This window comes from Paracoccus yeei ATCC BAA-599 (assembly GCF_000622145.1).
GTDB lineage: Bacteria > Pseudomonadota > Alphaproteobacteria > Rhodobacterales > Rhodobacteraceae > Paracoccus > Paracoccus yeei.
In genome coordinates this window covers 1-55177 of sequence record NZ_JHWH01000014.1, presented here as the reverse complement: position 1 = coordinate 55177, position 55177 = coordinate 1, and the positions used below count along the sequence as shown (strand labels likewise).

The window sequence follows — 55177 nt, the reverse complement described above, 5'->3', positions numbered from 1 at the left end:
TGAACGAAACCGCGGGGGCTTTCGCCGGCATCGGCATGGGGCTGAACGCGGTCTTGACCGCGATCATCGCGCCCCTGGTGCTGCGCCTGTTCCAGTGACAGCAAAAAGGCCGCCCCTGGCGTGGGGCGGCCGAAAGCACGACAGATGTCGAAAGAGGGGCGATCAGGCCGCGTCGGCTTCCTCGGCGGCGTGGCGGCGTTCGGATTCCTCGCGCGACAGCGCGACCGAGGTGCGCACGCCCTTGGCCACGAACTCCATCAGGCCCTTGACCACACGTTCGTTCGGGTCGATGCCGGCGCAGGACAGAACCTCGCGCCCATCGCGCGACCGTGCCCAGCGTGCAATCTGATCAGGCCCGTTGCCATATTTTTTGTCATCCGCGATCGCATCGTCCAGGGCAGCCAGCACCACCGCGGCAAAAAGCTTGCGGGCGCGCTGTCCTTGTTCAAAATTGAAAGCCGAGCCATCCACGAAATCGCGCATTTTCTTTATCCTGTTATTCTTGCCAAACCGCATAGCGGCGGGGCCCCTGCCCTGCCGATGTTGATCGCCAGTCAATGGCGGCGCCTGTCGGGATTAGCCGATCCCGGGTCTGATTCGGTATGCCCTCACCCTCATGACAGCCATGCATAGCGCGCAAGGCGCGCGAAATCTGCGGATAACACGAAAATGATAACCGATTCACGACAACCAAACCCCTTCAGTCAGCCTTGACAACGCCGAAAGTCCGATCCGGTTGCCTTGGACCGCGTGGCTGGATATAGGGCCGGCTGATGGCGGTTCAACCCCGGACCGCCCGACTTTCCCGATATCAAGGTTTGCAGGATGGCCCGGATCAACGGCAATGAAATCAAGCCCGGCTTTGTGCTGGAACACGACGGGGGCCTGTGGGCCGCGGTCAAGGTCAACCACGTCAAGCCCGGCAAGGGCGGCGCATTCGCCCAGGTCGAGCTGAAGAACCTGCGCGACGGACGCAAGCTGAACGAACGCTTCCGGTCCGAGGACAAGGTCGATCAGGTCCAGCTGGAATTCAAGGACCAGCAGTTCCTGTATGAATCCGACGGCAAGCTGGTGTTCATGGACAGCGCCACCTTTGAACAGACCGAACTCGACGCCGACCTGCTGGGCGACCGCCGCCCCTTCCTGCAGGACGGCATGACCGCCGCCGTCGAATATTACGGCGACGAGCCCCTGTCCGTGCGCATCCCGCAGAAGGTCGTCTGCCGCGTGGCCGAGACCGAGCCGGTGCTGAACGGCCAGACCGCCGCGAAAAGCTTCAAGCCGGCGATCCTGGACAATGGCGTGCGGGTGATGATTCCGCCCTTCGTCGGCGCGGATGAAAACATCGTCGTGAACACCGAAACCTTCGAATATTCCGAACGCGCCTGATCCCGCCGGGGCATGGACCCCGGGACCGCTGCCGGGCGTTGTCCCGGCAGACCCCGGTCAAGGAGAAGTCTCGTGTCCCAGCCCCGTCCCAATGTCCGCCACGAGGATAACGGATCCTCGGGCCGCTATTCCGTAGCCCTGCCCGGCATCCAGGGCGAGGCGGAACTGACCTGGCGCGCCGCCGGCCCCGGAACCATCGTTGCCGATCACACCTATGCGCCCCCCGCCATGCGCGGCAGCGGCGCGGCGGGCGCGCTGGTGGACCGGCTGGTCCAGGACGCCCGCAGCAAGGGCCTGCGGATCGTGCCGGCCTGCAGCTATGTGCGCATCCAGTTCGACCGGCATCCCGACTGGGCCGATGTGCGTGCCGGCGCCTAGACGGCGCGCTGCTGCAGTTCCTCGCGCAGGACGTTCAGAAAGACGCGCGCCGCGGCGGTGGGCTCGCGCCCGCGCAGGGTGACGATGGCATAGGGCGTCACCGCCAGGTCTGGGGCGACCGGCAGGCGCAGGACGGGCCCGCGGTTTTCGGCCTCGAACAGCCGTGCCGCCGAGGTGGAGAGCACCCCCACCGCCGGCGAATGCATGACGAAGGCCAGCGTCAGCATCAGCGACCCCGTCGAGATGACCGAGGCCGGCAGCACCAGTCCCCGGTCCAGCAGATAGCGTTCGACCGTGGCGCGCAGCACGGTACCCGGCGGCTGCATGACCCAGTCGTGGGCCAGGCAGTCCGACAGGTCGCAGGGGCCACAGCCCAGCGGGTGATCCCGGCCCACGATCAGCGACAGGGGCTCGGGACCGATCGGCACCAGGTCGAAGCTGGCGGGGTCCAGCCGGTCGGGAACGCGGCCCAGATACAGGTCCAGTTCGCCGGCCAGCAGGTCCGCGGCCAGCCGGTCGCTGGAATCGACCTCGATGGTGACGCGCAGGTTCGGCTCGGACCGCTCGAGGCTGCGCACCACCGGCAGCACCAGCTCCAGCGACGGCCCCGCGACCGAGCCCAGCCGCACCGCGCCCAGCCGGCCGCGGCCGATGTCGCGCACCTCGCGCCCGGCGATATCCAGGTCGCGCAGCATGATGCGCGCACCCTCGGCCAGACGCTCACCGGCGGGGGTCAGGCTGACCCCCCGGCTGTGACGCAGCGTCAGATCGGCGCCCACGATCCGCTCCAGATCCGCCAGCATGCGCGAGGCGGCCGGCTGCGTCATGTTCATGATCGCCGCCGCCCGGCTGAGCTGGCCGCTGCGTTCCACCGCCACCAATAGCGCAAGCTGCCGCAGCTTGATCCCCCGAGAGATCAGTTCCTCGGCCGCGTCCCGGCTGCCTGCCATGCGTGCTTATCCCGATGTTAGCGCTAAGACATATCATGCCTGGTATATCGCGCCGCGCAAACCGAAATTGACGGTCGCAAGCGCGGCGGTCTAGCCTGTCAGACAAGCGGGGCGCGCACCGAGATGGCCGCATTCGCTGCGGATCGCGCAGGCGGCCCGCGAAGGGGGGAAAGCAGGCATGAGGGTCAAGAGGCGCCGCCGAGCGCCCGCTTCTGCCGTGCCATGAACGGGAGAAAACATGTTCAATCTTAGGAAACTTGCTGTCGCCACGGCTTCGGTCCTGGCGCTTTCGCTGCCCGGGATCGCGGCGGCCGAAGGCATGGTCGGGATCTCGATGCCGACCAAGACCTCGGCGCGCTGGATCGACGACGGCAACAACATGGTCAAGCAGTTCCAGGACGCGGGCTATCAGACCGACCTGCAATATGCCGACGACGACATCCCGAACCAGCTGGCCCAGATCGAGAACATGATCACCAAGGGCGTGAACGTGCTGGTGATCGCGGCCATCGACGGCACCACGCTGTCGAACGCGCTGGCCAACGCCAAGGCCTCGGACATCAAGGTGATCGCCTATGACCGGCTGATCCGCGACACGCCCGACATCGACTATTACGCGACCTTCGACAACTTCAAGGTGGGCGTCGAGCAGGCCAATACCCTGGTCGAAGGGCTCAAGGAGCGCTTCCCGGACGTCAAGCCCTGGAACGTCGAGCTGTTCGGCGGCTCGCCCGACGACAACAACGCCTTCTTCTTCTACGACGGCGCCATGTCGGTCCTGCAACCGATGATCGACGACGGCTCGATCGTGATCCCCTCGGGGCAGATGGGCATGGACAAGGTCGGCACCCTGCGCTGGGACCCGGCCACCGCCCAGTCGCGCATGGACAACATCCTGTCGGCGAACTACACCGACAAGCAGGTGAACGGGGTGCTGTCGCCCTATGACGGGCTCTCCATCGGCATCCTGTCCTCGCTCAAGGGCGTGGGCTATGGCTCGGGCGACCTGAAGATGCCGATCGTCACCGGCCAGGACGCCGAGGTCCAGTCGGTCAAGTCGATCCTGGCGGGCGAACAGTATTCGACCATCTTCAAGGACACCCGAGAACTGGCCAAGGTCACCGTCAGCATGGTCGACGCCATGATGAAGGGCGAAGAGCCGCAGGTGAACGACACCGAAACCTACAACAACGGCGTCAAGGTGGTCCCGTCCTACCTGCTGGAGCCGGTCGCCGTGACCGAGAAGAACCTCAAGGAGGTTCTGGTCGGCTCGGGCTACTACACCGAAGACCAGATCAAGTGACAAACCGGGATGCCGCCGCCAGGGTCGCGGCGGCATCCCCATCGCGAAGGGGGAAGCGATGGACGCCATTCTGGAAATGCGGGGCATCACCAAGGAATTTCCCGGGGTGAAAGCCCTCGACAACGTCAACATGACCGTCCGCCGGGGCGAGATCCGGGCGCTGTGCGGCGAGAACGGCGCCGGCAAGTCCACGCTGATGAAGGTGCTGTCCGGGGTCTATCCGCACGGCACCTACGACGGCGAGATCCTGTACAACGGCAAGCCCGTCGCCTTTCGCGGCATCCCCGACAGCGAGGCGCAGGGCATCGTCATCATCCACCAGGAACTCGCGCTGGTGCCGCAGATGTCGATTGCCGAGAACATCTTCCTGGGCAACGAGATCGCGACGCGCGGCGTGATCGACCGGCACGAGACGAACCGCCGCACCGCCGAGCTGCTGGCCAAGGTCGGCCTGCGCGAAAGCCCCGAAACCCGGGTGGGCGAGCTGGGCATGGGCAAGCAGCAGCTGGTCGAGATCGCCAAGGCGCTGTCGAAAAAGGTCGATCTGCTGATCCTGGACGAACCGACCAGTTCGCTGAACGAAAACGACAGCGATGCGCTGCTGCGCCTGCTGGCCAGCTTTCGCGACCAGGGCATGACGGCGATCCTGATCTCGCACAAGCTGAACGAGATTTCCCAGGTCTGCGACAGCATCACCGTGCTGCGCGACGGCGCGACCGTGGCCCATCACGACGGCATGGTCCCCGAGGCGCAGATCATCAAGGACATGGTGGGCCGGTCGATGAACGACCGCTATCCCCCCCGCGAACCGAAGGTCGGCGAGGAGGTGATGCAGGTCCGCGACTGGACCGTGGCCGATCCCGCGCGCGAGGGCCGGCTGATGGTCGACCGCGCCAGCTTCGACCTGCGGCGGGGCGAGGTGCTGGGCATCGCCGGGCTGATGGGCGCGGGCCGCACCGAACTGGCCATGTCGATCTTCGGCCGCAGCATGGGCGACTGGAAATCGGGCAGCGTGTCCATCCACGGCAAGCCCGTGGACCTGTCCGCCGTGCCCAAGGCCATCAAGGCGGGCCTGGCCTACGTGACCGAGGACCGCAAGTCGCTGGGCCTGGTGCTGATCGACACGATCCGCCGCAACATCCCGCTGGCGAACCTGCGCGGCGTCGCCCCGAAGGGCGTCATCGACCGCCACAAGGAAGGCCAGGTTGCGCGCGACTATCGCAAGCAGATCAACATCCGGTCGTCCTCCATCGACCAGGCGACGGTGAACCTGTCGGGCGGCAACCAGCAAAAGGTCGTGCTGGCAAAATGGCTGTTCTCGGGCCCCGAGATCCTGATCCTGGACGAACCCACGCGCGGCATCGACGTCGGCGCCAAGTACGAGATCTATACCATCATCCGCGACCTTGCGGCCGCGGGCAAATCCATCATCGTGATCTCCTCGGAAATGCCCGAGCTTCTGGGCATTACCGACCGCATCCTCGTGATGAACGAAGGCCGCCTGGTCGGGGACATGCCCACCGCCCAGGCGACCCAGGAACGCATCATGGAGATCATCATCACGTCGGGCCACACCCTGACCGAGGAAAACGTCACCCCCGAGGAAATCGAGGCCGAGGCCGCCCATGTCTGACACCATCGAAACCCGCCCCGGCGGCGACACCTTCGGCTTCATCCGCCGCAACATCCGCGAATACGGCATCCTGTTCGCGCTGATCATCATCATGGCGTTCTTTCAGATCGTCACGGGCGGCATCCTGTTCCGCCCGGTCAACCTGACGAACCTGTTCCTGCAGAACAGCCACATCGTCATCATGGCGGTCGGCATGCTGCTGATCATCGTCGCGGGCCACATCGACCTGTCGGTGGGGTCCATCGCGGCCTTCGTGGGCGCGCTTGCCGCGCTGATGATCGTGCGCATGGGCCTGCCCATCCCGCTGGTGGTGGTGCTGTCGCTGGTCGCGGGGGCGCTGATCGGCGCGGCGCAGGGCTATTGGATCGCCTATTGGAAGATCCCCAGCTTCATCGTCACCCTGGCTGGGATGCTGGTGTTCCGGGGCCTGACCATGTGGATCCTGCAGGGGCAAAGCATCGGCCCCTTCCCGCGCGAATTCCAGATGATCGCCTCGGGCTTCATCCCGGACCTGTTCGGACCGGACAAGCCCAACACCCTGTCGCTGGTCCTGGGCTGGGGCGCGGCCATCGCCATCCTGTGGCTGCAGATCCGCGCCCGCAAGCGCGAAGAGGCCGTGGGCATCGCGGACGAGCCCTTTGCCTTCTTCGCGGCCAAGAACGCGCTGATCTTTCTGGCGCTGGTCTGGATGACCTGGGCCCTGGCGAATTTCCGCGGGCTGCCCAACGTCTTCATGGTCATGGCGGTCCTGGTCGCGCTTTACGCCTTCATTTCGGAACGCACCACCATCGGGCGGCGCATCTATGCCATCGGCGGCAATGCCAAGGCGGCGAAACTGTCGGGCATCAACTCGGAACGGGTGGTGTTCCTGACCTTCGTCAACATGGGGATGCTGGCGGCCTTGGCGGGGATGGTCGTCTCGGCGCGGCTGAACTCGGCCACGCCCAAGGCCGGGGTCGGGTTCGAACTGGACGTGATCGCGGCCGTCTTCATCGGCGGCGCGTCCATGGCCGGGGGCGTCGGCACCGTGATCGGCGCCGTCGTCGGCGCCTTCATCATGGGCGTGATGAACAACGGCATGTCCATCCTGGGCATCGGCATCGACTATCAGCAGGTCATCAAGGGCCTGGTGCTGATGGCCGCCGTGATCTTCGACGTCTCGAACAAGAGCAAAGCATGACCACCTTCAAACCCGCCGAATGGCCGCGCAAGCTGCGGTCGCAGCACTGGTATGGCGGCAATTCGCGCGACACCATCTATCACCGCGGCTGGCTGAAGAATCAGGGCTATCCGCATGACCTGTTCGACGGCCGGCCCGTCATCGGCATCCTGAACACCTGGTCGGACCTGACGCCCTGCAACGGCCACCTGCGCGAACTGGCCGAAAAGGTGAAGGCCGGCGTCTGGGAGGCCGGCGGCTTTCCGGTCGAAGTGCCGGTGTTTTCGGCCTCCGAGAACACCTATCGGCCGACCGCGATGATGTATCGCAACCTCGCCGCCATGGCGGTCGAGGAAGCGATGCGCGGCCAGCCCATCGACGGGGCCGTGCTGCTTGTCGGCTGCGACAAGACCACGCCCAGCCTGATGATGGGCGCGGCCTCGACCGACATTCCGTCCATCGTCGTGACCGGGGGCCCGATGCTGAACGGCTGGTTCCGGGGCGAGCGTATTGGCTCGGGCACGCATCTGTGGAAGTTCTCCGAGGCCGTGAAGGCCGGAGAGATGACGCAGGAGGACTTCCTGGACGCCGAACAGGCGATGAGCCGGTCCTCGGGCACCTGCAACACCATGGGCACCGCCAGCACCATGGCCAGCATGGCCGAGGCATTGGGCATGGCGCTGTCCGGCAATGCCGCGATCCCGGCGGTGGACTCGCGCCGCCGCGTGATGGCGCAGCTGACCGGCCGGCGCATCGTGCAGATGGTCAAGGACGACCTGAAGCCCAGCGACATCCTGACCAGGCAGGCGTTCGAGAACGCGATTCGCTGCAACGGCGCCATCGGCGGGTCGACCAACGCGGTGATCCACCTGCTGGCGCTGGCGGGCCGGGTCGGCGTCGACCTGACGCTGGACGATTGGGACCGCTGCGGCCGCGACATTCCGACCATCGTGAACCTGATGCCTTCGGGCCAGTACCTGATGGAGGAATTCTTCTATGCCGGCGGCCTGCCCGTGGTGCTGAAACGCCTGGGCGAGGCGGGCGTCCTGCACCGCGACGCGCTGACCGTTTCAGGGGAAACGATCTGGGACGAGGTGCGCGAGGCCCGCAACTGGAACGAGGACGTGATCCTGCCGGTCGAGCGCGCGCTGACGCCCCAGGGCGGCATCGCGGTCCTGCGCGGGAACCTGGCGCCGGGCGGCGCGGTGCTGAAGCCTTCGGCTGCAAGCCCCCACCTGCTGCGCCATCGCGGCCGGGCGGTCGTGTTCGAGGACATCGACGACTACAAGGCGCGGATCAACGACGATGCGCTGGAGATCGACGAGACCTGCGTCATGGTGATGAAATACTGCGGTCCCAAGGGCTATCCCGGCATGGCCGAGGTCGGCAACATGGGCCTGCCGCCCAAGGTGCTGAAAAAGGGCATTACCGACATGGTGCGGATCAGCGACGCGCGCATGTCGGGCACCGCCTATGGCACGGTCGTCTTGCACACCTCGCCCGAGGCGGCGCGGGGCGGGCCGCTGGCTATCGTGCGGACCGGCGATTTCATCGAACTGGACGTGCCGAACCGGCGCCTGCACCTGGACCTGAGCGACGAGGAGATCGCGCGGCGGCTGGCCGAATGGGTGCCGCCCGCGGCCCCGCCCGCCAGCGGTTACGCCCGCATGTTCCACGATCATGTCGAGGGGGCCGACACCGGCGCCGATTTCGATTTCCTGAAAGGATGCCGCGGACGCGAGGTGGGACGTGACAGCCATTGATCTGGCCATCATCGGTTTCGGCAAGATCGCCCGGGACCAGCATCGCGCGGCGCTGGACGCCTCGCCCGTGTTCAACCTGGCTGCCGTGGTCGACCCCGTCGCCCGGCCTGAGGGGCTGACCGCCTATCCCGAGATCGGCGCCCTGCTGCGCCAAAGCCCCCGGGTGCAGGCGGTGTCGCTGTGCACGCCGCCGCAGGTCCGCTTTGCCGTGGCGCGGCAAGCCCTGCTGGCGGGCAAGCACGTCCTGCTGGAAAAGCCGCCCGGCACCACGGTCAGCGAGGTGATGACCCTGCAAAGGATCGCCCGCGACCAGGGCCGGGTGCTGTTCGCCGCCTGGCACAGCCAGTTCGCGCCGGGAATACCGGGCGCCAAGGCCTGGCTGGCGGACAAGCGGATCACCCGCATCACCGTCACCTGGCGCGAGGACGTGCGGCGCTGGCACCCGGGCCAGGACTGGATCTTTGCCCCGGGCGGCACCGGCGTCTTCGACCCGGGGATCAACGCCTATTCCATCCTGACCCATATCCTGCCGGTCGCGCTTTACACCACCGGGGCCGTGCTGGAGTTCCCCGAGAACCGCGACACGCCGATCGCCGCGCAACTGACCATGCTGACCGAGGAAGGCGCGCCGGTGGACCTGGACTTCGACTTCCGGGAAACCGGGCCGCAGACCTGGGACATGCAGATCGACACCGACCGGGGCCGGCTGGACCTGTCCCAGGGCGGCGCGACCGTGGTGATCGACGGTCAGGCCATCGCCAGCGAAAGCTCTCTGTCGGGGGAATACGACCGCATCTATGCCCGCTTTGCCCAGCTGATCCAGCGCGGCACCAGCGAGGTGGACCTGGCCCCCTTCCGCCACGTCGCCGATGCGATGATGCTGGGCCGGCGCATCCAGACCGAAGCCTTCTCATGGTAAGGCCCGACTGGATCGCGGTCGACTGGGGCACCAGCCGGCTGCGCGCCTGGGCCATGGCGGGCGGGCAGGTGCTGGAGGCCCGCGCCTCGGACCGGGGCATGGGCGCGCTGACCCCGGACGGGTTCGAGCCCGCCCTGCTGGAACTTGCCGGCGACTGGCTGGGGCGGGCGACGCCCGTCATCGCCTGCGGCATGGTCGGGGCCCGCACCGGCTGGGCCGAGGCCGAATATCGCGCCGTCCCCTGCACGCCCCTCGACCCGTTGCGCGCCACACGGCCGCCCGTGCGGGACGCGCGGCTGGACGTCCATATCCTGCCCGGGCTGATGCAGTCCGATCCCCCCGACGTGATGCGGGGCGAGGAAACCCAGATCGCCGGTTTCCTGGCCGAGACCCCGGATTTCGCCGGCACGCTGTGCCTTCCCGGCACGCATTGCAAATGGGTCCGCGTCGAAGGCGGCCGCGTCACCGCCTTTCGCACCTTCATGACCGGAGAGCTTTACGCCCTGCTGTCGCGCCAGTCCGTCCTGCGCCTGACCATCGGCGAGGCCGCGGCGGATGCGGCCGCCTTTCACCGGACGCTGGCCGAGGTCGCGGCCGACCCCGGCCTTGCGCAGGCGGGGCTGTTTCCGCTGCGGGCGGCCGCGCTGCTGGACGGGCTTTCGCCCGAGGCGGCGGCCGGGCGGCTGTCCGCCCTGCTGATCGGGGCCGAGATCGCGGCGGCGCGGCCCCTGTGGCAGGGCGCCCGCGTGGCGGTGATCGGGGCCGAGGGGCTGGCCGGGCTTTACGCAGGGGCATTGACGCAGCGGGGTGCCGACGCCTACCAAAAGGACGGCTCGGCCCTGGTCCTGACCGGACTGACCGCCGCCGCCGCCGCATTGCTGAGGACCGAATGACCCAACCCATCATCGCCATCCTGCGCGGCCTGACCCCGGCCGAGGCCATTCCCGTGGGCACCGCCCTGATCGAGGCCGGCATCGACCGGATGGAGGTGCCGCTGAACTCGCCCGATCCGCTGGAAAGCATCCGGCTGATGGCCACCCGCTTCGGCGGCCAGGCCACCGTGGGCGCGGGCACCGTGCTGAGCCTGCCGGACGTGGGCCGTGTCGCGGACGCGGGCGGGCGGATGATCGTGTCCCCGGACATGAACCCCGAGGTGATCCGCGAAACCCGCCGGTTGGGGCTGGAAAGCTATCCGGGCGTCTTTACCGCCACCGAGTGTTTCCGCGCCATCGCCGCCGGCGCGACCGGGCTGAAGCTGTTTCCCGCAGGCCAGGCGGGGCCCGGCCTGCTGCAGGCCTTGCGCGCCGTCCTGCCGCCCGAAATCCCGGTCTATGCCGTGGGGGGCGTCGGGCCGCAGAACTTTGCCGACTGGTTCGCCGCCGGTGCCCAGGGCTTTGGCATCGGCACCTCGCTTTACCGGCCCGGCGACACCCCCGAGGACGTGGGCGCGCGCGCGCGCGAGATGGTTTCGGCGCTGCGATCCCTGGCATGAGACATACGCTCTTCGATCCGCGCATCTGCACCCTGGGGGAAGGCGCGCTGTGGCACCCCGAACGCGGCCAGGCCTTCTGGTTCGACATCCTGGGCAAGCGGCTGCTGAGCCGGCATCAGGGGCGCGAACTGTCCTGGCAGTTCGACGAGCCCGTCTCGGCCGCGGGCTGGATCGACCGCGACAGCCTGCTGATCGCCAGCGCCAGCGCGCTTTTCCGCTTTCACCTGGGCAGCGGCGCGCGCGAGCCGCTGGTCGCACTGGAAGCGGACAGGCCCGGCAACCGCTCGAACGACGGGCGGGCCGATCCCTGGGGCGGCTTCTGGATCGGCACGATGGGGCTGGACGCCAGCCCCGGCGCGGGCGCGATCTATCGCTGGTTCGACGGCCGGCTGGAGCGGTTGCGGGACGGCATGGACATCCCCAACGCCATCTGCTTCGACCCCGCCGGGCGGCATGCCTATTTCGCCGACACCGCGCGCCAGATCGTCTGGCGCCAGCCTCTGGACGCCCGCGGCTGGCCGGTGGGCGAGCCTGCCGTCTATCTGGACCTGACCGGCACCGACCAGCACCCGGACGGCGCGGTGACCGACGCGCGCGGCAATTTCTGGAACGCGCGCTGGGGCAGCGGCACGCTGGTCTGCCACGCGCCCGACGGCACCCGGATCGACAGCGTCACCCTGCCCTCGGCCCAGGTCAGCTGCCCGGCCTTCATCGGGGAAAACCTGGACCGCATCCTGGTGACCAGCGCGGCAGAGGGGCTGGACGGCGCGCAGGACGGCCGCACCTGGCTGGTCCTGCCCGACGGCGCCCGCGGCCTGGCCGAGCCCCGGGTCAGGCCATGACCGCCACGGACTTCGGCACCCTGCCCGACGGTCACCCCGTCCGGCGCGTCACGCTGTCCGCGCATGGGCTGACGGCCTCGGTCATCAGCTGGGGCGCCTCGCTGCAGGATCTGCGGCTGGACGGTATCGCCCAGCCGCTGGTCTTGGGCTTTCCCGAACTGGCCCCCTACCTGGCCGAAGGCCGCTATTTCGGCGCCATCGTCGGGCGCTGCGCCAACCGCATCGCGGGGGGCCGGGCGGTGCTGGACGGCAAGGCGCTGACGCTGGACCGCAACGAACGCGGCCGCACGACGCTGCACGGGGGCTCGGACGGGACCGGACAGCGCAACTGGATCATCGCCGACCAGGGGCCGGATTTCGTGGCCCTGTCGGACCGCCTGCCGGACGGGCACATGGGCTTTCCCGGCGCGCTGCTGGTGCGGGTGACCTATCACCTGCTGCCCGGCCCGGCCTTGCGCATCGCCGTCCTCGCCAGCGCGACCGAGGACACGTTCTGCAACTTCGCCCAACACAGCTACTTCAACCTGGACGGCCGCCCGACCGTCGCCGATCACCGGCTGACCGTCCCCGCCGACACCTATCTGCCGGTGGACGACGACCTGATCCCGCTGGGCCCGCCCGCCCCGGTGCAGGGCACGCATCTGGATTTCCGCCAGCCCGCGCGGCTGGGCGACCGGCTTCAGGGCCCGCTGATCGACCATAACCTGTGCCTGGGCACGCGGCGGACGATGGCGCCGCGCCGCGCCGCCACCCTGCGCGCCCGGTCGCTGCAAATGACCATCGATTCGACCGAGCCGGGCTTGCAGGTCTATGCCGGCGCCCTGCTGCGTCCCGGCGCGCCCGGCCTGTCGGGCCAGGTCTATGGCCCCCACGCCGGCATCGCGCTCGAATCGCAGCTGTGGCCCGATGCCCCGCATCATCCCGACTATCCTTCGGCCGTGCTGGGAATGGGCCAGGTTTATCGCCAGACGACCACGCTGGGCTTTGCCCGCGTGCGAGGCGGTTGACGCAAGCCCCCCATTCGTCCGAAATACCGGGGCAGGAGGGCCGATGAAGGCAGCGTTACACACCGACCAGCGGCCCCAGCCGGCCTGCCCCGCCGCCGACCCCGACCTGCCGGCGGCGGCCCAGATGCATGCCCTGCTGCGCCGCCGGATCGTGACCGGCGACCTGCAGCCCGGCATGCGGCTGTCGGAACAGGACATCGCCGACCAGTACGACCTCTCGCGCCAGCCCGTGCGCGAGGCCTTCATCCGCCTGGCCGCCGAGGGCCTGCTGGAGGTGCGGCCCCAGCGCGGCACCTTCGTCACGCGCATCAACATGGACTGGGTGCTCGACACCCGCTTCATCCGCGAGGCGACCGAGGCCGACATCGTGCGCATCGCCACCCGCATGGCCGGTCCCGCCGAGGTCGGCCGGCTGCGCGCGATGATCGACCGGCAGGCCGCCGTGGACCCTGGCGACCCCGCCCGGCTGGTCGCCCTGGACGAGGAGTTCCACGCCGCCCTGGCCGCCATCGCCGGCAAGGCGCTGGTCGGCGTCCACCTGCAGGGGCTCAAGATCCACCTGGACCGCGTACGCCACCTGCTCTCGGCCGTGACCCCGGCCCAGGTCATGGTGGACCAGCACCGCGCCATCGTCGATGCCATCGCAAGCCAGGACCCCGACATGGCCGAGGCGACCATGCGCCTGCACCTGCGCCGCGTGTTCGAGGACCTGCCGGCGGTGGTCCGGCTGTCGCCCGAACTGTTCGACCGGGCCGAGCCCGGGCTGGCGCGGATGCATTACGACCTGTCGATGAATGTCTGACCGCTTCAAGGGGGAAACCGGATGACCGACCTCTCGACGACCGTCATCGGGCTGGGCTCGATGGGGCTTGGCGCCGCGCTGTCGCTGGCCCGCGCCGGCATCCCGGTCACCGGGCTCGACCTCGACCCCCAGCCAGGCCGGGACCTGGCGGCGGCCGGGGGCCGGGTCGCCACGACACCGGCCGAGGCAGTGCAGGACAGCGACGCGGTCTTCGTCTTCCTGGTCGATGCCGCCCAGACGCGCCGCGTGCTGTTCCAGGGTGGCGCGGTCGCGGCGGCCCGGCCCGGCACCGTCTTTGTGCTCTGCCCGACCATGCCGCCCGACGACGCGGTGGCGATCGCCGCCGACCTCACCACGGCAGGGATGTTCGCCATCGACGCGCCGGTCTCGGGCGGGGCCGCTAAGGCACGCGAAGGCGCGATCAGCATCATGGCCTCGGGGCCCGAGCAGGCCTTCCGGCGCATCCAGCCGGCGCTCGACGCCATCGCGGCGCGGGTCTTCCGCCTGGGCGAGGAACCCGGCGCCGGCAGCCGGATGAAGCTGATCAACCAGCTTCTGGCCGGTGTCCACATCGCCGCCATGGCCGAGGCGATGGTCCTGGCCGCGAAATCCGGCCTGGATCTGGCGACGGTGCAGGATGTGATCGCGGAATGCGCCGGCAACAGCTGGATGTTCCAGAACCGCGGCCCGCAGGTGGTCCGGGGCGACTACACGCCCTTCTCGGCGGTGGACATCTTCGTCAAGGATCTGGGCATCGTCACCGACGCGGCCCAGGCGCTGGACACGCCCACCCCGCTCGCCACCGCCGCGCTGGCGCTTTACCGCGAGGCCGCGCAGGCGGGCCTCGGCCGCCAGGCCGACGCCTCGGTGGCCAGGATCCTGGCCCGCAAGGCCAAGGCCCGGCTGCCGGGCGACCCCGCCTGATCTTCACCGTTTTCCAAATACCCACGCCAGCCGCGCCACCGGCGCCGCGCCGTCAGACCGCGCGCAGCACCGGCAACCAGCCCAGGCTGTCCTCTGTCGCCCCGACAGGCCGGTATTCCGCCCCCAACGACCGATCCCATCCCAGATCGCGCAGCACGCCGCAGATATGGCGATAATCCAGCTCGCCATGATCCGGCGTGCCCCGGTCGGGGACCGAGGCGATCTGCACATGCCCGATGACCGGCAGCAGCGCCCGCAGCCGCCGCGAAAGATCCCCCTCCATGATCTGCAGGTGATAGCAGTCGAACATCAGCTTCAGGTTCGCGTGCCCCGCCCGTTCGATCAGCCGCGCCGCCTGGTCCGAGCCGGTCAGGAAGTAACCCGGCGCGTCATGGCGGTTCAGCGGCTCGATCAGGATGGTCAGGTCGGGCGCCGAACGGCAGGCATGGTCCAGGTTCGCCAGGAACACCGCCTCGGCCGCCGCGCCCTCGGCAAAGCCCGCCATGACATGGATGGCGCCGCAGCCGATGGCGCGGGCATAGGCGATGGCGCGGTCGATCTCGGCCCGCGCCTCGGCCTCGCGGCCCGGCAGCGCAGAAAGCCCGTTTTCGCCCAAGGCCCCGCGCAGGGTGTTCAGCCCCAGCATCGGCAGGCCGGTGTCGCGCAGGGCGGCCGCGACCTCGGCCGGGTCGGCGTCATAGGGCCAGTGGCATTCGACGGCATCGAAGCCCGCCGCCGCCGCGGCGCGGATCGCCTGCGGCAGGGGCAGGTCGGCCCAGAGAAAGCCCAGGTTGGCGGAAAACCGCATCGCATTTCCCCATGGAAAAAGGGCGGCGGGTCGCCCCGCCGCCCGATGTCAGGCCCGCACGCGCTGGGTCTGTTCGCCCAGACCCTGGATCCCCAGGCGCATGACCTCGCCGCCCTTCAGATAGACCGGAGGCTTCTGCCCCATGCCGACGCCGGGGGGCGTGCCGGTCGTGATCACATCGCCCGGCAGCAGCGTCATCAGCCGCGAGCAATAGGCGACCAGCGCCGCCACGCCGAACACCATCGTCTTGGTCGAACCGTCCTGATAGCGCTTGCCGTCCACCTCGAGCCACATCGACAGGTCCTGCGGGTCCGGCACCTCGTCGCGGGTCACAAGCCAGGGGCCGATGGGACCGAAGGTGTCGAACCCCTTGCCCTTGTCCCAGGTGTTGCCGCGCTCCAGCTGCCATTCGCGTTCGGACACGTCGTTGACCACGCAATAGCCCGCGACATGGTCCAGCGCCTCGGCCTCGGACACCTGTCGCGCGGTCTTGCCGATGACCACGCCCAGCTCGACCTCCCAGTCGGATTTCCGCGAGCCGGGGGGCAGCACCACGTCGTCGTCCGGGCCGACGATGCAACTGGTCCATTTGCTGAAGACGACCGGCTCGGACGGCACGGCCATGCCGCTTTCGGCGGCGTGGTCGGCATAGTTCAGGCCGATGGCGATGAACTTGCGCACCTGCCCCACGCAGGCGCCGATGCGGGGCGAGCCCTCGACCACGGGCAGGCTGGCCGGGTCCAGCGCGGCCAGCCGTTCCAGCCCCTCGGGGGTCAGCACGTCGCCCGCGATGTCTGGGACCTGGCCCGACAGGTCGCGGATCCGGCCATCGGCATCCAGCAGGCCGGGCTTTTCCTGGCCCTCGGGGCCATAGCGCAAAAGTTTCATCTGTCCTCCTTGAGTTTCCGTTCCGACTGTTCCGAAGAAATCGCGATGGCGGAAGTCCTGATTGCCGCAATTCTCTTTCGCCGCCCCGAGAGCCAAAGCAGCACGCCCCCGGCGATGATGACCATCGCACCCAGCAGCGTCGAGGCGCCCGGCACCTGGTGAAAGACCACATAGCCGCCGATGGTCGCGAACAGTAGCTGCAGATAGACCACCGGCGCCAGGACCGAGGCATCGGCCATCCGGTGCGCCAGCGTCACCAGGCTGTGCGAACTGGCGCCGAACAACCCGATCAGGCACATCATCAGCACGACCAGCGGGCCGGAGGGCTCCTGCCATTGCCAGAAGGCCAGGGGCGCCAGGAACAGTGTGGCGATGCCGCTGGCCCAGATCTGCTGCGTCGCCGTCGCCTCGCGCGCCAGCATCCGCGACAGGATGAAATAGACCGAGGTGCAGATGCATGACCCCAGCGACAGGAAAATCGCCCAGTGCAGTTCCGCGTCCCAGGGCGAGACGACGATCAGCACGCCCAGAAATCCCAGCAGGATGGCGGCGAACTGCATCAGCCCGACCCGTTCGCCCAGCAGCGGCACCGCCAGCAGGGTCACGATCACCGGGCTTGCGAACATGATCGCGGTGACGGTCGTCAGCGGCAGATAGCTCAGCGCGACGAAGTTCAGCCCCGTGCTGCCCAGCAGGCACAGCGAGCGCGCCAGCTGCAGCCGCGGATCGACCGAGCGCAGCACCCCGAGCCCCTGCCGGGGCAGCGTCACCGCCAGCGTCGCGACCAGGTGCCCGGCATAGCGCACGAAGGCCACCTGCAGGGCCGCAAGCCCCGTGCTCATCAGCCATTTTGCGGTCGTGTCCAGCGTTGCGAACAGCGCCACGGCGGTCGCGAACATGACGATGCCGCCCAGGGTGGCGTTGCGCCTCATGGTGCGGCCTCTGTCGGGCCGCTGCTGCGGTCCATCCTGTCCTGCCCCGTTTCCTCGCGGAAATGGTCCCTGATGTTGTCGATCATCGCCCCCAGATGGGCCGCAACCTCGGTCTTGATCGCGTCCACGTCGCGCGCGGCCAGCGCGGCGTGGATCGCCCGGTGCTGGCGCAGCACCCGGTCCCGGGACAGCTTGCGCCGCGCCGACAGATAGCGCGCCCGCCACAGCCGCGCCATATAGGCGCCGTGGGTGTCCGCAAGCGCCGCATTATGGGCGGCGGCGACGATGGCGGAATGGAACTGCATGTCCAGTTCGAACACGTCCAGGGTGTCGGCCTCGCCATAGATGGCCTCGATCCGGTCCTTCAGCGCGCCGATGCCGGCGATCTCGGCCTCGGTCGCGCGCTGGCAGGCCAGTTCGCCCGACAGCAGTTCCAGCGCATGCAGCACCTGGATCTGGTCGATGATCTCGGTCAGCGAGGGATCGGCCACGACCGGGCTGCGCAGCGGGCGCAGCACCACCAGCCCCTCTTTCGCGAGGATCCGGATCGCCTCGCGCATGGGGGTGCGGGACACGCCCTGGCGTTCGGCATTGTCGCGTTCCTTGATCGGCGCACCGGGGGGCAGGTTGCCGCGCAGGATCTCGCGGCGCAATTCATGGGCGATGGCCGCGGCAAGCGTGTCCTCGGTCACCGGCGCATCCCTCAGTTGACCGGCGTGACGGCGGGCCGTCCATCCAGCACGGCGCGCAGGTTCTGCCGCTGCAAGACGCCCATCGCGGCGCGCGTCTCGGCCGTGGCGGAGCCCACATGCGGCAACAGCGTGACGTTCGGCAGCGCCAGAAAGCGCGGATCGACATGCGGCTCGCCCCGGAACACGTCGAGGCCCGCGCCGCGCAAGGCCCCGCCTTCCAGCGCATCCAGCAACGCGGCCTCATTGATGACCGAGCCGCGGGCGATGTTCACGATGATCCCGTCCGGCCCCAGTGCGGCGATCACCTCGGCCGAGACCAGGCCCTGCGTGTCCGGCCCGCCCACGACGGCGACGACCAGGTCGTCCACCGCCCGGGCCAGCGCCACCGGATCGGCATGCCAGGTCCAGCCGGGGGTCGGCTTTTCGCTGCGCGAGAAATAGTGAAGCTCGCATTTGAAGGCCGCCAGGCGGTCGGCGATCTCGCGCCCGATGCGGCCAAGGCCCAGGATGCCGACCCGCCGGCCCGACATCTTGCGGGCCAGGGGATAGTCGCCGCCCTGGGCCCAGCGGCCGGCGCGCAACCATCCCTCGGCCCCGTTCAGGCGGCGGTTTTCGGCGATCAGCAGCGCGACGGCCAGGTCGGCCACATCGTCGTTCAGCACCTCGGGCGTGTTGGTGACGGTGATGCCGCGCGCACTCGCGGCAGGCACGTCGATGGCGTCGAAGCCCACGCCGAAGTTCGCGATCACCCGCAGACCGGGCAGCTGGTCCATGACGGCGCCGTCCAGCGGATGGTGCCCCAGATAGGCCAGCGCCACCGCGCCCGCGCGATCCTCGGGGGAAAGGCCCGCCAGATCATCGAGGCCGGGCAGAAAAACCGCGTCGAAATCGTCCCGCAGCGCCGCCGCGTCACGGTCGGAATAGGGGCCGATGGCCAGAACCTTGCCCATCCCGCCCCCTCAGCCCCGCCCGATATAGGGCATGTTCGTGGCCATCACCGTCAGCCACTGGATGTTCGTCCCTTCGGGCATCGAGGCCATGTGATAGACCGCGCGCGCCACCTCGGTCGCGTCCATCACCGGCTCGACCTTGACCGAGCCGTCGGCCTGCGGCACGCCCTTGGTCATCGCCTGGGCCATGTCGGTCAGCGCGTTGCCGATGTCCACCTGCCCGCAGGCGATGTTATAGGGCCGCCCGTCCAGCGACAGCGTGCGCGTCAGCCCGGTGACGGCGTGTTTCGACACCGTATAGGGCACCGAGCCGGGGCGCGGCACATCGGCCGAGACCGAGCCGTTGTTGATGATCCGCCCGCCCATCGGGTCTTGCGTCCGCATCTGGCGGAACGCGGCGCGGGCGCACAGGAACATGCCGGTGATGTTCACATCCGTCACCCGGCGCCAGTCCTCGATACTGATCTCGTCGATCAGCTTGGACATCAGGACCGCGCCCGCGTTGTTGAACAGGACATCCAGCCGGCCCCATTCGCCGGCCGCGCGGGCAAAAGCCGCATCCACCGCCTGGGGATCGGTGACATCGCAGGGCAGGACCAGCGCGTTGGGGTTCTTCGCCGCCGTCTCCTCAAGCGCATCCTGGCGCCGGCCGATCAGGCCGACCCGCCAGCCGCGTTCCAGAAACAGGCGCGCGGTGACGCGGCCGATGCCGCTGCCGCCGCCGGTGATCAGGATGTTCTGCATCGTCCCCCCTTAGTGATTGTCGCGCGGCAGGGTCTGCCGGGTCTTCTGATAGGCGGTCGCGAGCTCCAGGCAGCCGCCTTGGGCAAGCTGGCCGACCTCGCGGCGATAGATCTCCTCCCACGGGGTCTGGCTTTCCAGCACGGGGGGAACCCAGGCATCCTTGCGGGCCTGCCATTCGCTTTCATCCACCAGCGCATCCATCCGTCCCGCGTTCAGGTCCAGCCGCACCTTATCGCCGGTTTTCAGATAGGCCAGCCCCCCGCCGACCACCGCCTCGGGGCTGGCGTTCAGGATCGAGGGGCTTTCGGACGTGCCCGACTGCCGCCCGTCGCCCACGGTGGGCAGGTGGTTGATGCCTGCCAGCAGCAGCGCGTCCGGCGGCTGCATGTTCACCACCTCGGCGCTGCCGGGATAGCCCACGCAGCCCACGCCCCGGATGAACAGGATGCAGTTTTCGTCGATCGCCAGCGCGGGATCGTTGATGCGCTCATGGTAATCCTCGGGGCCCTCGAAGACGATGGCGCGGGCCTCGTGCACGCCTTCGCGGCCCTGGTCGGACAGGAACCTGCGGTGGAAATCGGCCGAGATCACGCTGGTCTTCATCAGCGCCGAATCGAACAGGTTGCCGGTCAGCACGATGAAGCCCGCGTTTTCCCGCAACGGCTGGTCATAGGGTCGGATCACCAGCGGATCGCGGCTTTCCCAGCCGATCAGGTTCTGGCCAATCTTCTGCCCGGTGACGGTCATGCAGTCTTCGTGCAGCCGGCCAGCCTTTTTCAGCTCGCCCATCACCGCCGGCACGCCGCCGGCGTGGAAAAAGCTTTCGCCCAGGTATTCGCCCGCCGGCTGCATGTTGACGAGCAGGGGCACGTCGAAGCCGATCTTTTGCCAGTCGGTCACGTCCAGTTCGACGCCGATATGGCGGGCGATGGCTTGCAGATGCGGCGGCGCGTTGGTCGACCCGCCGATGGCCGAGTTTACGACGATGGCGTTCTCGAACGCAGCCCTGGTCAGGATGTCGCTGGGCTTGAGGTCCTCATAGACCATGTCCACGATGCGCTTGCCGGTCAGATAGGCCATGTTCATCCGCTCGCGGAAGGGCGCGGGGATGGCGGAACAGCCGGTCAGCGACATGCCCAAAGCCTCGGCCATGGCGTTCATGGTGCTGGCGGTGCCCATGGTGTTGCAGTGACCCAGGCTGGGGGCGCTGGCGCAGACCCGCGACATGAACTCCTCATAGTCGATCTTGCCCTCGGACAGCAGGCGACGGCTTTCCCAGACCACTGTGCCGGACCCGGCGCGCTGCCCCTTCCACCAGCCGTCCAGCATCGGCCCGCCGTTGAGCGTGATCGCGGGAATGTCGACGGTGGCCGCGCCCATCAGCATGGCGGGCGTGGTCTTGTCGCAGCCGGTGGTCAGGACGACCCCGTCCAGGGGATAGCCGTGCAGCACCTCGACCAGGCCCAGATAGGCCAGGTTGCGGTCCAGCGCGGCCGTCGGGCGCTTGCCGGTTTCCTGGATCGGATGGACCGGAAATTCCATCGGGATGCCGCCGGCGTCGCGGATGCCGGCCTTGATCCGGTCCATCAGAAAGACATGGATCTTGTTGCAGGGCGACAGATCGCTGCCGGTCTGGGCGATGCCGATGATGGGCCTCGCCGACTGCAGCTCCTCGCGCGTGAACTGCTGGTTCAGGTAACGCTCGATATAAAGCGCCGTCATGCCGGGGTTGTTCGGGTTGTCGAACCACTCCTGCGAACGGAAGCGTTTGTTTGCGCGTGTGTTTCCCATGATCGGGCCCCTTTGTGGCATCCACCGGACGGCTTTGGCTGGAAATTTGGTATACCAGAACGGCGGTTCGGGGAAGGGGGCAACTTGCGCGCGGCGAATTTTGGTATACCATCCGGGCCGAGTTACGGAGGGGGCCTTCATGGCAAAATATTCGGGCATCTGGCCGGTGGCGCCGGTTGCGTTCAAGGACGACGGGTCGCTGGACCTGGACGGCAACCGCCGCATCCTGGACTGCATGGTGGACCAGGGCGTAGACGGCATCTGCGTGCTGGCCAATTTCTCGGAACAGTTCCTGATCTCGGACGCGGAACGCGAGACGCTGACCCGGCTGTCGCTGGAACATGTCGCGGGCCGGGTGCCGGTGATCGTGACGATCAGCCATTATGCGACGCCCATCGTGGTCGAACGCGCCCGGCTGGCCAGGGATCTGGGCGCGGCCATGGTCATGATCATGCCGCCCTATCACGGCGCGCTGCTGAAGGGCACGGCCGAGCAGACCTACGAGCAGTTCGCCGAGGTCTCCAAGGTCGGCCTTCCGATCATGATCCAGGACGCGCCGCTGTCGGGCGTGGACCTGCCGGTGCCGCTGCTGGTCCGCATGGCGCGCGAGATCGAGCAGGTGAAGCTGTTCAAGATCGAATGCCCGCGCGCCGCCGCCAAGCTGCGTGCGCTGATCGAGGCCGGGGGCGAGGCCATCGAGGGCCCCTTCGACGGCGAAGAGGCGATCACGCTGCTGGCCGACCTGGACGCAGGCGCGACCGGCACCATGACCAGCGCCATGATCCCCGACCAGATCAAGCCGGTGTTGACCCATTGGGCGGCCGGCGACCGGGCGGCGGCGACCGCAGCCTATGCCCGCATCCTGCCGGCGGTGAACCACGAAAACCGGCAATGCGGCTTCCTGTCGGCCAAGGCGGTGATGCGCGAAGGCGGCGTGATCCGGTCCGATTTCAGCCGCCACCCGATCCCGCCTCTGCATCCCGCGACCCGCGCCATGCTGCTGGACCTGGTTCGGCCGCTGGACCCCGTGGCGCTGCGCTGGGGGAAATGATGGATCTGCCCCAGGACGGTATCTTCGTCGGCCGCGTCTGGCGGCCCGGCATCGGCCCCTGCCTTGTCACCCTGCGCGACGGCGCCCTGTTCGATATCACCAGCCGCACGGTCCCGACCATGCGCGACCTGATCGAACTGGACGATCCGGTTGCCCACGTCCGGGCGACCCCGGGCACGCCGGTGGCCGAGCATCGCCTGCTGGCGCCCTGCGACCTGCAGGCGGTCAAGGCAAGCGGCGTGACCTTCGCCGCCTCGATGGTCGAACGCGTGATCGAGGAAAAGGCCGCCGGCGACGCCGGTGCGGCCGAGGCGATCCGCACCCGCATCGGCGCGGCCATCGGCGCCAGCCTGCGCGGCATCAAGCCCGGCAGCCCCGAGGCCGCCCGCGTCAAGGACCTGCTGATCGCCGAGGGCCTGTGGTCGCAATATCTCGAGGTCGGGATCGGCCCCGACGCCGAGATCTTCACCAAATGCCAGCCCATGGCCGCCGTGGGCCATGGCGCGGACGTGGGCCTGCACCCGATCAGCCGATGGAACAACCCCGAGCCGGAGATCGTGCTGGCCGTGGACAGCCGGGGCCGGATCAAGGGCGCGACCCTTGGCAATGACGTGAACCTGCGCGACGTCGAGGGGCGCTCGGCCCTGCTGCTGGGCAAGGCCAAGGACAACAACGCCAGTTGCGCCATCGGCCCGATGATCCGGCTGTTCGATGCCGACTATACGCTGGACCATGTGCGGCGGGCCGAACTGACCCTGCGGGTCGAAGGGCAGGACGGCTTCGTGCTGGATGGCGCGTCCTCGATGTCCCAGATCAGCCGCGATCCGGCCGACCTAGTGGCGCAGATGCTGGGCCGCCATCACCAGTACCCGGACGGGGCTATGCTGTTTCTGGGCACGCTGTTCGCCCCGACCCAGGACCGCGACGCTCCAGGCCAGGGCTTTACCCATCATCCCGGCGACGTGGTGACGATCAGCGAGCCACGGCTAGGCGCGCTGCAAAACACCGTGCGGCTGTCCACCGAATGTCCCGAATGGCGCTTCGGAACGGGCGCGCTGATGCGCAATCTGGCCACGCGCGACCTGCTGGACCCTCTGGCGCCGTCGGATCTGACAATGTATACATAAACCGACCGAGGCGAGGGAGGAAGGTTCGGACATGAAGCTGTTGATCATCGGGGCCGCTGGCATGGTTGGCCGCCGCCTGGCGGAAGCCGTCCTGAAGGACGGCGCACTTGGCGGAAAGCCTGTGGATGCACTAACCGCCTTCGACGTGGTTGAGCCCGGGCTGTCGACCCGCGACAAGGTGACCGAGATCGCCGGCGACATCTCCGACCGGGCGACGGTCGACCAGCTGGTGGCCGACCGCCCCGACGTGATCTTCCATCTTGCCGCCATCGTCTCGGGGGAGGCCGAGGCCGATTTCGACAAGGGCTATGCCATCAACCTGGACGGTACCCGCCACCTGTTCGAGGCAATCCGCGCGCAGGGCCCCGACTACCACCCGCGCGTGGTCTATACCTCGTCCATCGCCGTCTTTGGCGCCCCCTTCGAGGACAAGATCACCGACACCTTCATCACCGCGCCGATGACCAGCTATGGCACGCAGAAGATGATCGGCGAACTGCTGCTGAACGACTATTCCCGCAAGGGCATCTTCGACGGCATCGGCATCCGCCTGCCCACCATCGTGGTCCGGCCCGGCAAGCCGAACAAGGCGGCCTCGGGGTTCTTCTCGGGCATCATCCGCGAACCCCTGGCGGGACTGGACGCGGTGCTGCCGGTCGACGACACGGTGCGCCACTGGGTCGCCAGCCCCGATGCCGCGGTGGGCTTCCTGATCCATGCCGCGACCATGGACACCACCCCCCTGGGCGCGCGGCGCTGCCTGACCATGCCGGGCCTGTGCGTCAGCATCACCGAGATGATCGAGGCGCTGCGCGCGGTCGCGGGGGACGAGGCCGTGGCCCGCATCAGGCGCGAACCCGACGCCACCATCCGCGGCATCGTCGCCGGCTGGCCGCAGGACTTCGCGCCCGACCGGGCCCTGGCGGCAGGGTTTACCGCGGACCCCGACTTCCAGTCGATCATCCGCGCCCATATCCGCGACACGGCAGATGCGGCCGGGTGATCCCATGCCTCCCAGGCGGGTCCGCGCCTCGCGCCCGGTGCCCAGCCTGCAGGGGCTGACCGAGATGCCGGCGCGCGACCGGGCCTATCACGACCTGCGCTATCGCATCCTGACCGGGCGGCTTGCGCCCGGCACGACGCTGCTGGAAACCGAACTGGCGGCGCTTTTGTCGCTGTCGCGCACCCCCGTGCGCGAGGCCGTCATCAAGCTCGAGGAGGAGGGCCTGGTCGAGGTCCGCCCGCGCCACGGCGTCACGGTCAAGGCGCTGTCCCTGCAGGATTTCGGCCATATCCTGAACGTGTTCTCGGCACTCGAGGTGCGGGCGGTCGAACTGGCCGCCGCCCGGGGCCTGACCGAACCCGAGGCACAGGCCCTGACCCGGATGCTGGACCAGATGGAGGCCGCGACGGCGGCGGGCGACATCACCCGCTGGTCGGACATCGACGACGAATTCCACGCCGCCATCGTGGCCCTGTGCGGCAACCAGCGCCTGCAGGACGCGATCAGCGCCTTCTGGGGCCAGCAGTACCGCGCCCGGCTGATGATCCTGCCGCTGCGCCCGCTGCCCGAGGATTCCGACCGCGAACACCGCTTGATCCTGGCAGCCCTGCGCGCCGGAGACCGCGGCTTGGCCCGCGAACGCCACAACGCCCACCGCGACCGGGCCGACGCCCAGCAGATGGAATTGCTGCGCCGCTCGCTGGGGGCGAACGGGCTGGCTTGATGACAGAATGGGAGAGAAGATGAACCAGATCGACCTGAAGGACCGGCTTGCGGTCGTGACCGGCGGCGCGCAGGGCCTGGGCCTTGCCATCGCCAGGCGCTTCGTCGAAAGCGGCGCCCGCGTCGTCATCTGGGACCGCGATGGCGATGCCGCCGCCCGCGCGGCCGCAGAGCTTGGTCCGGCCGCAACCAGCCGCGCCGTGGAACTGGCCGACGACAACCAGATCCTGGACGCGGCCCAGGCCGCCGGCGCGGTGGACATCCTGGTCAACAACGCCGGCATCACCGGCGGCAATGCCCCGACATGGGAACTGGACCCCGCCACCTGGCGCAAGGTGATCGAGGTGAACCTGAACGCCCCCTATGTCATCTGCCGCGCCCTGGTTCCCGGCATGATCGCCCGCGGCTATGGCCGCATCGTCAACATAGCCTCGATCGCCGCCAAGGAGGGCAACCCGAACGCCGCGCATTACTCGGCCTCCAAGGCCGGGCTGATCGCGCTGACGAAATCGCTGGGCAAGGAGTTGGCTGGCACCGGCGTCCTGGTCAACGCGATCACCCCGGCGGCCGCGCGCACCCCGATCTTCGACCAGATGACGCAGCAGCATATCGACTACATGCTGTCCAAGATCCCGATGAACCGTTTCCTGGAGCCGGACGAGGCGGCAGCCCTGGTTGCCTGGCTTGCCTCCGAGGACTGCGCCTTTTCGACCGGCGCGGTGTTCGACATCTCGGGCGGCCGCGCGACCTATTGACGCCGCAAGCCGGGGGTTTTCCACCCCCGGACCCCCGGAGGGTATTTCCGAAACGGTGAAAGCAGAAAGCGGCACCCTCCTGCTTTCACTGTTTTCCAAATACCCGGGGGAGTCCCGCAGGGACGGGGGCGGAGCCCCCCTTACTCCTTCACGGCGCCAGTCATGGAGCTGACGTAGTAATCCACGAAGAAGGAATAGAGGATCACCACCGGCAGGGATCCCAGCAGCGCACCGCTCATCAAGGCGCCCCATTCATAGATGTCGCCGCGGACCAGTTCGGTCAGGACGCCCACGGGGATGGTCTTGTTTTCCGAACTGGAGATGAAGGTCAGCGCATAGATGAATTCGTTCCATGACAGCGTGAAGGCGAAGATTCCCGCCGAGATCAGCCCCGGCACGGCCAGGGGCAGCACGATCTTGGTCAGGATCTGCCAGCGCGTCGCCCCATCGACCAGCGCCGATTCCTCGAGCTCGTAAGGGATCGATCGGAAATAGCCCATCAACAGCCAGGTGCAGAACGGGATCAGGAAGGTCGGATAGGTCAGGATCAGCGCCAGCTTGCTGTCGAAGATCCCCAGTTGATAGACGATCACCGACAGCGGGATGAACAGGATCGAGGGCGGCACCAGATAGGCCAGGAAGATCAGCAGGCCCGTGACGCGCGCCCCCCGGAACCGCAGCCTTTCGATCGCATAGGCCGCAAAGACCGATGCGAACAGCGACAGGAAGGTCGAGGCGACCGCCACCACCAGCGTGTTCCACAACCAGCCTGGATAGGAGGTTTCGAACAGCAGGTATTTCACATGCTGAAGCGTCGGGCCCACCACCCAGAACGGGCTGTGGTTCTGATAGTCCGTCAACTGGTTGTTCGGCTTAACCGCCGTGATGGTCATCCAGTAGAACGGGAACAACAGCACGAACAGGAACACCAGAAGCGGCAGCCAGACCACGAAGATCTTGCGGGTGCGGCTTTCGAACTGGTCCAGGCCCTGGTGGTCGTCGGTGACGGTCTGGGACATCTCAGTCTGCTCCCTGTTGCCATTTGCGGCGCTGCAGGCCGAAGAAGCTGAACAGGATCGCCGCCAGCAGGAAGGGGATCATGGCGACGGCGATGGCCGCGCCCTCGCCCAGCTGCCCGCCCGGGATCGCGCGCTGGAAGCTGAGCGTCGCCATCAGGTGGGTGGCGTTGACCGGCCCGCCGCGCGTCAGCACATAGATCAGCTGGAAATCGGTGAAGGTGAAGAGGACCGAAAAGGTCATCACCACCGCGATGATGGGGGTCAGCAGCGGCAGCGTCACCTTGGTGAAGCGCTGCCAGGGCGTGGCGCCGTCGATGGCCGCGGCCTCGTTCAGCGATTGCGGGATGGTCTGCAAACCCGCCAGCAGCGAGATCGCGACGAAGGGGATGCCGCGCCAGACGTTGGCCGCGATGACCGACCAGCGTGCATTCCAGGGATCGCCCAGGAAGTTGATCGGCTGGCTGATGATGCCCCACTTCATCAGCACCCAGGAAATGATCGAGAACTGGCTGTCGAAGATCCACCAGAAGGCCAGGGCCGACAGCACCGTGGGCACCACCCAGGGCAGCAGGATGATGGCCCGGAACAGGTTCTTGAAGGGCAGGTGCCGGTTCAGCAGCAAGGCCAGCCACAGCCCCAGCCCGAACTTCAGGACCGAGGCGACGGTCGTATAGAACAGGGTGTTGAAGACGGACAGCCAGAAGACCGGGTCGTCCATCAGCCACAGATAGTTTTCCAGCCCGATCCATTCGCCGGGCCGACCGATGCGGGCATCGGTAAAGCCCAGCCAGACCCCCAGGCCCAGCGGATAGGTCAGGAAGCACAGCAGGAACGCCGCCGCGGGCAGCATGAAAAGAAAGCCAAGGCCGTTACGGCTTTCGACAAAGCGCCTCCAGACTGAGGCGTTGCGTTCGGGCACCGGAGGCATCCTGTCCAGATCCTTTCTGCGGGCCAAGGCTGGGGCGCGCCAGGCGGCGCGCCCGGCATGGCCTTAGCGGTAATAGCGGGCGATGCGGCGTTCGGCGTTGCGGATCGCGTCCTCGGTCGAACGCTGGCCGGTCACCGCCTCGGCGAACATGTCGACCAGGACGTAATCGGCCATGACCCCGGCCGAGGCCGGTCCCAGCGGGCCGGCATAGCCGTTCGGGCGCAGGCTTTCGGAGGCCTTGGCATAGGGCGCATGCACCGGGTTCGAGGTCCAGACCGGGTTGTCCGCGAATCCCTTGAGCGCCTGACAGCAATAGGCGCTGGCCCCGGTCAGCCAGGCGTTCATCTGGTCGGGCTGATACATCCACTCCAGATAGGCCTTGGCGGCGTTCGGGAACTTGCAGTGCTGGAAGATCGAGATGGTCGAGGTCTGGTGCAGCTCGACCGACTTGCCGACCGGGCCGATGGGCAGGTTCGAGGTGCGGATGTCCTCGGCCAGGGCCTTGGTCGCCTCGTCCTTCAGCGCGGCGTAGTACAGCGAGACGCCGTTCGCGGTCAGCGAGATGTCGCCCGACAGGAAGGCGCGGTTGTTGTTGATGTCCAGCCAGCTTTCCGTGCCGGGGATGAAGGTGGCGTAAAGCTGCTTGGCATATTCGATCGCCGCCGCCGTCTCGGGGGTGTTGATCGCGACCTCGCCCGCCTCGTTGACGGTCTGGCCGCCGTGGCTCCACAAGAGCCAGTGGGCAAAGTTGTTGCCGTCGCCCACCGCCTTGCCGAAGGGGAAGCCCGCCGGCGTGCCCTTTTCCTTGAGCGCGGCGCAAAGCTTCAGGAAGCCGTCGGTGTCGGTCGGGAATTCCTCGAACCCGGCCGCCTTCATGTGGCTGTCGCGATAGCAGATGGCGTTGCCGATGGCGCACAGCGGCGTCGAGATGAACCTGCCGTCCTGTTCGCCATAGCCGCGCAGCCCGTCATACCAGCCGCCGTTCTTTTCGCCCAGCATGGTGCACAGGTCGGTCACGTCGACCAGCTTGTCGGGATACTGGAAGGGGTCGTCGAACCAGCTCATCACCATGTCCGGGCCCGAACCCACATTGGCCGCGACGGCGGCCTTGGGGCGCACGTCCTCCCAGCTTTCCTGGTCGATGCGGACCTCGACGCCGGTGGCGTCGGTGAAGGCCTTGGTGTTGGCGTTCCAGGCATCCTCCTCGCCCTTGACGAAGGGTACCCAGCGCAGCAGGCGCAGGCTGGCGCCCTGTTCGGGCGTAAAGGTCATGGCGGCGCCCTGGGCCTGGGCGCGGCGGACGAAGGGTGTCGAAAGCACGGCGCCCGCCGCCAGAACGGCGCCGCCTTGCAGAAGTTTCCTGCGGTCGATGGACATTGCTTCACTCCTCCCAAAGTGCAATGCGGCCGTTTGCCGGCCCTGTCGCCCCCGGCCGGGGGCTAGGTCGAAAGGCGCACTCCGCTGTCGGCGTCGAACAGATGCACCGCATCGGGGTCGATCGCGACGTGGATCACGTCGCCCGGGCGGGCATCGACGCGCGCGCGAAAGACGCAGGTGACGGGCTGGCCGCCCATCTGGCCCACGACATAGGTTTCGGCGCCCGTGGGTTCGATCACCTCGATCGTCAGGGGGATGTCGCCGCCCAGGGTGATCGCCTCGGGGCGGGCGCCATAGATCAGCTTGCGCCCCTGGGGCGCGGCCCGGACCGGCAGGCGCTGGCCGCCCGGCGTGACGAAGCTGCCGTCCCGCGCCTCGCCCAAGATCATGTTCATCGCGGGGCTGCCGATGAAGCCCGCGACGAACAGGTTGTCGGGGCGGTCGTATAGCTCGAGCGGGGTGCCGATCTGTTCGACGCGGCCGTCGTGCATGACCACGATCTTGTCGGCCATGGTCATCGCCTCGATCTGGTCGTGGGTGACGTAGACGGTCGTGGTCTTGAGCCGGTTGTGCAGGTTCTTGATTTCGGTGCGCATGGTCACGCGCAGCTTGGCGTCAAGGTTCGACAAGGGTTCGTCGAACAGGAACACCTGCGGATCGCGCACGATGGCGCGGCCCATGGCCACGCGCTGGCGCTGGCCCCCGGACAGCTGGCGCGGATAGCGGTCCAGAAGATGGGCCAGCCCCAGGATCTCGGCGGCGGGCTTGACCCGCTCGGCGATCTCGGCGCGCTTGACGCCGGCGAGCTTCAGCGAAAAGCCCATGTTTTCCGCCACCGTCAGATGCGGGTACAGCGCATAGTTCTGGAACACCATCGCAATGTCGCGATCCTTGGGCGGCAGATCATTCACGACCTTTTCGCCGATCAGGATCTGGCCCGAGGTGATATGTTCCAGCCCGGCCAGCATCCGCAGCAGGGTGGACTTGCCGCAGCCCGAGGGGCCGACCAGGACGACGAACTCCCCTTCCTCGATGTCGACGCTGACGCCATGCATCACCTCGACCGCGCCATAGGATTTCCGCACGTCCCGGATCGTGACCGAGGCCATAGAGTCCCTCCTCCCAAAGGTATCCATTGTTGGGCAGGCTGGCAGGAAGCCGGTCCCCGATCAAGCCCTTTCTTGCATCTGACCAGCTTTCTTGCCGCTTGGCTGGCGAAAGATTAATGTATACGCAATCACGCGGCGCCGGTCCGCAGCAGGTCCGGATCGATCAGCGCGCCCGGCCGGCGGATGACCTCGGCCGCGGTCGCATGGCCGCGCGCCACGGCCTGCTCCATGTCTTGGCCCGCCAGCCGCGCAGACAGGTAGCCGCCGTTGAAGCTGTCGCCCGCGCCCGTCGTGTCGACCGGGGTGATACGCTCGGGACAGGGCAGAGGATGGCTGCGCCCCTCGGCGTCGATGCCCAGCATGTCGCCGCCGCCGTTCTTGACCAGCACCTCGGCCACCCCGGCATCGCGATAGCGCGCGGCGGTGCGCGCCGGGTCGGCATCGCCGAAATACTGCGATTCCTCGTCAAAGCTGGGCAGGGCGATATGGGCGACGGCGGCGGCCTTCATGATCCAGTCGCGCATCTCGTCGGCATCCGACCACAGGCGCAGACGCATGTTGCTGTCGAAGGCCACGCGCGCGCCCGAGGCAGCAAGCGCCGCCAGCAGGTCGCGGCGCCGGTCCGGGGTCAGGATCGCCAGCGTGATCCCCGAGAAATAGACCAGATCCGCCCCCAGCAGGCAGCGCGCCAGATGGTCGGGATCGTCCGCCAGGCAGCGCGCGGCCGAGGAGTCGCGCCAATAGGTAAAGCTGCGTTCGCCATCCTTCAGGTCGATCATGTAAAGCCCGGGCGCGCGGGTCGGGTGGCGGCTGATGCAGCCGGTGCCGATGCCGGCGCCAGCGATGAAATCGACCATGGCCTGCGAAATCGCGTCCTGCCCCACGCAGGTCAGGTAATCGACCTGCGCGTCCGCCGGCATCAAGGCGCGCAGATACCAGGCCGTGTTGAACGTGTCCCCGGCAAAGGCCTGGCGCCACAGGCCCTGGCCCGCGCCCGACAGCTCCACCATGCATTCGCCGACCGAAACAATGCGCATCCCGTCCCCCAATGATTGCCCGCAGCACGTTAGCGGCAACAGCGAAAATGAAAAGGGCCGCCCGAGGCGGCCCCTGAAGGGATCGGACCCAAGGGATCAGGCGTTCGGGTCCCAGCCGCTGATCTGCTTGCTGTCCATGAACTCCTCGAGCCCCCAGACGCCGCCCTCGCGCGCGCGCCCCGAGGCCTTGACCCCGCCGAAAGCCGCGCCACGGCCCCGGCTTTCGCCGTTCATCTCGATCATGCCGGCGCGCAGCTGCCGGGCCAGCCGGTTGCGGCGGGCGCCGTCCTGGCTTTGGACATAGTTCGTCAGCCCATAGGCGGTGTCGTTGGCGATGGCCACGGCCTCGTCCTCGGTGTCGAAGGGGATGATCGACAGCACCGGGCCAAAGATTTCCTGCCGGGCGATGGTCATGTCGTTGGTGACATCGGCAAAGACCGTGGGCCGGACGAAATAGCCGCGGTTCACGCCTTCGGGCAGGCCGGGGCCGCCGGCGACCAGGCGGGCGCCCTCGTCGATGCCCTTCTGGATCAGATCCTGGATCTTGTCCCATTGCTGCTTGCTGACCACCGGGCCGATGTGCCTGCCGGGCTGGTGGGCGGTCGCGACCTGGGTGTCCTCGGCCACCTTGCGGGCCTGTTCCACCGCGGTTTCATAGAAGGAGCGTTCGACCAGCATCCGGGTCGGGGCATTGCAGGACTGGCCGCTGTTGTAGAACACATGGCGCGCGCCCCGCGCGACCGCCTTGTCGTCGGCATCGGCAAAGACCAGGTTCGCGCCCTTGCCACCCAGTTCCAGCGCCACCTTCTTCAGCGAGTCGGCCGCGGCCTTGGTGATGGCGATCCCGGCGCGGGTCGAGCCGGTGAAGCTGATCATCTCGACATCGGGATGGGTCGAAAGCTGGGTGCCGACGCCCTGCCCGTCGCCGTTCACCATGTTGTAGACGCCCTTCGGCAGCCCGGCCTCGTCCACGATCTCGCTGAACAGGACCGAGGACAGCGGCGCGATTTCGGACGGCTTCAGAATGCAGGTGTTGCCCGCCAGGATCGCCGGGATCACCTTCAGCGTGACCTGGTTCATCGGCCAGTTCCAGGGGGTGATCAGGCCGACGACGCCGATCGGTTCCCACGCGACCATGCTCGAGGGCGTATCGGGCCGCAGCGGGCGGATGAATTTGAAATTGCGGAACGCCTCGATGAAGGTCGCGATATGGCCCGCGCCGCAACCGGCCTGATCCTCGACCGCCATGTCCTGGGGGGCGCCCATCTCGTATTCGATGGCGCGGCCCATCTCGGCCTGACGACGCTTGTAGACCTCGAGGATGCGTTCCACACAGGCCAGCCGTTCCGCCGGGGGCGTTGCCGACCAGGCCGGGAAGGCCGCCTTGGCGGCCGCGACTGCGCGGTCCGTATCAGCCTGCCCGCCCAGCGAGATCACGGCGATGGGCTCCTCGGTCGAGGGGTCGATCACCTCAAGGTCGTGGGGCTGGCTGGGCGCCACCCATGCCCCGTCGATATAGAATGCCCGCTTGTCTGCCAGATCGCTCATGCCCAGCCCCTCCGTTGCCGCTTGGTCGGGCGATAGCGTGGCACCAGCCTGCGCGGGGCGCAAGACCGGGCCTGCTAACACGACTTCACTTATCGTCTTTTCAAGCCTGCCCGAGGCCCCTATGGTGTGCACCGCACGACAAACCGAAAGGACGCATGCCATGTCCCTGCGCATCAACGACACCGCCCCCGACTTTACCGCCCCGTCGACCGAAGGGCCGATCCGCTTTCACGACTGGGCCGGCGACAGCTACGTGGTGATCTTTTCGCACCCGCGCGACTTCACCCCGGTCTGCACGACCGAGTTCGGCGCCGTCGCCCAGCTTGTCCCCGAATTCGAGGCGCGCGGCACCAAGGTTCTGGGCGTGTCGGTCGATTCGGTCGAGGACCACGGCAAATGGAAGGCCGACATCGAAAAGGTGGCCGGCGTTCCGGCCGACTTCGCCATCATCGACGACAGTTCGCTGACGGTGGCCAAGGCTTACGGCATGCTGCCCGCCGATCACGACCTGCCGACCGAAGGGCGCACCCCGGCGCATACGGCGACCGTCCGCAGCGTCTTCATCATCGGTCCCGACAAGAAGGTGCGGCTGACCATGACCTATCCCATGTCGGTGGGCCGCAATTTCGCCGAGATCGTCCGGGCGCTGGACGCGGTGCGCAAGACCGACGGCGTGCCGCTGGCGACGCCGGCAAACTGGGTGCCCGGCCAGGACGTGATCGTGGCCCTGGCGCTGGACGACGCGGCGGCCGAGGCGAAATACGGTGCGCTGGACAAGAAGCTGCCCTATCTGCGGTTCGCCAAGGATCCGGCGTAAGGCCGGGCGGGGCCGCGCCTTTCGGGCCACGCGGCTCTGGCGAAGGCGGCGGTCCCCGCCGCCCGCGGGCCGCCTGCGCAGGAGCGTGTCTGGCCGCGGCACGGGCCGGGTGACACTGCGATGTTGCCCGGAATGGAAAAGTCCCATATCAGAGACCTGTCCAGACCCGGAACGAACGGAGCCTTCGTTGACGACGCCGCCCCGTACGGTCAAGGTTGCCTATGTCACCGACCGCGGCTTTCTCAGGCCGACCCTGGTTTCCGTCTGGAGCCTGCTGCAACACCTGAAGGGCCCGGCCGAACTGCACGTCTGGGGCGACGGGTTGCAGGCCGCAGACTGGGCCGATGTCGAAAAGGTCGCTGCGGCAAACCCTCGGGTCGCGCTGCATTGCAAGGATATCGGCAGCGGCTATCTTGATGGCGCGCATGGCCCACAAAGCTATATCTCGGCGGCCACCATGGGCCGCCTGTTCATCCCGCGCCTCATCGACGGTCATGTGCTCTATATCGACGGCGACACGCTGGTGACCGGCGATGTGTCCGAACTGTTCCGGCTCGACCTGGGCAGGGCCTATGCCGGCGTGGTGCGGGATTACACGGTCGCGCATTGGCTGTCCGATCGGGATGGAGGATCAGGCTTGCGCGAGGAGCGGCTTTCCGAAATCCGGCAACTGATGGATCCGGCCCCGGCGCAGGATTACTTCAACGCCGGGGTGCTTTTGCTGAATTGCGACGCCCTTCGCGCGGAACCGGCCTTGCTGGAGCGGGTCGCGGATGTTGTCGCCGCCTCGGCCTGCAGTCATGGCGACCAGGACCACCTGAACGCCCTGTTCCGCGGCAATGTCGTCCAGCTGGACCTGCGATGGAACGCGTCCTGGGGCCGCATCCGGAAACACCGCGCGCACCTGTCGCGCAACGCCACCCCGGCGACCGGCGCCCTGCCCGGCAGGGGATCTGTCATCCTGCACTACCATGGACCGGAAAAGCCCTGGCGGGTCACGGGTTGGGATATCTGGTCCTCTCGTGGACGGGCGACCAGGATCTACAAACAGGCCCTGCGCCGCTTTCTGCGCAAGCACCCCGATCTGCGCCCGACCTGACCAGAGACGACACGCATCACGCGCTTCGGTGCAGAGGCAGACTTCAGGAGCTGGATTTGACCCAAGACCATCTCGCCCCCTCGCAAGTCAAACGCCCCCGTGCCCTTCTGGTGGGGCATCTTTCCACCGTGGGCGACGTCGAGGTCCTGCGGCAGATCGAGCGGCGGCTCGATGCCCTGGGCATGGATTACGACGTTTCCCCCTTTACCGATGCCCGGCTGACCGTGGACCGATCCTGGCTGGACAAGCACAGGCTGGACCCGCGGCGCTATACGCATCTGATCGTGATCTGCGGACCCTTCACGCCCCAGATGGCCGTGCAGCATGACAGCATCTTCGGCCGGTTCCAGCATTGCGTGCATATCGGCGTCAATCTGACCATGGTGGAGCGGCTTCAGGACTTCAATCCGTTCGAGGTCCTGCTAGAGCGCGACAGCGACAGGACCGCGCGCGCCGACCTGAGTTTCCTTGAAACCCCGGAGCCGATGCCGGTCGTAGGCCTGTGCCTTGCCAGCCCGCAGCGCGAATATGGCGCGCGTCGCCGCGGCGATCTGGCAGCCGAGAGGCTGCGCCGCCTGATCCGGGATGCCGGCGTGGCCTTCATCGAGCTGGACACGTCCGTGCCCGCCGAAACCAACCGCGTCGGCCTGTCCAGCGGCGCCGAGTTCGAGGCGATCTGCCGCCGGCTCGATGCCATGCTGACGACAAGGCTTCATGGCATGGTGCTGGCGCTCAAGAACGGCACTCCGACGCTGGCGATCGACCCGGTGGCCGGGGGCGACAAGGTCACGCGCCAAGCCCAGGAACTGGGTTGGCCCGAGGTCTTCGACGCCGATGCCGCGAGCGACGACGACCTCGCGGCCGCGCTTGTGCGTTGCCTTTCCCCGGAAGCCCGCGAAAGGGCGGCGCGCATCCGGGACGCGGCGGTTGCGTCGCTTGCGGATTTCGACGCGCAGTTTGCCGCCGCGCTGACGGTTCCCGCCGATCCGGCGCTGCGTGCGGATCTCGTGCCTCAGGTCAGCCGGATGCAGGCTTGGCGCAAGCGGTTCAAGGCCTGGAAACGCGCGAGAAGAAACCGGCGTCCCTAGGCCCCGATCCGCTCCATTGCGGTCCAGCCTGAGACGATATGTGCAGCCCGGCAGCAATGAAAAAGGCCCCGAAACCTCGGGGCCTTTCCGGAACCGTCGGTCCGATCACTCGGCCGATTCTTCCTTCTTCTCGGGGGCGATTTCCTCGCCGGTTTCCTGGTCGACCATCTTCATGCCCAGGCGGACCTTGCCGCGGTCGTCAAAGCCCAGAAGCTTGACCTTGACCTCCTGGCCTTCCTTCAGGATCTCGTTCGGATGGTTCAGGCGCTTCGAGGCGATCTGGCTGACATGCACCAGGCCGTCGCGCTTGCCGAAGAAGTTCACGAAGGCGCCGAAATCGACCAGCTTCACGACCTTGCCGGTATAGACCTTGCCCTCTTCCGGCTCGGCCACGATCGAATAGATCATGTCATAGGCCTTCTTGATCGAATCGGCGTTGGCCGAGGCGATCTTGATGACGCCGTCGTCGTTGATGTCGACCTTGGCGCCGGAAACCTCGACGATCTCGCGGATGACCTTGCCGCCCGAGCCGATCACTTCGCGGATCTTGTCGGTCGGAATGGTCATCGTCTCGATGCGCGGGGCATGGGCGCTGAACTCGCGCCGGCCCTCGGTCAGGGCATGGGACATCTCGGCCAGGATGTGCAGGCGGCCATCCTTGGCCTGGGCCAGGGCCTGGCTCATGATCTCGGGGGTGATGCCCGCGACCTTGATGTCCATCTGCAGGCTGGTGATGCCGTTCTCGGTCCCGGCGACCTTGAAGTCCATGTCGCCCAGGTGGTCTTCGTCACCCAGGATGTCGGTCAGAACGGCATATTTGCCGCCGTCTTCCAGCACCAGGCCCATGGCGACACCGGCGACCGGCGCCTTCAGCGGCACGCCCGCATCCATCATCGACAGCGATCCGCCGCAGACCGAAGCCATCGAGGACGAACCGTTCGATTCGGTGATCTCGGACACGACGCGGATCGTGTAGGGGAAGTCGGTCGGCGCCGGCAGCACGGCTTGCAGCGCGCGCCAGGCCAGCTTGCCGTGGCCGATCTCGCGGCGGCCGGGCGAACCGACGCGGCCAACCTCGCCCACCGAATAGGGCGGGAAGTTGTAGTGCAGCAGGAAGTTCGAGCGCGAGTTGCCGTGCAGCGCATCGATGATCTGTTCGTCGTCGCCGGTGCCCAGCGTAGTCACGACCAGCGCCTGGGTTTCGCCGCGGGTGAACAGCGCCGAGCCATGGGTGCGGGGCAGGATGCCGACCTCGGACACGATGGGGCGGACGGTCCGGTTGTCGCGGCCGTCGATGCGGGCGCCGCCGTTGATGATGTCGCCGCGCAGGATGCCCGATTCCAGCTTCTTCAGGGCCGAGCCCAGGTTGGCATCGGCCAGTTCTTCCTCGGACAGGCCGGCCAGAACCTTGGCCTTGGCGGCCTCGATGGCGTCGCGGCGCTCACCCTTGTCGCGGATGGCATAGGCGGCGCGCATGTCCGTCTCGCCCAGCGATTTCACGCGGGCGTAAAGCTCGGAATAGTCCGGCGACTGGAAGTCGAAGGGCTCTTTCGCGGCTTCTTCGGCCAGGTCGATGATCAGGTCGATCACCGGCTGCATCGCCTCGTGGCCGAACTTCACGGCGCCCAGCATCTCGTCCTCGGTCAGCTCATAGGCTTCCGATTCGACCATCATCACGGCGTCCTTGGTGCCGGCGACGACCAGGTCCAGACGCTGTTCGGGATTGCCGCGCAGGTTGTCCATGTCCGCGACATCGGGGTTCAGCACATATTCGCCATTGGCGAAACCGACGCGCGCGGCGCCGATCGGGCCCATGAAGGGCACGCCCGAGATGGTCAGCGCGGCCGAGGCGGCGATCATCGCCACGATGTCGGGGTCGTTGACCAGGTCATGCGACAGCACGGTGCACATCACCAGGACTTCGTTCTTGAAGCCGGGGGCGAACAGCGGGCGGCAGGGACGGTCGATCAGGCGCGCGGTCAGGGTTTCCTTTTCCGACGGGCGCGCCTCGCGCTTGAAGAAGCCGCCCGGGATCTTGCCGGCGGCATAGTATTTTTCCTGGTAGTGCACGGTCAGCGGGAAGAAGTCCTGACCGGGCTTGGGTTCTTTCGCGAAGGTCACGTTGGCCATGACGCTGGTTTCGCCAAGCGTGGCGATGACCGAGCCGTCGGCCTGACGGGCAACCTTGCCCGTTTCCAGCGTGAGCGTTTCCTGGCCCCACTGGATGGATTTCTTCACTTCATCAAACATCTGGTTTCCTCTGGGCGACGCCAGCCCTCTGGTCCGCGCCCTTGTCCTATGGCGGCCCCATTGCCGCCCGCCCCTATCCTTCGCATGTGCCCCGGGGCATGGGCGTCACGTCGCAGATGGGCGGGGGATACAGGAAAACAAGGGGTTTGGGAAGTGGTTTGCAGGCCCAGGTCCGGCTCGCCCCGGCCTATTCGGCGGCGATGGCCGGGCCGCAGGCATCGGGCCGCAGCCGCGCCAGCCGCGCGACGATCCGGGCGAAGCGCGCGGCAAAGACGTCGAAATCGGCGCGCGGCTCGATCAGGCGTTCGTCCATGTAAAGCGAGCGGTCCAGTTCCAGTTGGACGACGTGGACGTTGCGCGCCGGACGCCCATAGGCCGCGGTGATATAGGCGCCTGAAAACGGCGAGTTGCGGCGCAGGCGAAAGCCCTCGGCAGCGACGGCATCGGCCACGGCGGCACTGATCCGGGGCGATGCCGAGACGCCGTTGCGGTCACCCAGCACGAAATCGGGGCGCGGCCGGGGCAGGTGCGCCAGCGCGTCGCGCGGCATCGAATGCATGTCGATCAGGATCGCGCCGCCAAAGCGGTCGAGCGATTCGTCGATCAGCCCCGCCAGCGCCCGGTGATAGGGCGCCCAGAGCCGCGAGATGCGCAGGTCCGCCTCCTCTCGGGCGATGGGCCGATCGTGAATCGCCCGGCCCTGCGACACGACGCGGGGAATCACCCCCAGCCCCGCCATGATCCGCGGGCTCATCACCCGGGGCATGGCGCCCGAGACGACCAGCGGGTCCATCTCGTCCGCGCTGCGGTTCAGGTCGACCAGGCTGCGCGGGACCAGCGAATTCAGCACAACCGCCCCGTGGTTCAGCGCGGGTTCGATCAGCCGGTCCACGAAGGCGTCCTCGGACGAGCGCAGGTGGCGCGCCTCCAGCCGCGATTCCGCCAGGAACCATTCGGGATAGCAGCGCCCCGAATGGGGCGAGGCGAAGATGACCCCGCCCAGCCATTCGGCCGGGCGCCGGAGGTCGAAGCTGCGCTCTTCCAGGTTCATGTGCGGTTTCCCAAGGAACGGACGGGGCTTGGCTGGGCGGGAATGCCGGGCTGGACAGCATGGTTATAGCCCAAGTTCGGCCGCGGCCAATATGGATTGAAAAGGACTTGAAACCCCTTGCGACGGTCTATATAGAGCCGCAGACCAAGGTGAGATGGCGGCGCAAGCCGACAGAATCGCCGGTTTGGGGGCGGTTAGCTCAGCGGTAGAGCACTACGTTGACATCGTAGTGGCCACTGGTTCGATCCCAGTACCGCCCACCATTCATTCGCGCCCCCGGGCATTGACCGGGGGTATTTCGTTTTCAAGGCGCGACCACAGCGATGCGCCGCGATAGGAGAAGACCGATGAAGGTTCGCAATTCGCTCCGCTCGCTCAAGAGCCGCCACCGCGATTGCCAGGTTGTGCGCCGCAAGGGCCGCATCTACATCATCAACAAGACCAACCCGCGCTTCAAGGCCCGCCAGGGCTGAGCAGCCGGACACCGGACAGGAACGCCCGCCGCGGAAGGCCCTGCGGCGGGCGTTTCGTCATCGGACATGGCCCTGATCGGCGGCCCGGCGTTCCGGTCGCGGCACGGCCGGACCGGGGGCCGACTGCCCCCGGACCCCCGTGGATATTTGGGCAAGAAAGAATTTCAGAAGCGCGACAGGACCAGCCCGCCGCCGACCATCAGCGCCGCAAGCAGCCGCGGCACCGAGATGTCGCGCACCGGCAGGCCGAAGGCGCCGATCCGGTCAAGGACGATGGCCGCGACGATCTGGCCCAGAGCCACGGCGCAGATCGCGGTGAAGGTGCCCAGCCGCGGCAGCGACCAGACCATCGCCCAGACATAGAAGGCCCCCAGGAACCCGCCGAGCCACAGCTGCGGCTCGGCGCCGAGGGCCCGGCCAAAGGACCGGCCTTGCCCCAGCGCCAGGGCGACCCCGGCGAGAATCGTGAAGCCCACTCCGAACGAGATCGCCGCCGCCACGATGGGGCTTTCGACGCGCCGGGCGAGGCCCGCGTTGATCGGGGCCTGGACCGCGATGCAGACACCGCCGAGCGCGATCAGGATGGCGGCAAGAAGGGTCATGGGCATTGGCGGGCTTTGGCTTGGATGCGGAAGGACCAGATTGCGCCGGGGCGGGGGCGGGCGCAATCCCTTGGCAGGGCTTTCCGGGTTGCCCCTGCCGGCCCCATGGCTATCCTGCCCCGAAATGGCATACCAGAATGGGAGGGCATGGGCCGCATGGAGCCGACCGTGCATCTGCAATCCGTCGACATCAGTTTCGCCGTGCCCGGCCGACCGCCCTTTCACGCTGTCCGGGGCGCCGAGCTGCAGGTCGCGCCTGGCGAGTTCGTTTCGATCGTCGGGCCCACGGGCTGCGGCAAGTCCACGCTGCTGAATGCAGCCGCGGGGCTTTTGACGCCGGCCGCCGGGCAGGTCGTGATCGAGGGCCAGCCCTTGCAGGGCCTGAACCGCAAGGCGGGCTATCTGTTCCAGGCCGACGCGCTGATGCCCTGGAAGACCGCCGGCGACAATGTGGCCATCGGGCTGGAGGTCGCGGGCGTGCCCCGGCGCGAGGCCGTGGCCCGGGCGCACGACTGGCTGGTGCGCGTGGGCCTGCGCGGCTTTGCCGACCGCTATCCGCACATGCTGTCGGGTGGCCAGCGCAAGCGCGTCGCCCTGGCCCAGATGCTGATCCGCGATCCCGACATCCTGCTGATGGACGAGCCCTTCGGCCCGCTGGACGCCCAGACCCGGCTGATCATGCACGACCTGCTGCTGGCGCTGTGGTCGGAAAACCGCAAGGCGGTGATGTTCGTGACCCATGACCTCGAGGAAGCCATCGCCCTGTCGGACCGGGTGGTCATCATGTCGACCGGCCCCGGCGCGCGGATCATCGGCGATTTCCCGATTCCGCTGCCGCGGCCGCGCGACATGGCCGAGATCCGGCTGACGCCCGCCTTCCAGGACCTGCACCGCGACATCTGGCATCTGCTCAAGGAACAGGTCATGCGCACCTATGGCCATCAGCCGGGGGTGCCGGCATGAGCCGGGGCCTGCTGTTGCTGCTGCAAGTGGCGGTTGCGGTCGTCGCGATCCTGCTGTGGCACCTGTTCACCACGACATCGCTGGTGGGCGATCCGTCGCGGATGCAGTTCTTTTTCTCGACCCCGGGCGCCGTCGCGCGCCAGATCTGGGCCTGGTTCGCGGATGGCTCGATCTGGTATCACCTGTGGATCACCCTGACCGAGGCGGTGCTCGCCTTTGTGATCGGCGCGCTGGCCGCCGTCGTGCTGGGCTTCTGGTTCGCGCGCCGGCCGCGGCTGGCGGCGGTCTTCGACCCCTATGTCAAGGGCGCGAACGCCCTGCCCCGGGTGGTGCTGGCGCCGATCTTTACCCTGTGGTTCGGCCTGGGCATCTGGTCCAAGGTCGCGCTGGGGTTCACGCTGGTGTTCTTCATCGTGTTCTTCAACGTCTACCAGGGCGTGCGCGAGGTGAACCGGACCGTGCTGGAAAACGCCCGCATGCTGGGCATGTCGGAACGCCAGCTGCTGCGCCACGTCTATTTGCCCTCGGCGCTGAGCTGGGTGTTCTCGTCGCTGCATACCTCGATCGGCTTTGCGGTCGTCGGTGCGGTGGTGGGCGAATACCTGGGCTCGGCCGCGGGGCTTGGCTATCTGATCGCGCAGGCCGAAGGCATGTTCGACATCGCCGGCGTCTTTGCCGGCATGTTCGTGCTGTCGGCCTTTGTCCTGCTGATCGACGGGCTGGTCACGGTGATCGAGCGGCGGCTGCTGGTCTGGCGGCCCGCCCCCGACCGCCATTAGGATGCTTTGGGAGGAGAAACCATGAAAACGCGAAACCTGGTGCTGGCGGCTGTCCTGTCCCTGGCGGCCCTGCCCGCCGCAGCGGCCGAGCAGGTCAAGATCGCCATCGGGGGCGCAAGCTGCCTGTGCTATCTGCCGACGGTCCTGGCCGACCAGCTGGGACTTTTCGAAAAGCACGGCATCGACGCCGAGCTGATCGACTTCAAGGGCGGCTCGCAGGCGCTCAAGGCCGTGGTGGGGGGCTCGGCCGACGTGGTCTCGGGCTATTACGAACACACGATCAACCTGGCAGCCAAGAAGCAGCAGCTGTCGGCCTTTGTGGTCTATGACCGCTTTCCGGGCATCGTCGTCGTGGTCGCCCCGGACGAAACGCAGAACATCAAGTCCATCGCCGACCTGGCCGGCAAGACGGTGGGGGTGACGGCGCCCGGCTCGTCGACCGACTTCTTCCTGAAATACCTGCTGGGCAAGGCCGGAAAGGCGCCGAACTCGGCCTCGGTCGTGGGCATCGGGCTGGGGGCCACGGCGGTGGCGGCGCTGGAACAGGGCCAGGTCGATGCGGCGGTGACGCTGGATCCGGCGGTGACGGTGCTGAAGGCGCGCTTCCCTGACCTGGGCATCCTGGCCGACACCCGCAGCGAGGCCGATACCGAAAAGCTGTTCGGCAGCGACTATCCCGGCGGCGCGCTTTACACCATGCAGACCTGGATCGACGAACACCCCGAGGCGGTCAAGGGCATGGCCGCGGCCATGGTCGAGACGCTGGATTACATCCACAGCCATTCGCCCGAGGAGATCATGGCCCGGATGCCGCCCGGCATGGTCGGCGCCGACAAGGAGGCCTATCTGGCCGCGCTGACCGCCAGCATCCCGATGTATTCCGAAACCGGCCTGATGGATGCCAAAGGGGCCGAGACGGTCCACGCCGTCTTTGCCGCCGGCTCGCCCGAGGTCAAGGCCGCGAACGTGGACCTGTCCAAGACCTACACCAACGCCTTTGTCGAAGAGGCGCGCGCCGCGATGAAGGCGCAGTGACGGATCCCGCGGCGGGGCTTTCCCGCCGCGCCAACCCCCGAGGACATCATGGCCACCGTCTATATCCTGAACGGCCCGAACCTGAACCTGCTGGGCCAGCGCCAGCCCGAGATCTATGGCAGCACCACCCTGGCCGATGTCGAACGGGCCTGTGCCGACCTGGCTGGCGAACTGGGCTTCGAAACGCGGTTCTTCCAGTCGAACCACGAAGGCGTCATCGTCGACACGATTCACGAGGCCCGGCACCAGGCGGCGGCCATCGTCATCAATCCGGGCGCGCTGACCCATACCTCGGTCGCGATCCTGGATGCGCTGAACACCTTCGACAACCCGGTGATCGAGGTGCATATCTCGAACATCCACAAGCGCGAAAGCTTTCGCCATCATTCCTATGTCAGCCTGCGCGCCGAAGGGGTGATCGCGGGCCTGGGGACGAACGGCTACCTGATGGCGCTGCGCCACCTGGCGCCGCTGATCGGATCGCGCACCGCCTGACCCAGGAAAAATCCGCGCGCGCCGGGATGGCCCGGACGCGCGCGATGATCGCGGACCCGGCGGGACCGGGCCGCGACGAGGGGATGAAAGGACTTGACCAAAGACTGCGCTCAAAGCGGACCGGACGGGTGCCGGCGTGGTCTTGGTATCGCGCCTGTATGAACACCGTGTGAAACCGGCTAAAGAACGCCGCGCGCCGCCAGGGCGCGAAGCAGTTCGCCCGCGCCGGTGAACCGGATGGCGTCGATCCCCAGGGCGCGCGCGCCTTCGACATTGGCCGGCGAATCGTCGACAAAGATGCAGTCGCCCGCGTCCAGCCCATTGCGGTCCAGAAGCAGCCGATAGATCGCGGGCTCGGGCTTGAGCAGCCCGGCCTGACCCGAGACGACCACATCGCGAAAGACCCGGCCCAGCCGCGGATAGGCGTCAAGCGCCATCGGCCAGGTTTCCGCCGCCCAGTTGGTGATCGCGAACAGCGGGACCTGGCGCGCCAGCAGCAGGTCGATCACCTCCCATGCGCCGGGCACGGGCTTTTCGATGGTGACCGGGAAGGCCGCCAGATAGCCCTCCAGCGGGTCGGCAAGGCTGCCGTGGTCCGCCCGGGCGGCGGCAAGGCCATCGGCAAAGCTGCGCCCGCCATCCTGAACGCGGTTCCAGTCGTGAAAGGCGATCCGCTCCAGCCAAGCCTCGGCCGCCTCGCGGGTGTCGAAGACATCCGCGAAGGCCAGCGCAGGGTCCCATTGGATCAGGACCATGCCCAGGTCGAAGATCACGCTTTTGCGTGCCATCCGCGCGGCGCCGGTCAGCGCAAATCCTCTGGCAGCAGCCCTTGTGGGAAGTTCTGGTAGCTGACGGGTCTGAGGAACCTTCGGATCGAGAGGGTTCCGACGGAGGTTGCGCCGAAGTTGGTCGAGGCGGGATAGGGTCCGCCGTGGACCATGGCGTCGCAGACCTCGACGCCGGTCGGAAAGCCGTTGACCAGCACCCGGCCCGCCTTGCGCTCGAGGATCGGCAGCAGCGCCTGCGCCGCCGGCAGATCGGCGTCCTCCATGTGGATCGTCGCCGTCAGCTGGCCCTCGAAGCCCTTGGCAAGGCGCGTCATTTCGTCCATGTCGCGGACCCGCACCACCAGCCCCAGCGGCCCGAAGACCTCTTCGCCAAGCGCGTGGTCCTGCAGCCAGGCCTCGGCCGTGGTTTCATAAAGGTTCGGGCGCGCCAGGCGGCCCTCGCTTTGGGTCGACAGCACCGGGGTGACCGCGTTGCGGGCCTCGAATCGGGCCTGGCCCTCGCGATAGGCGGCCGCGATCCCCTCGGTCAGCATGACCTGCGGGCCGGTCTTTTCCAGCGCCGCGCGGGCCGATTGCGTAAACCTGTCGGCATTGTCGCCCTCCAGCACCACCGCGATGCCGGGGTTGGTGCAGAACTGCCCCGCCCCCATGGTCAGGCTGCCGGCCCAGCCGGCGCCCAGGGCGTCCGCCCGCGCGGCCAGCGCATGCTCCAGCAGGAACATCGGGTTGACCGAGCCGAGCTCGCCAAAGAACGGGATCGGCTCGGGGCGCGACGCGCACAGGTCGAACAGCGCCCGCCCCCCCGCGAGGCTGCCGGTGAAGCCCACCGCCTTGATCAACGGATTGGTCACCAGCGCCGTGCCGACATGGCGGTCGCCGCCCTGGATCAGCGAGAACACACCCGGATGAAGGCCCAATGACGTGATCGCCGCATGAACCGCCTCGGCCACGATCTCGCCGGTGCCGGGATGGGCGGAATGGCCCTTGACCACGACCGGGCAGCCGGCCGCGAGCGCCGCCGCCGTGTCGCCCCCGGCGGTCGAGAAGGCCAAGGGAAAGTTCGAGGCGCCGAACACCGCGACTGGGCCGATGGGCCGTTCCAGCAGGCGGATGTCGGGGCGCGGCAGCGGCTGGCGCTCGGGCAGCGCCGGGTCGTGCCGGCGGTCGAGGTAGTCGCCCTTGCGGATATGGGCCGCAAACAGCCGCAGCTGGCCCACGGTGCGGCCGCGCTCGCCCTGCAGCCGCGCCTCGGGCAGGCCGGTCTCCTGCGTGCCGATCTCGGTGATCGCCTCGGCGCGGGCCTCGATCTCGTCGGCGATGGCCTCGAGAAAGGCCGCGCGGCTTTCGCGGGTCGAATAGCCATAGGACCAGAAGGCCTCCTCGGCCGCCGCGCAGGCCTCTTCGACCAGCGCCGGCGTGCCCACGCTGAACCGGTGGACCGGGCCAGAGGCCGGCGCGCTCGCAAACGTCGTCTCGCCCGAAACCCAGGCGCCCGCAATCAGGTGACGACCGTGAGGGGTGAAAACCATCAAGAGTATCCTTTCCATCCTGGTGACCCTCTGCATGCCAGTTTGGTATACCAGAATCAAGCCTTGGCCCGTGGGCATCCCCCTTGCCCCATGCTAAGGACGGTTCACGCTATCGTTGGGGTGGGGGACGATGAAGATCACGGTCGCAGGTTTGGGTTACGTCGGCATGTCGCTGGCGGTCCTTTTGGCCAAGCACAACAAGGTCGTCGCTCTGGATATCGACGAAACCCGGGTCGGCCAGGTCAATCGCCGCCAGTCGCCCATCGAAGACACCGAGATCCGCGACTGGCTGACCCGGCAGGATCTGGACCTGTCGGCCACAACCGAGGCGGCCGATGCCATGACGGACGCGGCCTTCGTCATCGTCGCGACGCCCACGAACTATGACCCGCGGACGAATCATTTCGACACCTCCAGCGTCGAAGCGGTGATCGCCCAGGCCCGCCGGCACGCCCCCGACGCCACCGTCGTCGTCAAGTCCACCGTCCCGGTGGGTTTCGTCGCCCGGATGCGTGCGCAGCACGGTTCCGACGGCATCCTGTTCTCGCCCGAGTTCCTGCGCGAGGGCCGCGCGCTTTACGACAACCTGCATCCCTCGCGCATCGTGGTGGGCGATCACGGCCCGGCCGCGCGTCGGTTCGCCGATCTGCTGGTCCAGGGGGCCATCCGCAAGGACATGCCGGTGCTGTTCACCGGCGCCGTCGAGGCCGAGGCGATCAAGCTGTTTTCCAACACCTACCTCGCGCTGCGCGTGGCCTATTTCAACGAGTTGGACAGCTATGCCCTGTCTCGCGGCCTGAACACCCGCGAGATCATCGAGGGCGTCTGCCTGGACCCAAGGATCGGGGCGAATTACAACAATCCCAGCTTCGGCTATGGCGGCTATTGCCTGCCCAAGGACACCAAGCAGCTGCTGGCGAATTACGACCAGGTGCCGCAGAACCTGATCGCCGCCGTGGTAGAGAGCAACCGCACCCGCAAGGACTTCGTGGCCGACCAGATCATCGCCCGCCAGCCCCGTGTGGTGGGGGTCTATCGGCTGGTGATGAAGGCCGGTTCGGACAATTTCCGCGACAGCTCGATCCAGGGCATCATGAAGCGGATCAAGGCCAAGGGCATCCCCTGCATCGTCTATGAACCCGCCCTGCCGCAGGACCAGTTCTTCAACAGCCCGGTCGTGCGCGATCTCGACGCTTTCAAGGCGCAGGCCGACCTGATCATCTCGAACCGCCAGCACCCGGACCTGGCCGACGTCGCGGACAAGGTCTATACCCGCGACCTGTTCGGCGTGGACTAGCGCCCCCCTTGCCTCGCCCCCCCTTGCCTCGATCGCCCCGGCGGTCTAGGGTGTCACGGAATTTCTACACTTGGGGAGCCCCGCAACGGGGCTGAGAGGTGCCGGGCACCGACCCATCGAACCTGATCCGGGTCATGCCGGCGTAGGGAAGGGTAGAGCGTCGGGGCCAAGGCCGAATGACGCCCATATCCCCCCATGCGCCCCAGGCCCGCAACGAAAGGCGGGGCCATGTCCCATCCGATTGCACTGACCATCGCCGGCTCGGACAGCGGCGGCGGCGCGGGCATCCAGGCGGATCTCAAGACGTTTTCCGCACTGCGGGTCTATGGCGCCTCGGTGATCACCGCGATCACGGCGCAGAACACCCGCGCCGTCGCGGCGGTGGAAGCCGTCAGCCCCGCCATGATCGGCGCGCAGCTGGACGCGGTCTTTGGCGACCTGGACATCCGCGCGGTCAAGATCGGCATGGTCGGCGGCCCCGAGGCCATTGCCGTCGTGGCCGAGCGGCTGGCGGCCTTCCTGGCGAACGACCCGGTGCCCGTCGTGCTGGATCCGGTGATGGTCGCGAAATCCGGCGACCCGCTGCTGCCCGCCGATGCCGTCGCCAGCCTGCGCGACCGGCTGCTGCCCCTGGCGACCGTGCTGACGCCGAACCTGCCCGAGGCGGCGCGGCTGCTGGGCCTTGCCCCCGCCGCGACGCCGAACGCGGTGGCCGACCAGGGCCGCGCGCTGCTGGCCCTGGGGCCCGCCCATGTGCTGATGAAGGGCGGCCATGCCGCGGGCGAGACCTGCACCGACCTGCTGCTGGGTCCCGAACCCCTGACCCTGTCGGCGCCGCGCCAGACCACGCGGAACACGCATGGCACGGGCTGTTCGATGTCCTCGGCCATCGCGGCGGGGCTGGCCCGGGGCATGACGATGCCTGACGCGGTGCGCGCGGCCCATGGCTGGCTGCAAGGCGCCATCGCCGCCGCCGATACGCTGTCGGTCGGCCTGGGCCACGGCCCGGTGCATCATTTCCACGCCATCTGGGGGCAGGCATGACCGAGATCACCATCCTGGGCGCCGGGGTCATGGGCCTGTGCATCGCGACGGAACTGGCCGGGCGCGGCGTGATCGCCCGCATCATCGACCCGGCCGGCAAGCCCGGATCGCACGCGTGCAGCTGGCGCGCCGGCGGCATGCTGGCCCCCTGGTGCGAGGCGGAAAGCGCCGAGCCGGTGGTCGTGCGCCTGGGCGCGGGTGCCGCCGACTGGTGGGAAAGCCACGGCGCCGAGGTGACGCGGCGCGGCACGCTGGTCCTTGCCCCGTCGCGCGACCGTGCCGACCTTGACCGCTTTGCCCGGATGACGCAGGCGCATCGCCCCCTGGACGCCGAGGCCATCGCCGCCCTGGAGCCCGAATTGCAGGGCCGTTTCCCGCGCGGGCTGTTCTTCGAAGCCGAGGCGCATCTGAACCCCCGCGCCGCGCTGCTGGCGCTGCGCGACGGGCTGGCCGGCCGTGGCCTGACGATCGAGACCGAGGGCGAGCCGTCCGGCCTGACCGTCGATGCCCGTGGCCTGGCCGCCCGCGACACGCTTTCGGACCTGCGCGGCGTCCGAGGCGAGATGCTGGTGATCCGCTGCCCCGAGGTGGCCCTGACCCGCACCGTCCGTCTGCTGCATCCGCGCATTCCGCTGTATGTCGTGCCGCGCGGCGATGGCGTCTACATGATCGGCGCCACCATGCTGGAGTCCGGCGGCAAGCATCGCGTCACCGCCCGGTCCGCGGTCGAGATGCTCAGCGCCGCCTATGCCCTGCACCCGGGCTTTGCCGAGGCCGAGATCCTGGAGCTGGGCGCCGATGCCCGCCCGGCCTTTCCCGACAACCTGCCCCGCCTGCGCCGGCGGGGGAACACGCTGTTCGCAAACGGCCTTTACCGCCACGGCTATCTGCTGGCCCCCGCCGTGGCGCGCATGGCCGCCGACTATCTGCTTGATGGCCAGACACCGGAGTTCATGGATGAAGATCACCCTTAACGGAGAGACGCGCGACCTGTCCGGCCCGACCGTGCAGGACGCGCTGGTCGAGATCGGACTGGGCGCGGCCAAGGTCGCGACCGCGCTCAACGGAAACTTCCTGCCCGCCGCCAGCCGTGCCGCGACCGCCCTGAAGGCGGGCGACGCGCTGGAGGTCGTGGCGCCCATGCAGGGGGGCTGACATGCCCGAATTCTATGGAACCCGCGTCGACAGCCCGCTGATGCTTGGGACGGCGCAATACCCCTCGCCCGCCATCCTGGAGCAGGCGTTCCGCGCGTCCGGCGCGGGCATCGCCACGGTCAGCCTGCGCCGCGAAGGCGGGGCGGGCCAGGACTTTCACCGCCTGATCGGCGGCCTGGGCGTGCCGGTCCTGCCCAACACCGCCGGCTGCCATTCCGTGCGCGAGGCGGTGACGACGGCGCAGATGGCGCGCGAACTGTTCGGCACGCTCTGGATCAAGCTGGAAATCATCCGCGACGACGACACGCTGTGCCCCGACGTGATCGCCCTGGTCGAGGCGGCGGGCATCCTGTCCCGGGACGGCTTCCAGGTCTTTCCCTATTGCACCGAGGACCTGTCGGTCTGCGGCCGGCTGCTGGACGCGGGCTGCGAGGTGCTGATGCCCTGGGGCGCCCCCATCGGCTCGGGGCGCGGGCTGAACAACGCCTACGGGCTGCGCAGCCTGCGGGCGCATTTCCCCAGGGTGCCCCTGGTGGTGGACGCGGGCATCGGCCTGCCCAGCCACGCCGCTCAGGCGATGGAGCTGGGCTATGACGCGGTCCTGCTGAACACCGCCGTCGCCAAGGCGGGCGACCCGGTCGCCATGGCCCGCGCCATGGCCTTGGCGATCGAGGCCGGGAAGCTGGCCCATGACGCAACCCCGATCGAGGCGCGCGACATGGCCGCGCCCTCGACCCCGGTTCTTGGCATGGCGGTGCTGGCATGACGCTGCCGCGCTTCTATCCGATCTTCGACAGCGCCGACTGGCTGCGCCGCGCCCTGCCCCTGGGCGTGAAGCTGGTGCAGATCCGCATCAAGGACCAGCCCGCCCCGCAGTTGCTGGGGGAACTGGCACTGGCGCAGGAACTGTGCCGCGAGCATGGCGCCACGCTGGTCGTCAACGACCACTGGCAGGCGGCCCTCGACCTAGGCTGCGACTTCATCCACCTGGGACAGGAAGATCTGGACACGGCCGACCTTGCCGCCATCCGCCGCGCCGGGATGCGGCTGGGCATCTCGACCCACGACCACGCGGAACTGGACCGCGCCCTGGCGCTGGCGCCGGACTATGTGGCGCTGGGTCCGGTCTGGCCGACGATCCTGAAGAAGATGAAATGGGAACAGCAAGGTCTGGAGCGCGTCGGCGAATGGCGCCGCCTGGTCGGCGCGATCCCCCTGGTCGCCATCGGCGGGCTGACGCCCGAGCGCGCGCGCGCGGCCTTCGCCGCCGGCGCGGACGTCGCCTCGGCCGTGACCGACATCACGCTCAACCCCGATCCCGAGGGCCGCATCCGCGCCTGGCTGGAGGTCACGGCATGAACCGCTATGCCCGCCAGATGGTGCTGCCCGAGGTCGGCGCCGAAGGCCAGGCCCGGATCGAGGCCGCGCATGTGCTGGTCGTGGGCGCCGGCGGGCTGGGCGTGCCGGCACTGCAATATCTGGCCGGCGCGGGGGTGGGCCACATCACCGTGGTCGATCCCGACACCGTGGCGGAAACCAACCTGCACCGCCAGCCGCTGTATCTGGAAACCCAGATCGGCCTGCCCAAGGCGATCGCCGTGCGCATCGCGCTGACCCGGCGCAATCCGGCGGTGCGCGTCCAGGCGGTACTGGACTGGCTGACCCCGGCCAATGCACCCGCCCTGATCGAGGCGGCCGACCTGGTGCTGGACTGCGCCGACAGCTATGCCGTCAGCTATACGCTGTCGGACTGCTGCCTCGACCTGGGCAGGCCGCTGATCTCGGCCTCGGCGCTGGGGCTTTCGGGCTATGCCGGCGGGTTTTGCGGCAACGACCGCCACGGCCGCGCGCCAAGCCTGCGCGCGCTGTTTCCCGATCCGCCCGACAGCGCGCAGACCTGCGCCAGCGCGGGCGTCCTGGGCCCGGTCGTGGGCATGCTCGGCTGCCTTCAGGCGCAGATGGCGCTGTCGGTGATCCTGGGGCTGCAACCCTCGCCCCTGGGCCAGCTGACGCGCCTTGATGCGGGCCGCCTGACCCAGTTCCGGTTCGACGGCGCGCCCGAGGCGGCGGGCCCGCGCTTCATCGCCGCAAGCGACATCCGCGCGGACGATCTTGTCGTCGACCTGCGCCCAAAGGACGAGGCGCCGCAGAAGGCCACGCTCGACGCCCTGCGCGATCCGGGCTATGGCCCGGCCGGTCCCCTGCCCGCCCCGGGCCAGCGCCTCGTGCTGGCCTGCCGCTCCGGCTTGCGGTCCTGGCGCGCCGCCGATGCCCTGTCCCGCCGCTGGGACGGCGAAATCACCCTTCTGGCTTTGGGAGACCCCTCATGAGACATTTCACGCTGGCTGCCGCGCTGGCCCTGCTGGCCCAGCCCGCGCTGGCCGCCGACAAGGTCACGCTGATCCTGGACTGGTTCGTGAACCCCGACCATGCCCCGATCATCGTGGCGCAGGAGAAGGGTTTCTTCGCCGACGAAGGGCTCGAGGTCGAGGTCGTCGCCCCGGCCGACCCCGCCGACCCGCCGAAGCTGGTCGCCGCGGGCCGCGCCGACTATGCCATCACCTATCAGCCGCAGTTGCACCTGCAGGTGCACGAAGGATTGCCGCTGAAGCGCGTAGGCACCCTGATCGCCACGCCGCTGAACTGCCTGATGGTCAGGGCCGACGGGCCGCAGACCATCGCCGATCTCAGGGGCAAGAAGATCGGCTATTCGGTCTCCGGCGTCGAGGAGGCGCTGGTCGGCGCCATCCTCAAGACGGCGGACCTGACGCTGGACGATGTCGAGATGGTCAACGTCAACTGGTCGCTGTCGCCCGCCCTGATCGCCGGCCAGGTGGACGCGACCATCGGCGCCTATCGCAATTTCGAGCTGACCCAGATGCGGCTGGAAGGCGCCGAGGGACGCTGTTTCTTCATCGAGGAACAGGGGGTCCCGACCTATGACGAGCTGATCTTTGTCGCCAATCCCCAGCGCATGGACCCCGACCGCACCCGCCGCCTGCTGCATGCCGTCGAACGCGGCGCGCAATACATGGTGAACCATCCCGACGAGGCATGGACGCTGTTTTCGGGCACCGCCCCCGACCTTCGGGACGAGCTGAACGCCCAGGCGTGGAAGGACACCGTGCCGCGCTTTTCGCAAAGCCCGGCGGCGCTGGACCACGGCCGCTACGCCCGCTTCGAACGGTTCCTGCACGACGCCGGGCTGGTCGACAGCGTGCTGCCGGTGTCCGAACTGGCGCTGGACGTGGGTGTGGAATGAGCTATGGCCGCACATTCGCGCTGTGGCGCGCGGCGGCCCCCGACTGGGACGCCTATACGCACCATGCCTTCGTCCAGGCCCTGGGCGACGGCAGCCTGCCGCGCGCGGCCTTCCTGACCTATCTGGTGCAGGATTACCTGTTCCTGATCCAGTTCTCGCGCGCCTGGGCGCTGGCGGTGGTCAAGGCTGGCGATCTGCAGGAAATGCGGGCCTGCTCAGCCACCGTCCACGCGCTTCTGGACCAGGAAATGGCGCTGCATGTCCAGACCTGCGCCGCGGCCGGGATCGACACGGCCGCGATGCTGGCCACGCCCGAGGCCGTGGGCAACATGGCCTATACCCGCTACGTGCTCGAGGCGGGCTATTCCGGCGATTTCCTGGACCTGCTGGCGGCGCTGATGCCCTGCGTGCTGGGCTATGGCGAAATCGGCGCCCGGCTGGGCCGCGAAGGGGCGCCCGATACCCCCTATCGCGACTGGATCGACACTTACGCGGGCGACGACTACCAGCAGACCTGCCGCGCCGCGGGCGCCCTGCTGGACGACGCTGTCCGCAAACGGCTGGGCGACGCGCCGCAATCCAGCCCCCGCTGGGCGGCGCTGGTCCACCATTTCGCTACGGCCACCCGGCTCGAGGTCGGGTTCTGGGATCTGGGGACGGCATGACGGCGCGGGTGCGCGGCCAGGCCTGGGTCGGCGACCAGCCGCTGTTCGCGCCGCTCGACCTGGATCTTGGGGCCGGGGACTGGACCTGCCTGCTTGGGCCCTCGGGCGTCGGCAAGTCCACGATCCTGCGGCTGCTGGCCGGGCTGGACACCGGGGCGCGGTTCCAGGGCGAGGTGACGCGCGATCAGCCCGTGGCGCTGATGGCGCAGGACCCTGGGCTGATCCCCTGGCTGGACGTGTCCGGCAACGTCACCCTGGGCGCACGGCTGCGTGGCACGCTCCAGGCTTCTTTCGTGCCGAAATATCCCGGGGGGCGCGAGGCCGATCCCATCGAGGGGTCGGCCTCGCGGGGGGCAGAGCCCCCCAGCGACCCAACCACTCGCGCCGCGCATCTGATCGAGGCTGTGGGGCTGGCCGACCGCGCCCATCACCTGCCGGCCCATCTGTCGGGCGGCCAGCGCCAGCGCGTGGCCCTGGCCCGCACCCTGTTCGAGGACCGGCCGCTGGTCCTGCTGGACGAACCCTTCTCGGCGCTCGACGCGCGCACGCGGGCACAGATGCAGGACCTGGCGGCGCGCTTGCTGCGCGACCGCACCGTGTTGCTCGTCACCCACGACCCGGCCGAGGCCGCGCGCCTGGGCGACCGCATTCTGCTGCTTGGCGAAACCGGGCTGACGGAATGGCCGGTCCCCGGGTCGCGCCCACCCGGCGCCGCCCGGCCCTATGACGCGCCCGAGGTGCTGGCGCTGCAGGCCGACCTGATGCGGGGGATGATGGCATGAGGACCGTGCTTGCCCTGATCGCCACCGTGCTTTTGCTGTGGCAGGGCACGATCTGGCTGGCGGGGATGCCGCCCTTTCTGCTGCCCTCGCCCGGCGCGGTGGCGCAGGCCCTGTGGCTGAATCGGGCCGAGATCGCGACCCAGGCGGGCTTTACCCTGGCCGAGGTGATGCTGGGCTTTCTGCTCGGCTCGGCGCTGGGGGCGGCGCTGGCGGTGGCGATGGGGTTTTCCGACAGGCTGACGGGGGTGCTGCGGCCGATCCTGACCTTCAGCCAGACCATCCCGGTCTTTGCCCTGGCGCCCATCCTGACCCTGTGGCTGGGCTTCGGCATGGCGCCCAAGGTGGCGATGACGGTGCTGATCGTGTTCTTTCCGGTCGCCTCGGCCTTTCTGGACGGCCTGTCGCGGACACCGCAGGCGGCGCTGGACTTGGCGCAGGTGATGGGCGCCAGCCGCGTCCGCATCATGCGCCACCTGCGCATCCCCGCCGCACTGCCTGCGCTGGCGACCGGGCTGCGGCTGGCGGCGGTCTATGCCCCGATCGGCGCGGTCATCGGCGAATGGGTCGGGGGCGCGCGCGGCCTGGGCGCACTGATGATCCACGCGAACGGCCGGATGAAGACCGATCTCGTCTTTGCCGCCCTGCTGGTCCTGTCGCTGATGACCGTGATCTTTGCGCGCGCGGTGGCGCTGGCGTTGGCCCGCCTGTGGCGGCGCTATGGGGTCTAACAGGTTGCTGATTGAGGTGTGCGAACATGTTCTCGATCCGGTGACGCAGGCGATAGATGCTGGCGTCGTGCGGGATCGGGGCCTTGCGGCCGGTGCGGGAGGGGATGCACGGCGAAATGCCCCTCTCGATCAGCGCGTTGCGGAACCAGTCGGCGTCATGGCCCCGGTCTGCAAGCAACGCCCCGGCCGAGGGGATCGAGGACAGCAGCGCCCGCGCGCCGATGCAGTCGGA

58 protein-coding genes, 1 tRNA gene, 1 pseudogene and 1 riboswitch (1 of these 61 cut by a window edge) are annotated in these 55177 nt (G+C 68.2%); of the genes and pseudogenes, 39 read left to right on the top strand and 21 right to left on the bottom strand.

What is annotated here, in order from left to right:
- Positions 1–98, top strand: the 3' end of a protein-coding gene (locus BU28_RS0109070) for an LrgB family protein (RefSeq protein ID WP_028719198.1). Its footprint begins 619 nt before the window's first position; 98 of the gene's 717 nt are visible here — the last part of the coding sequence; the start codon falls outside the window, past its left edge; the stop codon is at positions 96–98.
- Between the two features lie 64 nt (positions 99–162).
- Here the strand turns inward: BU28_RS0109070 and BU28_RS0109065 are convergent, their stop codons facing one another.
- Positions 163–483, bottom strand: coding sequence for a DUF6280 family protein (locus BU28_RS0109065; protein WP_024842734.1), 321 nt, complete (start codon positions 481–483; stop codon positions 163–165).
- Between the two features lie 342 nt (positions 484–825).
- On the opposite strand from BU28_RS0109065, the gene efp reads away from it, so the two are divergent.
- Entirely contained in the window at positions 826–1389 is a 564-nt protein-coding gene (efp, locus tag BU28_RS0109060; protein ID WP_028719197.1) for an elongation factor P, read from the top strand.
- Positions 1390–1461: 72 nt separating this feature from the next.
- The gene (locus BU28_RS0109055) at positions 1462–1767 is read left to right on the top strand and encodes a GNAT family N-acetyltransferase (RefSeq protein ID WP_028719196.1); all 306 of its coding nucleotides are present in this window, start codon (positions 1462–1464) and stop codon (positions 1765–1767) included.
- Here BU28_RS0109055 and BU28_RS22485 read toward each other — a convergent pair.
- Positions 1764–2717, bottom strand: coding sequence for a LysR family transcriptional regulator (locus BU28_RS22485; protein WP_051578076.1), 954 nt, complete (start codon positions 2715–2717; stop codon positions 1764–1766). The two genes, BU28_RS0109055 and BU28_RS22485, sit on opposite strands and share 4 nt — an antisense overlap.
- A 238-nt stretch (positions 2718–2955) precedes the next feature.
- Between BU28_RS22485 and chvE the strand changes: the two genes are divergently transcribed.
- From chvE to ltnD, 11 genes are read left to right on the top strand one after another with little or no spacing between them, the layout of a single operon-like run.
- The gene (gene chvE / locus BU28_RS0109045; RefSeq protein WP_028719195.1) at positions 2956–4020 is read left to right on the top strand and encodes a multiple monosaccharide ABC transporter substrate-binding protein; all 1065 of its coding nucleotides are present in this window, start codon (positions 2956–2958) and stop codon (positions 4018–4020) included.
- Between the two features lie 58 nt (positions 4021–4078).
- Positions 4079–5653 (top strand): multiple monosaccharide ABC transporter ATP-binding protein, encoded by a 1575-nt coding sequence (mmsA, locus tag BU28_RS0109040; RefSeq protein ID WP_028719194.1) that lies wholly within the window; start codon positions 4079–4081, stop codon positions 5651–5653.
- Complete coding sequence (gene mmsB, locus BU28_RS0109035; protein ID WP_028719193.1) at positions 5646–6833, top strand: multiple monosaccharide ABC transporter permease; 1188 nt, start codon at positions 5646–5648, stop codon at positions 6831–6833. The genes mmsA and mmsB overlap by 8 nt, the downstream gene beginning before the upstream one ends.
- Positions 6830–8575: an L-arabinonate dehydratase gene (gene araD / locus BU28_RS0109030; protein ID WP_028719192.1), complete on the top strand. Its 1746-nt coding sequence runs from the start codon at positions 6830–6832 to the stop codon at positions 8573–8575. Before mmsB ends, araD begins: the two co-directional genes overlap by 4 nt.
- The gene (locus tag BU28_RS0109025; protein ID WP_028719191.1) at positions 8562–9494 is read left to right on the top strand and encodes a Gfo/Idh/MocA family protein; all 933 of its coding nucleotides are present in this window, start codon (positions 8562–8564) and stop codon (positions 9492–9494) included. Before araD ends, BU28_RS0109025 begins: the two co-directional genes overlap by 14 nt.
- Complete coding sequence (locus BU28_RS0109020) at positions 9488–10387, top strand: 2-dehydro-3-deoxygalactonokinase (RefSeq protein WP_028719190.1); 900 nt, start codon at positions 9488–9490, stop codon at positions 10385–10387. The genes BU28_RS0109025 and BU28_RS0109020 overlap by 7 nt, the downstream gene beginning before the upstream one ends.
- A complete protein-coding gene (locus tag BU28_RS0109015; RefSeq protein WP_028719189.1) occupies positions 10384–10986 on the top strand; it encodes a 2-dehydro-3-deoxy-6-phosphogalactonate aldolase in 603 nt (200 codons plus the stop codon). Before BU28_RS0109020 ends, BU28_RS0109015 begins: the two co-directional genes overlap by 4 nt.
- On the top strand, positions 10983–11828 hold the full coding sequence (locus BU28_RS0109010) for an SMP-30/gluconolactonase/LRE family protein (RefSeq protein WP_028719188.1): 846 nt from the start codon (positions 10983–10985) through the stop codon (positions 11826–11828). The genes BU28_RS0109015 and BU28_RS0109010 overlap by 4 nt, the downstream gene beginning before the upstream one ends.
- Entirely contained in the window at positions 11825–12835 is a 1011-nt protein-coding gene (locus BU28_RS0109005) for an aldose epimerase family protein (RefSeq protein ID WP_028719187.1), read from the top strand. Before BU28_RS0109010 ends, BU28_RS0109005 begins: the two co-directional genes overlap by 4 nt.
- 43 nt (positions 12836–12878) lie before the next feature.
- The gene (locus BU28_RS22480; RefSeq protein ID WP_081791327.1) at positions 12879–13637 is read left to right on the top strand and encodes a GntR family transcriptional regulator; all 759 of its coding nucleotides are present in this window, start codon (positions 12879–12881) and stop codon (positions 13635–13637) included.
- Positions 13638–13658: 21 nt separating this feature from the next.
- Positions 13659–14561, top strand: coding sequence for an L-threonate dehydrogenase (ltnD, locus tag BU28_RS0108995; RefSeq protein WP_028719186.1), 903 nt, complete (start codon positions 13659–13661; stop codon positions 14559–14561).
- A gap of 52 nt (positions 14562–14613) precedes the next feature.
- Here the strand turns inward: ltnD and BU28_RS0108990 are convergent, their stop codons facing one another.
- The 7 genes from BU28_RS0108990 to BU28_RS0108960 are packed head-to-tail and all read right to left on the bottom strand — an operon-like array spanning position 14614 to position 21366.
- Positions 14614–15369 (bottom strand): hydroxypyruvate isomerase family protein, encoded by a 756-nt coding sequence (locus BU28_RS0108990; RefSeq protein WP_028719185.1) that lies wholly within the window; start codon positions 15367–15369, stop codon positions 14614–14616.
- A 48-nt stretch (positions 15370–15417) separates the two neighbouring features.
- Positions 15418–16257: an ureidoglycolate lyase gene (locus tag BU28_RS0108985; protein ID WP_028719184.1), complete on the bottom strand. Its 840-nt coding sequence runs from the start codon at positions 16255–16257 to the stop codon at positions 15418–15420.
- Positions 16254–17189 (bottom strand): DMT family transporter, encoded by a 936-nt coding sequence (locus BU28_RS22475; RefSeq protein WP_051578074.1) that lies wholly within the window; start codon positions 17187–17189, stop codon positions 16254–16256. Before BU28_RS22475 ends, BU28_RS0108985 begins: the two co-directional genes overlap by 4 nt.
- A complete protein-coding gene (locus BU28_RS0108975) occupies positions 17186–17881 on the bottom strand; it encodes a GntR family transcriptional regulator (protein WP_036762479.1) in 696 nt (231 codons plus the stop codon). Before BU28_RS0108975 ends, BU28_RS22475 begins: the two co-directional genes overlap by 4 nt.
- A gap of 11 nt (positions 17882–17892) precedes the next feature.
- Complete coding sequence (locus BU28_RS0108970; protein ID WP_028719182.1) at positions 17893–18831, bottom strand: 2-hydroxyacid dehydrogenase; 939 nt, start codon at positions 18829–18831, stop codon at positions 17893–17895.
- A 9-nt stretch (positions 18832–18840) separates the two neighbouring features.
- Positions 18841–19575, bottom strand: a complete 735-nt coding sequence (locus BU28_RS0108965) for an SDR family oxidoreductase (RefSeq protein ID WP_028719181.1) — start codon at positions 19573–19575, stop codon at positions 18841–18843.
- A 9-nt stretch (positions 19576–19584) separates the two neighbouring features.
- Positions 19585–21366: an IlvD/Edd family dehydratase gene (locus tag BU28_RS0108960; protein ID WP_028719180.1), complete on the bottom strand. Its 1782-nt coding sequence runs from the start codon at positions 21364–21366 to the stop codon at positions 19585–19587.
- Between the two features lie 139 nt (positions 21367–21505).
- On the opposite strand from BU28_RS0108960, the gene BU28_RS0108955 reads away from it, so the two are divergent.
- The 5 genes from BU28_RS0108955 to BU28_RS0108935 are packed head-to-tail and all read left to right on the top strand — an operon-like array spanning position 21506 to position 26025.
- Positions 21506–22417, top strand: coding sequence for a dihydrodipicolinate synthase family protein (locus tag BU28_RS0108955; RefSeq protein WP_028719179.1), 912 nt, complete (start codon positions 21506–21508; stop codon positions 22415–22417).
- Positions 22414–23544, top strand: coding sequence for a fumarylacetoacetate hydrolase family protein (locus BU28_RS22470; protein WP_051578073.1), 1131 nt, complete (start codon positions 22414–22416; stop codon positions 23542–23544). The genes BU28_RS0108955 and BU28_RS22470 overlap by 4 nt, the downstream gene beginning before the upstream one ends.
- 31 nt (positions 23545–23575) lie before the next feature.
- The gene (gene denD, locus BU28_RS0108945) at positions 23576–24547 is read left to right on the top strand and encodes a D-erythronate dehydrogenase (RefSeq protein WP_028719178.1); all 972 of its coding nucleotides are present in this window, start codon (positions 23576–23578) and stop codon (positions 24545–24547) included.
- Positions 24548–24551: 4 nt separating this feature from the next.
- Positions 24552–25271, top strand: a complete 720-nt coding sequence (locus BU28_RS0108940; RefSeq protein WP_198944978.1) for a GntR family transcriptional regulator — start codon at positions 24552–24554, stop codon at positions 25269–25271.
- Positions 25272–25290: 19 nt separating this feature from the next.
- A complete protein-coding gene (locus BU28_RS0108935) occupies positions 25291–26025 on the top strand; it encodes an SDR family NAD(P)-dependent oxidoreductase (RefSeq protein WP_028719176.1) in 735 nt (244 codons plus the stop codon).
- A 140-nt stretch (positions 26026–26165) separates the two neighbouring features.
- On the opposite strand, the gene BU28_RS0108930 is transcribed toward BU28_RS0108935, so the two are convergent.
- The 6 genes from BU28_RS0108930 to BU28_RS0108905 form a co-directional block, all read right to left on the bottom strand.
- Positions 26166–27044: a carbohydrate ABC transporter permease gene (locus BU28_RS0108930; protein ID WP_028719175.1), complete on the bottom strand. Its 879-nt coding sequence runs from the start codon at positions 27042–27044 to the stop codon at positions 26166–26168.
- Between the two features lies 1 nt (position 27045).
- A complete protein-coding gene (locus tag BU28_RS0108925; protein WP_198406681.1) occupies positions 27046–27963 on the bottom strand; it encodes a carbohydrate ABC transporter permease in 918 nt (305 codons plus the stop codon).
- Positions 27964–28035: 72 nt separating this feature from the next.
- Complete coding sequence (locus BU28_RS0108920; protein WP_028719173.1) at positions 28036–29349, bottom strand: ABC transporter substrate-binding protein; 1314 nt, start codon at positions 29347–29349, stop codon at positions 28036–28038.
- 62 nt (positions 29350–29411) lie between these two features.
- Complete coding sequence (locus tag BU28_RS0108915; protein ID WP_028719172.1) at positions 29412–30458, bottom strand: ABC transporter ATP-binding protein; 1047 nt, start codon at positions 30456–30458, stop codon at positions 29412–29414.
- Between the two features lie 128 nt (positions 30459–30586).
- The gene (locus BU28_RS0108910; protein ID WP_028719171.1) at positions 30587–31495 is read right to left on the bottom strand and encodes a sugar kinase; all 909 of its coding nucleotides are present in this window, start codon (positions 31493–31495) and stop codon (positions 30587–30589) included.
- 96 nt (positions 31496–31591) lie between these two features.
- Complete coding sequence (locus BU28_RS0108905) at positions 31592–33043, bottom strand: aldehyde dehydrogenase family protein (protein ID WP_036762476.1); 1452 nt, start codon at positions 33041–33043, stop codon at positions 31592–31594.
- A gap of 160 nt (positions 33044–33203) precedes the next feature.
- On the opposite strand from BU28_RS0108905, the gene BU28_RS0108900 reads away from it, so the two are divergent.
- From BU28_RS0108900 to BU28_RS22465, 3 genes are all read left to right on the top strand, one after another.
- A complete protein-coding gene (locus tag BU28_RS0108900) occupies positions 33204–33860 on the top strand; it encodes a redoxin domain-containing protein (protein WP_028719169.1) in 657 nt (218 codons plus the stop codon).
- Positions 33861–34047: 187 nt separating this feature from the next.
- Positions 34048–34959, top strand: coding sequence for a glycosyltransferase family 8 protein (locus BU28_RS0108895; RefSeq protein WP_051578071.1), 912 nt, complete (start codon positions 34048–34050; stop codon positions 34957–34959).
- Between the two features lie 56 nt (positions 34960–35015).
- The gene (locus BU28_RS22465; RefSeq protein ID WP_051578069.1) at positions 35016–36047 is read left to right on the top strand and encodes a polysaccharide pyruvyl transferase family protein; all 1032 of its coding nucleotides are present in this window, start codon (positions 35016–35018) and stop codon (positions 36045–36047) included.
- A 105-nt stretch (positions 36048–36152) separates the two neighbouring features.
- Here the strand turns inward: BU28_RS22465 and pnp are convergent, their stop codons facing one another.
- On the bottom strand, positions 36153–38297 hold the full coding sequence (pnp, locus tag BU28_RS0108885; RefSeq protein WP_028719167.1) for a polyribonucleotide nucleotidyltransferase: 2145 nt from the start codon (positions 38295–38297) through the stop codon (positions 36153–36155).
- Between the two features lie 187 nt (positions 38298–38484).
- Positions 38485–39348: an N-formylglutamate amidohydrolase gene (locus BU28_RS0108880; RefSeq protein WP_028719166.1), complete on the bottom strand. Its 864-nt coding sequence runs from the start codon at positions 39346–39348 to the stop codon at positions 38485–38487.
- A 188-nt stretch (positions 39349–39536) separates the two neighbouring features.
- Between BU28_RS0108880 and BU28_RS0108875 the strand changes: the two genes are divergently transcribed.
- Together BU28_RS0108875 and ykgO are read left to right on the top strand one after the other, a co-directional pair.
- Positions 39537–39611: transfer RNA gene (locus BU28_RS0108875), tRNA-Val, on the top strand.
- An 84-nt stretch (positions 39612–39695) separates the two neighbouring features.
- Positions 39696–39821 (top strand): type B 50S ribosomal protein L36, encoded by a 126-nt coding sequence (gene ykgO / locus BU28_RS0108870; protein WP_024842876.1) that lies wholly within the window; start codon positions 39696–39698, stop codon positions 39819–39821.
- Between the two features lie 164 nt (positions 39822–39985).
- Here ykgO and BU28_RS0108865 read toward each other — a convergent pair whose 3' ends face one another.
- Entirely contained in the window at positions 39986–40429 is a 444-nt protein-coding gene (locus BU28_RS0108865) for a DMT family transporter (RefSeq protein WP_028719165.1), read from the bottom strand.
- A 141-nt stretch (positions 40430–40570) separates the two neighbouring features.
- Here BU28_RS0108865 and BU28_RS0108860 point away from each other — a divergent pair, with 141 nt between their 5' ends.
- Genes BU28_RS0108860 through aroQ form a run of 4 tightly spaced genes read left to right on the top strand, consistent with a single transcriptional unit; the run spans position 40571 to position 43695 of the window.
- Positions 40571–41386, top strand: a complete 816-nt coding sequence (locus BU28_RS0108860) for an ABC transporter ATP-binding protein (protein ID WP_233145031.1) — start codon at positions 40571–40573, stop codon at positions 41384–41386.
- Entirely contained in the window at positions 41383–42165 is a 783-nt protein-coding gene (locus BU28_RS0108855) for an ABC transporter permease (protein WP_028719163.1), read from the top strand. Before BU28_RS0108860 ends, BU28_RS0108855 begins: the two co-directional genes overlap by 4 nt.
- 21 nt (positions 42166–42186) lie before the next feature.
- Positions 42187–43200, top strand: a complete 1014-nt coding sequence (locus BU28_RS0108850; protein ID WP_028719162.1) for an ABC transporter substrate-binding protein — start codon at positions 42187–42189, stop codon at positions 43198–43200.
- A gap of 45 nt (positions 43201–43245) precedes the next feature.
- Complete coding sequence (gene aroQ, locus BU28_RS0108845; RefSeq protein WP_162176556.1) at positions 43246–43695, top strand: type II 3-dehydroquinate dehydratase; 450 nt, start codon at positions 43246–43248, stop codon at positions 43693–43695.
- A gap of 179 nt (positions 43696–43874) precedes the next feature.
- On the opposite strand, the gene BU28_RS0108840 is transcribed toward aroQ, so the two are convergent.
- Positions 43875–44483: an HAD family hydrolase gene (locus BU28_RS0108840; protein WP_028719160.1), complete on the bottom strand. Its 609-nt coding sequence runs from the start codon at positions 44481–44483 to the stop codon at positions 43875–43877.
- A gap of 14 nt (positions 44484–44497) precedes the next feature.
- Positions 44498–46012, bottom strand: coding sequence for an aldehyde dehydrogenase (NADP(+)) (locus tag BU28_RS0108835; RefSeq protein WP_028719159.1), 1515 nt, complete (start codon positions 46010–46012; stop codon positions 44498–44500).
- A gap of 130 nt (positions 46013–46142) precedes the next feature.
- Here BU28_RS0108835 and BU28_RS0108830 point away from each other — a divergent pair, with 130 nt between their 5' ends.
- From BU28_RS0108830 to BU28_RS0108780, 11 genes are all read left to right on the top strand, one after another.
- Positions 46143–47309, top strand: a complete 1167-nt coding sequence (locus BU28_RS0108830) for a nucleotide sugar dehydrogenase (protein ID WP_028719158.1) — start codon at positions 46143–46145, stop codon at positions 47307–47309.
- Between the two features lie 61 nt (positions 47310–47370).
- Positions 47371–47475: riboswitch (TPP riboswitch) on the top strand.
- A 62-nt stretch (positions 47476–47537) separates the two neighbouring features.
- The gene (gene thiD, locus BU28_RS0108825) at positions 47538–48353 is read left to right on the top strand and encodes a bifunctional hydroxymethylpyrimidine kinase/phosphomethylpyrimidine kinase (RefSeq protein WP_036762474.1); all 816 of its coding nucleotides are present in this window, start codon (positions 47538–47540) and stop codon (positions 48351–48353) included.
- Positions 48350–49327, top strand: coding sequence for an FAD-dependent oxidoreductase (locus BU28_RS0108820; protein ID WP_028719156.1), 978 nt, complete (start codon positions 48350–48352; stop codon positions 49325–49327). Before thiD ends, BU28_RS0108820 begins: the two co-directional genes overlap by 4 nt.
- Complete coding sequence (thiS, locus tag BU28_RS0108815; protein WP_028719155.1) at positions 49311–49508, top strand: sulfur carrier protein ThiS; 198 nt, start codon at positions 49311–49313, stop codon at positions 49506–49508. The genes BU28_RS0108820 and thiS overlap by 17 nt, the downstream gene beginning before the upstream one ends.
- Before the next feature lies 1 nt (position 49509).
- Positions 49510–50274: a thiazole synthase gene (locus BU28_RS0108810; RefSeq protein ID WP_028719154.1), complete on the top strand. Its 765-nt coding sequence runs from the start codon at positions 49510–49512 to the stop codon at positions 50272–50274.
- Complete coding sequence (locus BU28_RS0108805; RefSeq protein ID WP_028719153.1) at positions 50271–50867, top strand: thiamine phosphate synthase; 597 nt, start codon at positions 50271–50273, stop codon at positions 50865–50867. The genes BU28_RS0108810 and BU28_RS0108805 overlap by 4 nt, the downstream gene beginning before the upstream one ends.
- Positions 50864–51838: a HesA/MoeB/ThiF family protein gene (locus BU28_RS0108800; protein WP_028719152.1), complete on the top strand. Its 975-nt coding sequence runs from the start codon at positions 50864–50866 to the stop codon at positions 51836–51838. The genes BU28_RS0108805 and BU28_RS0108800 overlap by 4 nt, the downstream gene beginning before the upstream one ends.
- Positions 51835–52770, top strand: a complete 936-nt coding sequence (locus BU28_RS0108795) for an ABC transporter substrate-binding protein (RefSeq protein WP_028719151.1) — start codon at positions 51835–51837, stop codon at positions 52768–52770. The genes BU28_RS0108800 and BU28_RS0108795 overlap by 4 nt, the downstream gene beginning before the upstream one ends.
- Complete coding sequence (locus BU28_RS0108790; RefSeq protein ID WP_028719150.1) at positions 52767–53435, top strand: TenA family protein; 669 nt, start codon at positions 52767–52769, stop codon at positions 53433–53435. The genes BU28_RS0108795 and BU28_RS0108790 overlap by 4 nt, the downstream gene beginning before the upstream one ends.
- Positions 53432–54217: an ABC transporter ATP-binding protein gene (locus BU28_RS0108785; protein WP_028719149.1), complete on the top strand. Its 786-nt coding sequence runs from the start codon at positions 53432–53434 to the stop codon at positions 54215–54217. The genes BU28_RS0108790 and BU28_RS0108785 overlap by 4 nt, the downstream gene beginning before the upstream one ends.
- The gene (locus BU28_RS0108780) at positions 54214–54945 is read left to right on the top strand and encodes an ABC transporter permease (protein ID WP_028719148.1); all 732 of its coding nucleotides are present in this window, start codon (positions 54214–54216) and stop codon (positions 54943–54945) included. The genes BU28_RS0108785 and BU28_RS0108780 overlap by 4 nt, the downstream gene beginning before the upstream one ends.
- A gap of 13 nt (positions 54946–54958) precedes the next feature.
- On the opposite strand, the pseudogene BU28_RS26265 reads toward BU28_RS0108780, so the two are convergent.
- Positions 54959–55177, bottom strand: a pseudogene (locus tag BU28_RS26265) (IS5/IS1182 family transposase); the annotation flags it as partial.

Coding starts and splice junctions, on each gene's coding strand:
- BU28_RS0109065 (WP_024842734.1), bottom strand. CDS start 483: ATGCGCGATTTCGTGGATGGCTCGGCTTTCAATTTTGAACAAGGACAG.
- efp (WP_028719197.1), top strand. CDS start 826: ATGGCCCGGATCAACGGCAATGAAATCAAGCCCGGCTTTGTGCTGGAA.
- BU28_RS22485 (WP_051578076.1), bottom strand. CDS start 2,717: ATGGCAGGCAGCCGGGACGCGGCCGAGGAACTGATCTCTCGGGGGATC.
- chvE (WP_028719195.1), top strand. CDS start 2,956: ATGTTCAATCTTAGGAAACTTGCTGTCGCCACGGCTTCGGTCCTGGCG.
- mmsA (WP_028719194.1), top strand. CDS start 4,079: ATGGACGCCATTCTGGAAATGCGGGGCATCACCAAGGAATTTCCCGGG.
- mmsB (WP_028719193.1), top strand. CDS start 5,646: ATGTCTGACACCATCGAAACCCGCCCCGGCGGCGACACCTTCGGCTTC.
- araD (WP_028719192.1), top strand. CDS start 6,830: ATGACCACCTTCAAACCCGCCGAATGGCCGCGCAAGCTGCGGTCGCAG.
- BU28_RS0109020 (WP_028719190.1), top strand. CDS start 9,488: ATGGTAAGGCCCGACTGGATCGCGGTCGACTGGGGCACCAGCCGGCTG.
- BU28_RS0109015 (WP_028719189.1), top strand. CDS start 10,384: ATGACCCAACCCATCATCGCCATCCTGCGCGGCCTGACCCCGGCCGAG.
- BU28_RS0109010 (WP_028719188.1), top strand. CDS start 10,983: ATGAGACATACGCTCTTCGATCCGCGCATCTGCACCCTGGGGGAAGGC.
- BU28_RS0109005 (WP_028719187.1), top strand. CDS start 11,825: ATGACCGCCACGGACTTCGGCACCCTGCCCGACGGTCACCCCGTCCGG.
- BU28_RS22480 (WP_081791327.1), top strand. CDS start 12,879: ATGAAGGCAGCGTTACACACCGACCAGCGGCCCCAGCCGGCCTGCCCC.
- ltnD (WP_028719186.1), top strand. CDS start 13,659: ATGACCGACCTCTCGACGACCGTCATCGGGCTGGGCTCGATGGGGCTT.
- BU28_RS0108990 (WP_028719185.1), bottom strand. CDS start 15,369: ATGCGGTTTTCCGCCAACCTGGGCTTTCTCTGGGCCGACCTGCCCCTG.
- BU28_RS0108985 (WP_028719184.1), bottom strand. CDS start 16,257: ATGAAACTTTTGCGCTATGGCCCCGAGGGCCAGGAAAAGCCCGGCCTG.
- BU28_RS22475 (WP_051578074.1), bottom strand. CDS start 17,189: ATGAGGCGCAACGCCACCCTGGGCGGCATCGTCATGTTCGCGACCGCC.
- BU28_RS0108970 (WP_028719182.1), bottom strand. CDS start 18,831: ATGGGCAAGGTTCTGGCCATCGGCCCCTATTCCGACCGTGACGCGGCG.
- BU28_RS0108965 (WP_028719181.1), bottom strand. CDS start 19,575: ATGCAGAACATCCTGATCACCGGCGGCGGCAGCGGCATCGGCCGCGTC.
- BU28_RS0108960 (WP_028719180.1), bottom strand. CDS start 21,366: ATGGGAAACACACGCGCAAACAAACGCTTCCGTTCGCAGGAGTGGTTC.
- BU28_RS0108955 (WP_028719179.1), top strand. CDS start 21,506: ATGGCAAAATATTCGGGCATCTGGCCGGTGGCGCCGGTTGCGTTCAAG.
- BU28_RS22470 (WP_051578073.1), top strand. CDS start 22,414: ATGATGGATCTGCCCCAGGACGGTATCTTCGTCGGCCGCGTCTGGCGG.
- denD (WP_028719178.1), top strand. CDS start 23,576: ATGAAGCTGTTGATCATCGGGGCCGCTGGCATGGTTGGCCGCCGCCTG.
- BU28_RS0108940 (WP_198944978.1), top strand. CDS start 24,552: ATGCCTCCCAGGCGGGTCCGCGCCTCGCGCCCGGTGCCCAGCCTGCAG.
- BU28_RS0108935 (WP_028719176.1), top strand. CDS start 25,291: ATGAACCAGATCGACCTGAAGGACCGGCTTGCGGTCGTGACCGGCGGC.
- BU28_RS0108930 (WP_028719175.1), bottom strand. CDS start 27,044: ATGTCCCAGACCGTCACCGACGACCACCAGGGCCTGGACCAGTTCGAA.
- BU28_RS0108920 (WP_028719173.1), bottom strand. CDS start 29,349: ATGTCCATCGACCGCAGGAAACTTCTGCAAGGCGGCGCCGTTCTGGCG.
- BU28_RS0108915 (WP_028719172.1), bottom strand. CDS start 30,458: ATGGCCTCGGTCACGATCCGGGACGTGCGGAAATCCTATGGCGCGGTC.
- BU28_RS0108910 (WP_028719171.1), bottom strand. CDS start 31,495: ATGCGCATTGTTTCGGTCGGCGAATGCATGGTGGAGCTGTCGGGCGCG.
- BU28_RS0108905 (WP_036762476.1), bottom strand. CDS start 33,043: ATGAGCGATCTGGCAGACAAGCGGGCATTCTATATCGACGGGGCATGG.
- BU28_RS0108900 (WP_028719169.1), top strand. CDS start 33,204: ATGTCCCTGCGCATCAACGACACCGCCCCCGACTTTACCGCCCCGTCG.
- pnp (WP_028719167.1), bottom strand. CDS start 38,297: ATGTTTGATGAAGTGAAGAAATCCATCCAGTGGGGCCAGGAAACGCTC.
- BU28_RS0108880 (WP_028719166.1), bottom strand. CDS start 39,348: ATGAACCTGGAAGAGCGCAGCTTCGACCTCCGGCGCCCGGCCGAATGG.
- ykgO (WP_024842876.1), top strand. CDS start 39,696: ATGAAGGTTCGCAATTCGCTCCGCTCGCTCAAGAGCCGCCACCGCGAT.
- BU28_RS0108865 (WP_028719165.1), bottom strand. CDS start 40,429: ATGCCCATGACCCTTCTTGCCGCCATCCTGATCGCGCTCGGCGGTGTC.
- BU28_RS0108860 (WP_233145031.1), top strand. CDS start 40,571: ATGGGCCGCATGGAGCCGACCGTGCATCTGCAATCCGTCGACATCAGT.
- BU28_RS0108855 (WP_028719163.1), top strand. CDS start 41,383: ATGAGCCGGGGCCTGCTGTTGCTGCTGCAAGTGGCGGTTGCGGTCGTC.
- BU28_RS0108850 (WP_028719162.1), top strand. CDS start 42,187: ATGAAAACGCGAAACCTGGTGCTGGCGGCTGTCCTGTCCCTGGCGGCC.
- BU28_RS0108840 (WP_028719160.1), bottom strand. CDS start 44,483: ATGGCACGCAAAAGCGTGATCTTCGACCTGGGCATGGTCCTGATCCAA.
- BU28_RS0108835 (WP_028719159.1), bottom strand. CDS start 46,012: ATGGTTTTCACCCCTCACGGTCGTCACCTGATTGCGGGCGCCTGGGTT.
- BU28_RS0108830 (WP_028719158.1), top strand. CDS start 46,143: ATGAAGATCACGGTCGCAGGTTTGGGTTACGTCGGCATGTCGCTGGCG.
- thiD (WP_036762474.1), top strand. CDS start 47,538: ATGTCCCATCCGATTGCACTGACCATCGCCGGCTCGGACAGCGGCGGC.
- BU28_RS0108820 (WP_028719156.1), top strand. CDS start 48,350: ATGACCGAGATCACCATCCTGGGCGCCGGGGTCATGGGCCTGTGCATC.
- thiS (WP_028719155.1), top strand. CDS start 49,311: ATGAAGATCACCCTTAACGGAGAGACGCGCGACCTGTCCGGCCCGACC.
- BU28_RS0108810 (WP_028719154.1), top strand. CDS start 49,510: ATGCCCGAATTCTATGGAACCCGCGTCGACAGCCCGCTGATGCTTGGG.
- BU28_RS0108805 (WP_028719153.1), top strand. CDS start 50,271: ATGACGCTGCCGCGCTTCTATCCGATCTTCGACAGCGCCGACTGGCTG.
- BU28_RS0108800 (WP_028719152.1), top strand. CDS start 50,864: ATGAACCGCTATGCCCGCCAGATGGTGCTGCCCGAGGTCGGCGCCGAA.
- BU28_RS0108795 (WP_028719151.1), top strand. CDS start 51,835: ATGAGACATTTCACGCTGGCTGCCGCGCTGGCCCTGCTGGCCCAGCCC.
- BU28_RS0108790 (WP_028719150.1), top strand. CDS start 52,767: ATGAGCTATGGCCGCACATTCGCGCTGTGGCGCGCGGCGGCCCCCGAC.
- BU28_RS0108785 (WP_028719149.1), top strand. CDS start 53,432: ATGACGGCGCGGGTGCGCGGCCAGGCCTGGGTCGGCGACCAGCCGCTG.
- BU28_RS0108780 (WP_028719148.1), top strand. CDS start 54,214: ATGAGGACCGTGCTTGCCCTGATCGCCACCGTGCTTTTGCTGTGGCAG.